52 protein-coding genes and 1 tRNA gene (1 of these 53 running past the window's edge) are annotated in these 56,213 nt (G+C 61.7%); 31 read left to right on the forward strand and 22 right to left on the reverse strand.

Features of this window, described 5'->3' with window-relative positions; translation table 11 throughout:
- Positions 1-567: the 5' portion of an RBBP9/YdeN family alpha/beta hydrolase gene (locus tag ACEXP3_RS04950; protein ID WP_377296271.1), read on the reverse strand. Its footprint begins 69 nt before the window's first position; 567 of the gene's 636 nt are visible here — the first part of the coding sequence; the start codon lies at positions 565-567; its stop codon lies off the left edge, out of view.
- Between the two features lie 373 nt (positions 568-940).
- Here ACEXP3_RS04950 and ACEXP3_RS04955 point away from each other — a divergent pair, with 373 nt between their 5' ends.
- The 11 genes from ACEXP3_RS04955 (at position 941) to ACEXP3_RS05005 (ending at position 11,872) form a co-directional block, all read left to right on the forward strand.
- On the forward strand, positions 941-1,909 hold the full coding sequence (locus ACEXP3_RS04955; RefSeq protein WP_377296272.1) for an aliphatic sulfonate ABC transporter substrate-binding protein: 969 nt from the start codon (positions 941-943) through the stop codon (positions 1,907-1,909).
- Between the two features lie 14 nt (positions 1,910-1,923).
- Positions 1,924-2,775, forward strand: coding sequence for an ABC transporter permease (locus ACEXP3_RS04960; protein ID WP_377296273.1), 852 nt, complete (start codon positions 1,924-1,926; stop codon positions 2,773-2,775).
- A complete protein-coding gene (locus tag ACEXP3_RS04965) occupies positions 2,768-3,523 on the forward strand; it encodes an ABC transporter ATP-binding protein (protein WP_377296274.1) in 756 nt (251 codons plus the stop codon). The genes ACEXP3_RS04960 and ACEXP3_RS04965 overlap by 8 nt, the downstream gene beginning before the upstream one ends.
- Positions 3,524-3,881: 358 nt before the next feature.
- Positions 3,882-4,022: a hypothetical protein gene (locus ACEXP3_RS04970; RefSeq protein ID WP_377296275.1), complete on the forward strand. Its 141-nt coding sequence runs from the start codon at positions 3,882-3,884 to the stop codon at positions 4,020-4,022.
- Between the two features lie 87 nt (positions 4,023-4,109).
- Positions 4,110-5,588: an FAD/NAD(P)-binding protein gene (locus ACEXP3_RS04975; protein WP_377296276.1), complete on the forward strand. Its 1,479-nt coding sequence runs from the start codon at positions 4,110-4,112 to the stop codon at positions 5,586-5,588.
- Positions 5,589-5,598: 10 nt separating this feature from the next.
- Complete coding sequence (gene ssuD / locus ACEXP3_RS04980) at positions 5,599-6,768, forward strand: FMNH2-dependent alkanesulfonate monooxygenase (protein WP_377296277.1); 1,170 nt, start codon at positions 5,599-5,601, stop codon at positions 6,766-6,768.
- Positions 6,769-7,041: 273 nt separating this feature from the next.
- The gene (gene tauA, locus ACEXP3_RS04985) at positions 7,042-8,049 is read left to right on the forward strand and encodes a taurine ABC transporter substrate-binding protein (protein ID WP_377296278.1); all 1,008 of its coding nucleotides are present in this window, start codon (positions 7,042-7,044) and stop codon (positions 8,047-8,049) included.
- A gap of 90 nt (positions 8,050-8,139) precedes the next feature.
- On the forward strand, positions 8,140-8,931 hold the full coding sequence (locus tag ACEXP3_RS04990; RefSeq protein ID WP_377296279.1) for a taurine ABC transporter ATP-binding protein: 792 nt from the start codon (positions 8,140-8,142) through the stop codon (positions 8,929-8,931).
- On the forward strand, positions 8,928-9,782 hold the full coding sequence (locus ACEXP3_RS04995) for an ABC transporter permease subunit (protein WP_210104519.1): 855 nt from the start codon (positions 8,928-8,930) through the stop codon (positions 9,780-9,782). The genes ACEXP3_RS04990 and ACEXP3_RS04995 overlap by 4 nt, the downstream gene beginning before the upstream one ends.
- Before the next feature lie 212 nt (positions 9,783-9,994).
- Entirely contained in the window at positions 9,995-10,540 is a 546-nt protein-coding gene (locus tag ACEXP3_RS05000) for a flavin reductase family protein (RefSeq protein WP_210104518.1), read from the forward strand.
- Between the two features lie 129 nt (positions 10,541-10,669).
- Positions 10,670-11,872: an acyl-CoA dehydrogenase family protein gene (locus ACEXP3_RS05005; RefSeq protein ID WP_377296280.1), complete on the forward strand. Its 1,203-nt coding sequence runs from the start codon at positions 10,670-10,672 to the stop codon at positions 11,870-11,872.
- 6 nt (positions 11,873-11,878) lie between these two features.
- Here ACEXP3_RS05005 and ACEXP3_RS05010 read toward each other — a convergent pair whose 3' ends face one another.
- The 4 genes from ACEXP3_RS05010 to ACEXP3_RS05025 all read right to left on the reverse strand — a co-directional run bounded on the left by ACEXP3_RS05010 (position 11,879) and on the right by ACEXP3_RS05025 (position 16,357).
- On the reverse strand, positions 11,879-12,334 hold the full coding sequence (locus ACEXP3_RS05010; protein ID WP_377296281.1) for an RrF2 family transcriptional regulator: 456 nt from the start codon (positions 12,332-12,334) through the stop codon (positions 11,879-11,881).
- A gap of 140 nt (positions 12,335-12,474) precedes the next feature.
- Positions 12,475-13,677 carry an acyl-CoA dehydrogenase family protein gene (locus ACEXP3_RS05015; RefSeq protein WP_377296282.1) on the reverse strand — a complete coding sequence of 401 codons (1,203 nt, stop codon included), beginning with the start codon at positions 13,675-13,677 and terminating at the stop codon, positions 12,475-12,477.
- Positions 13,674-14,708: an ABC transporter substrate-binding protein gene (locus ACEXP3_RS05020; protein ID WP_377296283.1), complete on the reverse strand. Its 1,035-nt coding sequence runs from the start codon at positions 14,706-14,708 to the stop codon at positions 13,674-13,676. Before ACEXP3_RS05020 ends, ACEXP3_RS05015 begins: the two co-directional genes overlap by 4 nt.
- Positions 14,709-14,749: 41 nt before the next feature.
- Complete coding sequence (locus ACEXP3_RS05025; protein ID WP_377296284.1) at positions 14,750-16,357, reverse strand: ABC transporter substrate-binding protein; 1,608 nt, start codon at positions 16,355-16,357, stop codon at positions 14,750-14,752.
- A 251-nt stretch (positions 16,358-16,608) separates the two neighbouring features.
- Here ACEXP3_RS05025 and ACEXP3_RS05030 point away from each other — a divergent pair, with 251 nt between their 5' ends.
- From ACEXP3_RS05030 to ACEXP3_RS05060, 7 genes are all read left to right on the forward strand, one after another.
- Entirely contained in the window at positions 16,609-17,598 is a 990-nt protein-coding gene (locus ACEXP3_RS05030) for an ABC transporter permease (protein WP_210104513.1), read from the forward strand.
- Positions 17,595-18,593: an ABC transporter permease gene (locus ACEXP3_RS05035; RefSeq protein ID WP_377296285.1), complete on the forward strand. Its 999-nt coding sequence runs from the start codon at positions 17,595-17,597 to the stop codon at positions 18,591-18,593. Before ACEXP3_RS05030 ends, ACEXP3_RS05035 begins: the two co-directional genes overlap by 4 nt.
- Complete coding sequence (locus ACEXP3_RS05040; protein WP_377296286.1) at positions 18,590-19,588, forward strand: ABC transporter ATP-binding protein; 999 nt, start codon at positions 18,590-18,592, stop codon at positions 19,586-19,588. The genes ACEXP3_RS05035 and ACEXP3_RS05040 overlap by 4 nt, the downstream gene beginning before the upstream one ends.
- Positions 19,566-20,501: an ABC transporter ATP-binding protein gene (locus ACEXP3_RS05045; protein WP_377296287.1), complete on the forward strand. Its 936-nt coding sequence runs from the start codon at positions 19,566-19,568 to the stop codon at positions 20,499-20,501. Before ACEXP3_RS05040 ends, ACEXP3_RS05045 begins: the two co-directional genes overlap by 23 nt.
- Before the next feature lie 20 nt (positions 20,502-20,521).
- Entirely contained in the window at positions 20,522-21,577 is a 1,056-nt protein-coding gene (locus ACEXP3_RS05050) for an aldo/keto reductase (RefSeq protein WP_377296288.1), read from the forward strand.
- A 66-nt stretch (positions 21,578-21,643) separates the two neighbouring features.
- Positions 21,644-22,888 (forward strand): acyl-CoA dehydrogenase family protein, encoded by a 1,245-nt coding sequence (locus tag ACEXP3_RS05055; protein ID WP_377296289.1) that lies wholly within the window; start codon positions 21,644-21,646, stop codon positions 22,886-22,888.
- A 17-nt stretch (positions 22,889-22,905) separates the two neighbouring features.
- A complete protein-coding gene (locus ACEXP3_RS05060) occupies positions 22,906-23,862 on the forward strand; it encodes a LysR substrate-binding domain-containing protein (protein ID WP_377296290.1) in 957 nt (318 codons plus the stop codon).
- A 42-nt stretch (positions 23,863-23,904) separates the two neighbouring features.
- Here ACEXP3_RS05060 and ACEXP3_RS05065 read toward each other — a convergent pair whose 3' ends face one another.
- The 6 genes from ACEXP3_RS05065 to ACEXP3_RS05090 all read right to left on the reverse strand — a co-directional run bounded on the left by ACEXP3_RS05065 (position 23,905) and on the right by ACEXP3_RS05090 (position 30,102).
- Complete coding sequence (locus ACEXP3_RS05065; protein WP_377296291.1) at positions 23,905-25,257, reverse strand: LLM class flavin-dependent oxidoreductase; 1,353 nt, start codon at positions 25,255-25,257, stop codon at positions 23,905-23,907.
- 27 nt (positions 25,258-25,284) lie between these two features.
- Positions 25,285-25,623: a DUF3088 domain-containing protein gene (locus ACEXP3_RS05070; RefSeq protein WP_377296292.1), complete on the reverse strand. Its 339-nt coding sequence runs from the start codon at positions 25,621-25,623 to the stop codon at positions 25,285-25,287.
- A gap of 262 nt (positions 25,624-25,885) precedes the next feature.
- Entirely contained in the window at positions 25,886-27,055 is a 1,170-nt protein-coding gene (locus ACEXP3_RS05075; RefSeq protein WP_377296293.1) for an LLM class flavin-dependent oxidoreductase, read from the reverse strand.
- A 12-nt stretch (positions 27,056-27,067) separates the two neighbouring features.
- Positions 27,068-27,943, reverse strand: a complete 876-nt coding sequence (locus tag ACEXP3_RS05080; RefSeq protein WP_377296294.1) for an NmrA family NAD(P)-binding protein — start codon at positions 27,941-27,943, stop codon at positions 27,068-27,070.
- A 9-nt stretch (positions 27,944-27,952) separates the two neighbouring features.
- Complete coding sequence (locus ACEXP3_RS05085; RefSeq protein WP_377296295.1) at positions 27,953-29,008, reverse strand: ABC transporter substrate-binding protein; 1,056 nt, start codon at positions 29,006-29,008, stop codon at positions 27,953-27,955.
- A 230-nt stretch (positions 29,009-29,238) separates the two neighbouring features.
- Positions 29,239-30,102, reverse strand: coding sequence for an NADPH-dependent oxidoreductase (locus ACEXP3_RS05090; RefSeq protein WP_377296296.1), 864 nt, complete (start codon positions 30,100-30,102; stop codon positions 29,239-29,241).
- Between the two features lie 398 nt (positions 30,103-30,500).
- Here ACEXP3_RS05090 and ACEXP3_RS05095 point away from each other — a divergent pair, with 398 nt between their 5' ends.
- From ACEXP3_RS05095 to ACEXP3_RS05125, 7 genes are all read left to right on the forward strand, one after another.
- Positions 30,501-32,111, forward strand: coding sequence for an ABC transporter substrate-binding protein (locus tag ACEXP3_RS05095; protein WP_377296297.1), 1,611 nt, complete (start codon positions 30,501-30,503; stop codon positions 32,109-32,111).
- Positions 32,112-32,122: 11 nt separating this feature from the next.
- The gene (locus ACEXP3_RS05100; protein ID WP_377296298.1) at positions 32,123-33,208 is read left to right on the forward strand and encodes a rhodanese-like domain-containing protein; all 1,086 of its coding nucleotides are present in this window, start codon (positions 32,123-32,125) and stop codon (positions 33,206-33,208) included.
- Between the two features lie 182 nt (positions 33,209-33,390).
- Positions 33,391-34,638: an acyl-CoA dehydrogenase family protein gene (locus tag ACEXP3_RS05105; RefSeq protein WP_377296299.1), complete on the forward strand. Its 1,248-nt coding sequence runs from the start codon at positions 33,391-33,393 to the stop codon at positions 34,636-34,638.
- On the forward strand, positions 34,635-35,942 hold the full coding sequence (locus tag ACEXP3_RS05110; protein ID WP_377296300.1) for an NtaA/DmoA family FMN-dependent monooxygenase: 1,308 nt from the start codon (positions 34,635-34,637) through the stop codon (positions 35,940-35,942). Before ACEXP3_RS05105 ends, ACEXP3_RS05110 begins: the two co-directional genes overlap by 4 nt.
- Before the next feature lie 449 nt (positions 35,943-36,391).
- Positions 36,392-37,123: a LuxR family transcriptional regulator gene (locus ACEXP3_RS05115; protein WP_377296301.1), complete on the forward strand. Its 732-nt coding sequence runs from the start codon at positions 36,392-36,394 to the stop codon at positions 37,121-37,123.
- A gap of 89 nt (positions 37,124-37,212) precedes the next feature.
- Positions 37,213-37,872 carry an acyl-homoserine-lactone synthase gene (locus ACEXP3_RS05120; protein ID WP_377296302.1) on the forward strand — a complete coding sequence of 220 codons (660 nt, stop codon included), beginning with the start codon at positions 37,213-37,215 and terminating at the stop codon, positions 37,870-37,872.
- Positions 37,873-37,886: 14 nt separating this feature from the next.
- Positions 37,887-38,126, forward strand: coding sequence for a hypothetical protein (locus tag ACEXP3_RS05125; protein ID WP_377296303.1), 240 nt, complete (start codon positions 37,887-37,889; stop codon positions 38,124-38,126).
- Between the two features lie 148 nt (positions 38,127-38,274).
- On the opposite strand, the gene ACEXP3_RS05130 is transcribed toward ACEXP3_RS05125, so the two are convergent.
- Positions 38,275-38,350 (reverse strand) — tRNA-Ile (locus tag ACEXP3_RS05130).
- Between the two features lie 197 nt (positions 38,351-38,547).
- Here ACEXP3_RS05130 and ACEXP3_RS05135 point away from each other — a divergent pair.
- Positions 38,548-39,321 (forward strand): SIMPL domain-containing protein, encoded by a 774-nt coding sequence (locus ACEXP3_RS05135; RefSeq protein WP_377296304.1) that lies wholly within the window; start codon positions 38,548-38,550, stop codon positions 39,319-39,321.
- A gap of 506 nt (positions 39,322-39,827) precedes the next feature.
- Here ACEXP3_RS05135 and ACEXP3_RS05140 read toward each other — a convergent pair.
- The 3 genes from ACEXP3_RS05140 to ACEXP3_RS05150 form a co-directional block, all read right to left on the reverse strand.
- On the reverse strand, positions 39,828-40,169 hold the full coding sequence (locus ACEXP3_RS05140) for a hypothetical protein (protein ID WP_377296305.1): 342 nt from the start codon (positions 40,167-40,169) through the stop codon (positions 39,828-39,830).
- 115 nt (positions 40,170-40,284) lie between these two features.
- Positions 40,285-40,707, reverse strand: coding sequence for a secondary thiamine-phosphate synthase enzyme YjbQ (locus tag ACEXP3_RS05145; protein WP_377296306.1), 423 nt, complete (start codon positions 40,705-40,707; stop codon positions 40,285-40,287).
- A gap of 27 nt (positions 40,708-40,734) precedes the next feature.
- On the reverse strand, positions 40,735-41,838 hold the full coding sequence (locus ACEXP3_RS05150; RefSeq protein ID WP_377296307.1) for a DUF930 domain-containing protein: 1,104 nt from the start codon (positions 41,836-41,838) through the stop codon (positions 40,735-40,737).
- 348 nt (positions 41,839-42,186) lie between these two features.
- Here ACEXP3_RS05150 and ACEXP3_RS05155 point away from each other — a divergent pair, with 348 nt between their 5' ends.
- The gene (locus tag ACEXP3_RS05155; RefSeq protein ID WP_377296308.1) at positions 42,187-43,134 is read left to right on the forward strand and encodes a lysylphosphatidylglycerol synthase transmembrane domain-containing protein; all 948 of its coding nucleotides are present in this window, start codon (positions 42,187-42,189) and stop codon (positions 43,132-43,134) included.
- Positions 43,135-43,191: 57 nt separating this feature from the next.
- Here the strand turns inward: ACEXP3_RS05155 and ACEXP3_RS05160 are convergent, their stop codons facing one another.
- From ACEXP3_RS05160 to dnaG, 3 genes are all read right to left on the reverse strand, one after another.
- Positions 43,192-43,911 (reverse strand): hypothetical protein, encoded by a 720-nt coding sequence (locus tag ACEXP3_RS05160; protein ID WP_377296309.1) that lies wholly within the window; start codon positions 43,909-43,911, stop codon positions 43,192-43,194.
- Positions 43,912-44,029: 118 nt separating this feature from the next.
- On the reverse strand, positions 44,030-46,078 hold the full coding sequence (gene rpoD / locus ACEXP3_RS05165; protein WP_210104488.1) for an RNA polymerase sigma factor RpoD: 2,049 nt from the start codon (positions 46,076-46,078) through the stop codon (positions 44,030-44,032).
- 420 nt (positions 46,079-46,498) lie between these two features.
- On the reverse strand, positions 46,499-48,529 hold the full coding sequence (dnaG, locus tag ACEXP3_RS05170; RefSeq protein ID WP_377296310.1) for a DNA primase: 2,031 nt from the start codon (positions 48,527-48,529) through the stop codon (positions 46,499-46,501).
- Between the two features lie 683 nt (positions 48,530-49,212).
- Here dnaG and ACEXP3_RS05175 point away from each other — a divergent pair.
- Positions 49,213-49,419, forward strand: a complete 207-nt coding sequence (locus ACEXP3_RS05175; protein WP_377296593.1) for a BrnT family toxin — start codon at positions 49,213-49,215, stop codon at positions 49,417-49,419.
- A complete protein-coding gene (locus tag ACEXP3_RS05180; protein WP_377296311.1) occupies positions 49,373-49,705 on the forward strand; it encodes a BrnA antitoxin family protein in 333 nt (110 codons plus the stop codon). The genes ACEXP3_RS05175 and ACEXP3_RS05180 overlap by 47 nt, the downstream gene beginning before the upstream one ends.
- A gap of 50 nt (positions 49,706-49,755) precedes the next feature.
- Here the strand turns inward: ACEXP3_RS05180 and ACEXP3_RS05185 are convergent, their stop codons facing one another.
- Entirely contained in the window at positions 49,756-50,208 is a 453-nt protein-coding gene (locus ACEXP3_RS05185) for a GatB/YqeY domain-containing protein (RefSeq protein WP_377296312.1), read from the reverse strand.
- A 325-nt stretch (positions 50,209-50,533) separates the two neighbouring features.
- Here ACEXP3_RS05185 and carA point away from each other — a divergent pair, with 325 nt between their 5' ends.
- Positions 50,534-51,739 carry a glutamine-hydrolyzing carbamoyl-phosphate synthase small subunit gene (gene carA / locus ACEXP3_RS05190; RefSeq protein ID WP_377296313.1) on the forward strand — a complete coding sequence of 402 codons (1,206 nt, stop codon included), beginning with the start codon at positions 50,534-50,536 and terminating at the stop codon, positions 51,737-51,739.
- A 65-nt stretch (positions 51,740-51,804) separates the two neighbouring features.
- Here the strand turns inward: carA and ACEXP3_RS05195 are convergent, their stop codons facing one another.
- Positions 51,805-53,193, reverse strand: coding sequence for an MATE family efflux transporter (locus ACEXP3_RS05195; protein WP_377296314.1), 1,389 nt, complete (start codon positions 53,191-53,193; stop codon positions 51,805-51,807).
- A 175-nt stretch (positions 53,194-53,368) separates the two neighbouring features.
- The gene (locus ACEXP3_RS05200) at positions 53,369-54,274 is read right to left on the reverse strand and encodes a LysR family transcriptional regulator (protein ID WP_377296315.1); all 906 of its coding nucleotides are present in this window, start codon (positions 54,272-54,274) and stop codon (positions 53,369-53,371) included.
- A 111-nt stretch (positions 54,275-54,385) separates the two neighbouring features.
- Here ACEXP3_RS05200 and ACEXP3_RS05205 point away from each other — a divergent pair, with 111 nt between their 5' ends.
- A complete protein-coding gene (locus tag ACEXP3_RS05205) occupies positions 54,386-55,381 on the forward strand; it encodes an aldo/keto reductase (protein WP_377296316.1) in 996 nt (331 codons plus the stop codon).
- Between the two features lie 40 nt (positions 55,382-55,421).
- Here the strand turns inward: ACEXP3_RS05205 and ACEXP3_RS05210 are convergent, their stop codons facing one another.
- The gene (locus ACEXP3_RS05210) at positions 55,422-56,093 is read right to left on the reverse strand and encodes a glutathione S-transferase family protein (RefSeq protein WP_377296317.1); all 672 of its coding nucleotides are present in this window, start codon (positions 56,091-56,093) and stop codon (positions 55,422-55,424) included.
- Between the last annotated feature and the right edge of the window lie 120 nt (positions 56,094-56,213).

The raw sequence follows: 56,213 nt of genomic DNA on the forward strand, positions 1-56,213 counted from the left end.
TTTCAGCGGTGTTGCAGGCGGCTCGCGGTGGTTCAAGCGCTCGATGAAGTCGTCGAAAATGGCGTAACCCTGTGACCAGCGTCCAAAGCCACTGGCGATGTTGATATGGCCGACAGCGCCTAAGGACTTCACGTCGGTGCCCCACAGGGTGGAATGGCGCTGAAGGGAGGCCGGATCCATGTAGGGATCGTTCGCGCTGCCGATGACGAGACTGGGGAAAGGAAGGGGTTCGTCGGGAAACCGGTCCAGGTGGACGGCGCACGGGTGCAACTCCTCCACCTTCTTCATGTCGCAGGGCGCGACCAGAAGCGCGCCCCGGATTTTTCTGGCGTACGGCGACCAGGCAAGGCTGGCCGCCAGAATACAGCCCAGACTGTGCGCGACCAGCACGACGCTGTCCGATGCCGACAGTTCCTCTTCCAGCCTCTCCCGCCACTGGCGCAGGTCGGGACAGGCCCAGTTCTCCTGCTCAAGGACCCGGCAATGCGGCCGCTCCCGGCTCCAAATGCGCTGCCAATGCGCCTCACCCGATCCGTTGAGGCCCGGCAATATAAGCGTATCAACCATGCAGGGGTTTCCCGTTAGATTGCGATTTTGGCATGATACGCCGCCACAACCAGCGACCGAAGAAATCCCCTACCGAATTCCATCAGTTCACTAGATTATTTTATGGCATTCCCGCGCCTGCGTGGTTCGTCGGGTCTGCCCCATGGGGCGATAACACAGCCACCGGTGCTGAAAACGATATTTCCGCCGGCCGCCTGTGGGCAAGGCCAGTTACCGATGGCGCAGGGCGATCCGCCGCCAGCCGGACGCTTCACCTCTGCCTTGTTCAGGATGGAGTTTGATATTCCCAAATACCGTAAAACTTTGGAACACGTGCGCACGCCAAAACGATCAAATTGGTAGAATTTGTGATCTATCAAATTTGGAGGGTCACATGCGTTCTTGGGTTCGATCGGCGTTGAGTGCAATTGCAGGACTGATGGCCGTCGGGTCGGCACAAGCGGCCGATCTGTCCGAGATCAGGATCGACTGGGCAACCTATAACCCGGTCAGCCTGATCCTGAAGGATGACCGCATTCTGGAAAAGGAATTCGAAAAGGACGGCATCAAGGTCACCTGGGTCCAATCAGCGGGATCCAACAAGGCGCTGGAATTCCTCAATGCAGGCTCGCTTGATTTCGGCTCGACCGCCGGGGCCGCCGCACTGATCGGCAAGATCAACGGCAATCCGATCAAGTCCGTCTATGTCTATTCCCGCCCAGAATGGACGGCGCTTGTGACCCGCAAGGATACCGGCATCAGCAAGGTCGAGGATCTGAAGGGCAAGTCGATTGCTGTGACGCGCGGCACCGACCCGCACATCTTTCTCGTACGCGCCCTGGCGGATGCCGGGCTGACGGAAAAGGATGTGTCTCTTGTTCTGCTGCAGCATGCCGATGGCCGGCTTGCGCTGAAGCGTGGCGACGTCGCCGCATGGGCGGGTCTTGACCCGATCATGGCCTCCGCCGAAATCGAGGACGGTGACGTGCTGTTCCACCGCAACGCCGCCAACAACACCTGGGGCGTGCTGAATGTGCGCGAGGAATTCGCCACGGCGCATCCGGACATCGTCCGGCGCGTCATCGGCGCTTACGAGCAGGCCCGCACCGAAGCGATCAAGAACCCGGCAAAGCTGAAGGCAACACTGGTGGCGGCGACCAAGCTGCCGGACACGGTGATTGCCCGCCAGTTGGAGCGCACGGATCTCACCCAGTCGCGCATCGGCGAGCCGCAGCGCAAGACGATCGAGGAAGCAGGCCTCGCCCTTCAGAAGGCGGGCGTCGTCAAGCCTGACGTCGATGTAAAGGGCACAGTCGCGCAACTCATCGATGCGAGCTACACGGCGTCACTCGCCGGACAGTAAGCGGAGAGCCTCGGATGACCCTTCTGGAGGCAAGGCTGGCGCGCCAGCATGTGCGAGGCAGCGCCGGCAGACTGAAGCGCGGCCTGCCTTCCCTGCTCGACCGACCGGTCGCCGGCATCCTTTTTCCCGTGTGCGTTCTTGCTCTTTGGGAATTGCTGGTGGCCTTGGGCCTTGTCGGCGGTCGACTGGTTCCGCCACCGTCCCGCGTGCTCTACACGGTCTATACGCTGGCAGCATCCGGCGAATTGCCGACCCATATCCGTGTGACGCTCGGCCGCGTTCTTGCCGGTTTTGCACTCGGCACGGCTTCGGGAACGCTGCTCGGTGCGGCAACGGGCTATTCAGCAAGGCTTGCCCGACTGTTTGACCCGACACTGCAGGCCCTGCGGGCCATCCCGTCGATCGCCTGGATTCCTCTCTTCATCCTGTGGTTCGGCATCTTCGAAGCGTCGAAAATCACCTTGATCGCGGTTGGCGTGTTCTTTCCGGTCTATCTCGGGGTGTCCGGTGCGCTTGTGAACGTCGACCGGCGCATTGTCGAAGTCGGCCGCATTTTCCGGCTTTCAGGCTTCGAGCTCATCCGGCGCATCCTGCTGCCGGCTGTTCTGCCGGACTATGTTCTGGCGCTGAGGGCAGGCCTCGGCCTCGGCTGGATGTTCGTGGTTGCCGCCGAGTTCATGGGAGCGTCGGAAGGCCTGGGCTATCTGCTGGTCGATGGCCAGCAACTCGGCAAGCCCGACCAGATCGTCGCTTCCATCCTGATCTTCGCCGTCATCGGCAAGGCAACCGATACCGCGCTTATTCTTCTGACGGCGCCTTTCCTGCGCTGGCAGGACAATCATCGCAAGGATCGTCGTGATGCTTGAGATCCGCAACCTGTCAAAGATCTATCCCAACGGGATCCATGCGCTGGATAATTTCAGCCTTGATGTCGGGGTGGGCGAAAGCGTGGCGATCATCGGCGGATCAGGCTGCGGCAAGAGCACGCTCCTGCGACTGCTCAGCGGGTTGGAAACACCAAGCCGAGGTGAGAGCCGCCTTGATGGACGCGTGCTGCGGGAACCTGACGCACAGCTCAACATGGTATTCCAGGAGCCGCGCCTGCTGCCATGGCTGACTGTCGCCGACAATATCGGCTTCGGCCTGCGCCATCTTCCATCCGCAGAACGACGCGCGCGCATCGACAATGTGCTGGAGGCGATCGGACTTGCAAATTATGGCCCGCGCTGGGTCAAGGAGCTTTCGGGCGGCCAGGCACAGCGCGTGGCGCTTGCGCGTGGGCTCGTCACGCGCCCGGCCGTCCTGCTTTTGGACGAACCCTTCTCGGCGCTCGATGCCATGACCCGGACAGAATTGCAGGACCATCTGCTCGGTCTTTGGAACAGCCAGCAGACGACCATGCTGCTGGTCACGCATGACATTGAAGAGGCCGCCGTCATGGCGGACCGGATCATCGTGATGCAGCCTTTTCCGGGCCGGATCTTCGAAGAAGTGCGTGTTGATCTGCCCTACCCGCGCGACCGCACCTCCGGGGAAGTCTCGGACTTGAAAAGGCATCTGTCGAACCTGCTCACACGCTCGCTGAGCGAGGGGCGAAAATTGAACCGCGCATAGCCCCGCCACGGCCAAAAGTCAGTTTTCGCGCCAAACGGCCTCAAGAGAAAGATCCATTCTCTCAAGGTCGCCGCAAATAGAATAGTGATTTTATGGACAATATTGACGATTCTGACGCGGGGAACGACACTGGATACTTCAACGGATGCGGAGGTTTCCAATGCTCTCTTTCTTGCAAACACGACCTCTCCGGCGGATTTTCGGATGGAGGACATCCTATACCGTCACGCCCTTGCCCGTACAGGTCGAGCCGGGCGAACCGAACGGACCGACCACTCTTTCGGACCGTGACCGCGATCAGGCAGCCGAAGTCTCCTTCTGGAGCCTTGCGGCCTTTCCCGTTCTTTGAGGATCTGCCATGGCTTATGTGGTTGAACGCCCGACGCGCACCATCACCTGGCCGAGCCTGCGGCTGAAGGGGCCGATCTACCTCCTCATCGGTCGCTGTGCGCTTGCGGCATCCTTCGCCTTCGTCCTTTTCATGACGCTCGGATTTTAAGGCTGAACGCCATGTTGCGCGCTTGACGCGACCGGAACCGCCAAGCAAGGTCGGCCGCCTCAGAGACAAACCGTTCAAGAAAGCACCATGCCACCCATCTCAGACAAGCCCGTGATTGCCGTGGTCGGCGGTGGTTTCAGTGGCGCCGCTTTCGCGCTTCACTTCGTGCGGCACTATGGGGATGCGGCCCGGATCGTTATCATTGAACCGCGCTCGACGCTCGGCGCCGGTCTTGCCTACAGCACCTCGGATCCGGCTCACCGGATCAACGTGCCGGCCGGGCGCATGTCGCTTTACCCGGACATGCCGGACAGCTTTCAAGCTTTCGTCGAGCGCAGCAAGGAGCAGGACCGGGATCGCAACCTGCTTGCCCCGGATGGCAATCCCTATCCGCGCCGCAGCGTCTTTGGTGACTATGTCGCCGCCGAAATCGCCCCGCTGCTGGCATCCGGCGTTGTCGTTCATCACCGCTCCACCGTGGACAGCATTGCCCGGATTGCCAACCGCTGGCACCTCACGGATGTGCAGGCGGAGAGCATCATCGCGGATGTGGTCGTGATTTCCGCAACGCATCCGTCCCCCGCCATGCCCTCGGCCTTGTCGGCGGTGAAAAACCATCCGAAGCTTATCAGCGACGTCACGGTTGCGGAAGCGCTGGAGCCGGTCGGCCGCGATGACGCTCTGCTGATCATCGGCAATGGCCTCACCTCCGCCGATGTGGTGGCAAGCCTTGCCCAACAGGGCCACCGCGGACCGATCACCTCCATTTCCCGCCGGGGCCTGCGCTCGCGCGGCCATCCGATGAGCATACAAGATCCCTTCGGCGACTTCACCACATCCCCCTCGCGAAAGGCATCCGAGCTTCTTCATCGCATTCGCGCTGCGATCCGGGAGGCGAAGGCGCTGGGCCTTACATGGCACCCGGTGCTGGATGCCGTTCGCACGCAAGGTTTTGCCATCTGGCGTGCGCTCGATATTCCCGCCCGTCGGCGCATTGCCCGGCTGGCGCGGCCGTTCTGGGATGCCCACCGTTTCCGCATCGCGCCGCAGGTCGAGGCCGTCCTGGACGATGCCGTGTCAGCCGGGCGTCTCACAATCCTCGCCGCTTCGCTTGCCAGGGTGGAGGCAAGCCAATCGGGCTTTCGCGTTGAACTCCGGCAGAGGCAACAGGCGACCACCTCCCTTGACGTGGATGCCATCGTCGTCACCACCGGCCCGGCGCACGGGCAGATCCTGCGCTCGCAATCCTTTCTGCAGGAACTGGCGCAAGCCGGGTTCCTCACCGCCTGCGAGACGGGCCTCGGTCTTGCCTGCGATCTCAACGCCAATGCACTGGGTGCCGAAGGTCAGCCCATCAGGGATCTCTTCATTGCAGGACCGCTGGCTCGCGGCACCTTCGGCGAACTGATGGGGCTGCCGCAGGTAACGGAACATGCGCTTCTGGTATCGCAGAAGGTGGCGCACCATCTCGCGTTGCCTGAACTGCCGGGCGCAAAACAACAAACACATGAACCGGACGATGAAAGTGATCGGGCGCCGACCGCGCTCCGGTCCCGTGCCAGATAAGGAAGCCCCTATGACCAGGACCGACAAGCCGCTTGATTTTCTGTGGTTCATCCCCTCCTCCGGCGATGGCGCCTATCTCGGCTCTGACGATCTCAGCCGTCCCTCCGATCCGGGTTATTTCAAGGAAATCGCCCAGACGGTCGACCGCCTTGGCTATTCGGGCGTGCTGATCCCGACGGGTGCTGCCTGCGAGGAATCCTTCATCCTGGCCGCCAATCTCGCGGCCCATACGGAACAGTTGAAGTTCCTGGTCGCCATCCGCCCCGGCGTTGCCTCGCCCGCCTATTATGCCCGCCTTGCCTCCACGCTCGACCGAGTGTCGAATGGCCGGCTTCTGCTCAACATCGTCGTGGGCGGCAGCGCGCAGGAACTGGCCGGTGACGGCATCTTCCTGCCGCATGACGAACGCTACGACCATGCGGACGAATTTTTCCAGGTGTTCAACAAGCTGATCGAAACCGGCAGCGCCAATCTGGATGGCAAATACATCAAGGCGCATGATGCGGAACTGGTTCTGCCGCCGGTTCAGGACCCGCGCCCGCCGATCTATTTCGGCGGCTCCTCCGATGCGGCGATCGACTTCTGCGGCGGGATCATCGACAAGTACCTCACCTGGGGCGAGCCCCCGGCACAGGTGGCCGAGAAGATTGCCAAGGTGCGAAAGGCCGCCGCCGCCCATGGCCGCGAAGTGACCTTCGGCATCCGCCTGCACTTCATCGTCCGCGAAACGGACGAGGAAGCCTGGGAGGCGGCCGACCGGCTGATCTCGAAGCTCTCGGATGACACCATCGCCGCCGCGCAGCAGGTGTTTGCGAAAAACTCCGACTCCGTCGGCCAGGCGCGCATGGTGGCGCTGCATGGCGGGCGTCGCGACAAGCTGGAAGTCTCGCCCAACCTATGGGCTGGCATCGGCCTGATCCGTTCAGGCGCCGGCACGGCACTTGTCGGCTCGCCGCAGACAGTGGCTGAGCGGCTGCGCGAATACCAGGATCTCGGCATCGATACCGTTATCGCCTCCGGCTATCCGCATCTCGAAGAAGCCTACCGGGTGTCCGAGCTGCTGTTCCCCGAAATCGGCCTTGGCGGCCCCCGCAACCAGCTGCGCTCTTCCTTCGGCAAGAAGCAGCTGTTCGGCGGCGGCGGCCATGGCGGCAATGTGCGCGTCGCCTCGGGATCCTGAAGCTGCGCCAATAGCCATTTGCACTGCATCTCGCGGCGGCGCTCCGAAAGGGGCGCCGCCCGTTCCGTTTCAGAGAGGAACACTTATCTTCTTCCACCAGGAAGGGTACATCGCCGACAACGGAAAAAAGCGTGCAAGCCCGGCGGAAAATACAGCCCATTAGTTCACTTTATCTATGGGTTTAAAGGTTTTTATTTCTCCTGCTCCTGCGCAGAGCCCCTATGCTGAACGACACATAAGGACGGGAAACACTATCTCAGGAAGGGGCAAACAATGCTTTTCAAAAAAATCCTCACAGCCGCCGCTGCCATCGGTCTCACGCTTGTGGCAGCCTCCGTGAACGCCGCCGACAAGAAGGTCGTGGTCGGCTATCAGACCGATGCGCTGCCGTCGTCTGTTGCCATCGCCAACGGCGAATTCGCAACAGCCACCGGTTATGACATCGACTTCCGCAAGTTCAATTCGGGTGCTGATGTCTTTGCGGCCATCGCATCCGGTGACGTCCAGGTCGGCTATGTCGGGTCCAGCCCGTTTGCCGCGGCAACGTCCCGCGGACTGGCTGTCAAGGCCTTCTATCTCGCTTCCATCTCCGACATTGATGAAGCGCTTGTCGTCCGCAACGGCTCGGGCATCAATTCGCTGAACGATCTGAAGGGCAAGAAGCTGGCGGCAGCGCCTGTTTCAACAGACCATTACCAGCTCCTGCAGCTCATCAAGTCGCTGGGCCTGACCGAAAAGACCGTTCAGGTTCTTGCCATTCCCCAGCCGGAAATTGTCGCTGCCTTCAATCGCGGCGATATCGACGGCGGCTTTGTGTGGGATCCGGCCCTGACGGAACTGAAGAAAACCGGCAAGGTCCTGATCACCTCGAAGGAAGTGGCGGAAAAGGGGGCTCCAACCTTTTCGGCATGGGTGGTGTCCGACAAGTTCGCCAAGGACAACAGCGCTTTCCTCACCCAGTTTTCGAGCGTAATCAACAAATACTACGCGTCCTTCACGCGGGACAAAACCGCCTGGTCGGCAGAGAGCGACAATGCCAAGGCGCTTGCCAAGCTTCTGGGCGGAACCGCCGAGCAACAGGCCGCGGCATTGAACAACCTCAACCTGCTGACGCCTGAGGCTCAGGCCTCCGAAGCCTGGCTCGGCGGCGGCGAGAAGTCGGGTGCCGCCCAGATCCTGAAGGAAACCTCCCAGTTCCTGAAGGAGCAGGGCAAGATCTCCGAAGTGCTGCCCAGCTACGCGGCCTTCGTGACGCCGGATGCCTTGAAGGCCACGCAGTAAGGTCAATCATCACGGGGCAAATCGCCTGCGCTGATATTTTCATGTCCCGCACAGCAAAGGCTTGCGGGGCATTTTTCGCGAGGAAATGAGATGTTGCGAATAAGCAATGCCAGCGTCTTCTTCGAGGGACGGCAACGCAAGGAAATCCACGCACTGGATCGCGTGAGCCTCGATATCAGCGAAGGTGACTTTGTCGTTGCCCTTGGCGCATCCGGCTGCGGCAAATCCACCCTGCTGAACGCCATTGCCGGCTTCCTGCCGCTGACCGAGGGATCGATTACCCTCAACGGACGTCCGGTCGGTGGGCCCGGTGCGGATCGTGGCGTTGTCTTCCAGAAGGACACGCTGCTGCCCTGGTCGACGGTCATAGACAATGTCGCACTCGGGCTGAAATTCGCAGGTGTCAGCCGCAAGGAACGGCATGAAAAAGCCGCAGAACTGCTGGGCTTGGTGGGGCTTGCCGATTTCGCCCGCAGCTTTCCCCATGAACTCTCCGGCGGCATGCGCCAGCGCGTCGGGATTGCGCGGGCGCTTGCGACCGAACCAGATATTCTGTTGATGGACGAGCCCTTCGGCGCCCTGGACAGCCTGACGCGTGAACAGATGCAGGAATTGCTGATCTCCGTCTGGCATCGCACCGGCAAGCGGATCTTCTTCATCACGCATTCAATCGAAGAGGCTCTCTTCCTCGGCACCAAGGTCATCGTCATGTCTCCGCGCCCAGGCCGCGTCGTGGCGCGCTATGATCTCGATTTTGTGCGTCGATTTATCGAGACGCAGTACGTTCGCTCCATTCACCTCTCGCCGGAATTTGCAAATCTGCGCGAGGAGATCCGCGACATTCTTCATTCCGACCATCATCTTGCAGGTGCCGCCGCATGACCGTTCTCGAACTCAACACCACCGCAGAAAAAGGCACGGTTGCTTCCGCCAAAAAGACGGTACGGCCGATCGGCTTCGGGCTGGAAGGCAGAAGCACGACGGCGATCAGCATCGCCACCGCCATTGCCCTGATCGCGCTCTGGTGGCTTGCCACGGAGCTGAAACTGGTGCCGCGACTTTTTCTTCCCTCGCCCGCGGAAGTGCTTCGTCAGTTCGTGACCATCTTCAATGACGGCTACGCCGGTGCATCTCTTGGCGAGCACGTCGGCGCCAGCCTGTTTCGGATCGGGCTCGCCGCCGCTCTCGCCGTCCTGACCGGCATACCGCTCGGGCTCCTGATGGGGCTCAACCGCTGGGCAAAGGGCGTGCTGGATACGCCCATCGAATTCTACTGGCCACTGCCGCCGCTTTCCTATCTACCGCTCATGATCATCTGGCTCGGCATTGGCGAAACATCCAAGATCTCGCTTCTGTTTCTCGCCATGTTTGCGCCAATCTGCCTGTCCGCACAGGCCGGCGTCCGCTCGGTTTCGGTGGAGCGTGCCAATGCGGCAAAGTCGCTCGGGGCCAAGCCGTGGCAACTCTTCATCCACATCGTCCTCCCAAGCGCCCTGCCGGAAATCCTCACAGGCGTCCGTATTGCGATTGGCGTGGGCTGGGGCACGCTGGTCGCCGCTGAACTGATTGCATCGACGAGAGGCATCGGCTTCCTGATCATGTCGGCGGCACAGTTCCTAGCCACTGACGTGGTCTTCGTAGGCATCGCCATCATTTCGCTCTGCGCCTTCGGCTTCAGCTTTACGCTGAGACTGCTGGAGAAAATCCTGGTGCCCTGGAAAGGCAAGAGCTGAATTCAGATGTGGCCATGATGACTCATAGCTCCGTTATCATCTGAGGAACGCTCGGCTGATTTCGAGATCCAATCGCGCCGGAGGCGAGCAATCAAACAGCGCTGAAGAATTGATATTCTACAATCTTTATGGGGAATGAAATAGACTGTCTCGCATCTCCCCTTGGCCGCCGTTAGCCTGTCAGCATCGAACCACCGCTCAGGGATAGCGCAATGACCAGTCAGTTTTCCGCGAAGGCATTTGAGACAGATGATGCTCGCCCGCTACCGCAAGATCGTCCGGCGGATGCAGACAGCCTGAAGCTTGCGCTTCGAAGCCTTGCCGGTGGTGTCAGCATCATCACCACAGGTGAAGGCGAAACGCGCACGGGCGCCACCGTGACATCGGCAACCGCCCTGTCCATCGAGCCGCCGCGCATGCTGGTGGCACTCAACCGGACATCGTCCACCTGGCCGGTTCTGGAGCGCTATGGGTTTTTCGGCGTCAATGTCGTCGGGCCCGGACATCAGGCGCTCGCCAACCAGTTTGCCGGCGTCGGCGGCTTGAAGGGACAGGATCGCTACCGCGGATGGGAATGGACCCGGCTTGCCAGCGGCGCACCGCTGCTGGAAGATGCCGTGGCTGCGATCGACTGCGTTGTCGAGGAAGCGATTGAACGCCATAGCCATGTGATCGTGATCGGCAAGGTGCTGGCCATCCGCGTCTCGGGCGGCCGCTCGCTCGTCTACCAGGGCGGCACCTATCATACGCTCGGCTAGTTCCGCGTGTTTTGACGCAGCCCGTGAACGGGGAAAGATTTGCTTTCCCGATCGGCCTTGCCGGATGAAACGTTCTTCCCGTGGGGCTTGGCCCGTGGCAGCATTCTGAAAGGATTTGGAGGGCCGTACATGCAAAATGTGTTTCGCCTGCCCGTTCATTCGCAACAGGATATGGGGCATCCTTCGACGGAAGAGGAGGCGCTGGCAGCCGCACGGGAGTTCGCCAGGCGCACTGTTGCCTCCGCCTCGCCTAGCGAGGGCCATACCCTGCCCTATCGCGAGCTGGAGTGGATCGCCCATGCCGGGCTTCTGGGGGTCACGGTACCGGCCGAATTTGGCGGGCCCGATCTTGCCAATGCCTCGCTTGCCGATATCGTCGCCATCATGGCCGAAGCCAATCCGCTGATCGGCGAAAGCCTCAAGAGCCATTTCACGGTGCTGGAAACGTTACGCATCGCAGCCGCACCGGCCCAGCAGAAGTTCTTCTTTGCCGGCGCGCTTGCCGGCGAGCAGTTCTGCGCCGTGCCGTTGCAGCCTTCGAACAGGCAGGCAGGTTCATCTGCGCAAGCCCAGCTTTCCATCAACCGGTCGGGATGCAGCCTGACCGGAGAGTTGCGCGCGCTGCTGCCGCTGTTTGCGGACTGGATCGCGGTGTCGAGCCTTGATGGACATGGCCAGTCACACATGGCGCTTGTTCATCGCGACACGGACGAAATCAGCTTCAAGGACATGTCGGCGAATGCCGAACAGGTGGGACAGGAAGCCCCCCTGCTTGTCTTTGCCGATGTGCATATCGCAGCAGACAGCATCCTGACGCTTCCGGCCGAGGGGCAAAAGCCGTCCACGCCGGCAATCCTCTCCCTGCTGCTCGACAGCGCCATCGATCTCGGCATCGCGCGCCGCATTCTGAACGATCTCGCCGCAAGGCAGAGCCGGGAATGGGCCGATCGCGCCGGTCCTGACAGCCGCGACGACGAGGAGCTGCATGTGCTAAATGCGCTCGGCCGGCTGGCCGCAGGCATTGAAGGCTTGGGCGCCATGGTGGAACGGGCGGGCTTGCATCTCGACATTGCCCAGGTCGATGCGACAGTGGAGTCGGAGAACAAGGCCTGGTTGTCGGCGACATCCGCCAACATATTGTCCGGCGAGATCGTCCGGGAGGCGATTGCAGCCATTCTGGATCTGCAGGGCCCGTCATCGCTTCCGGCGATTGCCCATGGTCACGTGGAAAACGGGCGCGTATCGAACCGGCATCGGGCCGGTCACCGCCAGGTTCTGGCCCGGTATCTCATTGCAGCGTCAAACGCTGAAAGAACCACGGCGGTCAATTGACCGAAGTCAGGTTTCGGTCGCAGCGTTCAGGCGTTCCGATGTCGGCTTTTTGTTCTGCACGAATTGCGCAAGGCTGGTGCCGTCGAGAATGGCGGCCATGGCATCGCGCACATCCGTCATCGTGGCGCGAATCTGGCAGTCTTCCGGATGATCGCAATCATCGCAGGGCTCGAACGCTGTCTTGCTGGCACAGCGAAGCGGCGCCAGGGGACCGTCCAGAATACGGATCGCCTGCCCGACGAAGATCTCGGTAGCCGGCTTGGAGAGCGCATAGCCGCCACCCGGCCCCTTCTTGGAGCGAAGAAGCCCGCCATTGCGCAATTCGAGAAGGATCGTATCGAGGAACTTCTTCGAAATATTGTTCTGGGCAGCGATGTCGGCCACGAACGCCGTTTCTCCCGGCGCCAGCTGTGCAAGGTGAACCAGCGCCTTCAGCCCGTATTTGCCCTTCTTCGTCAGCATCGCCTTATGATCATCCCGCTCGGTGTATCGTCTGCATATAGGCGATCAGCGCCACAAAGGGCAAGGGCGCTCGCGATGCTGGTGCAAGGATGACGATTGAGCCTGGCAAGGCCTTCGGCGCCGGCGGGCCCGCCTGGCATTTATCCGGTGAGTCTTGCTGCATGGCTTGCAGCGTTAAACCGCGCAATCGCCGCCTTTCCGAGGATTGTGCGGATCATGTGGCTCTGCGGTGCATGCGCTCTGGCCGTCACGGCATCGCGGTGATGCCGCTCCAGATGATAATCCCGGCGAAGACCGCGATTGCCGCCGAGTTCCAGCGCGAGATCCGTGACCCGGACCGCGTTTTCGATGACCAGGTGACGCAGCATCATGGCGTCTGTATCGACGGACCTGCCGGCATCGACATCGCGACTGACCGATTGCAGCAGCCGTGCATTGGCGGCCAAAAGAACCTCGATCTCACCCAATCCCTCCTGAAGCCGCGGGATCGAGGCAAGCGGCTGCCCCAGACTGGACGGGCTGTGCTGCGTCAGGTGCCCCAGCAGATCGTCACGGGCAGACGTGGCGACACCCTGATAGACGGCGGCCAGCAGCGTGAAGAACACATTGCCGCCAGCCTCGTCGCGTCTGAGAGGCTCGCTTGCCGGCTGTTCGGCTATGATGTGATCGATCGGCACCCGGACATCGCGCAGCACGAGATCGTCGCTCGCCGTGGCATACATGCCCGCCGCCTCCCAGGTCTTCACCTGCGAGATCCCCTGCGCATCCAGGGGCACCAGAAGCTGGATCAGCCGCGGCGCCGGCTCCTGCGTCAGCGCCAGCACATTGGCGAAGGCGAGGCCCGTCAAGCCCGTGACGAAGCTCTTGCGGCCATCGATGATCCAGTGCTCGCCCTCGCGCCGCGCCGTCGTGGCGGGCAGGCCGCCATGGGCGGGCGATCCCATGCCGGGTTCAGCCTGGGCGGCATTCAACAGCGCCGGCCGCCGGCGATTGGCCGCAAGCACCCGTTCCGCCAGATGCGACGGCCATTGGCCACGCCGGATGGCGGCGTGGTTGTTGTAATGCATGGCAAGAACCAGCGCCGTCGAGGGTTCGCCGGTCGCGATGGCGGAAATCACCGCCTGTGCTGCTTCAAGTCCTTCTCCGAGGCCCCCCTGCTCGCGGGCGGTCACCAGCCCCAGCAGTCCTTTCTCGAACAAAGCCCGGACATTGGCGGTGGGAAATTCGCCTGTTCGATCGTGGTGGGCGGCCGTCTGCGCAAAACGCACCGCCAGATCCCGGGCGATTGCGACCGCATCCACCTCGACCGGCGCCCTGGGGAAAGCCGTAGCCGAAACCGTCATGCGACCGCCCTTCCGTCAAGCAGATCCCACGGCCTGTGATCCACCCAGTCAGCCACGCTGAAATCGGCCTCCAGGAAACCCCAGTCGCGCAGAAAATCCTTGTAATGGCCAACCGCGTCGACAAGCGCCGGGTCGAGCGAGAGGCCGAGGTGGCGGTGCACATCCGGGCCGTTGGCGGCAAGCACCTGCTCTTCAGTTGCACCCGCCTCGCGCGCCACGAAGCGCCGGGTCTCCTCAGGGTTCCGTTCAGCCCAGGCGGATGCCTGATGGATCGCGCCGATCAGGCGCGCCACCAGATCCGGCCGCTCGTCCGCCAGCCTCTGATCGACGGTGAGGATGCGCGGCGAGCCGGAATTGATCCGGATCTTCGGATCGGGGTGAAAGCCGAATTCCACGACCGGCACCGCACCGATGAAATTGGCCGCGGCAATGCCGGCGGTTCCCTTGACGAAGATCGCGTCCACCTCGCCCCGCAGGAGCGCCGCGGCCTCCTCGCCAAAAGACTGCCGGCGCTTCAGGCCGAAGAGCGACTGTCCTTCCTGGTCGGCAAGAACCGACTGCGCGATCTCGACATCCACCAGTTGAACATCATCGACGGAAAGACCCTCCAGCGAAAGCGCCGAGACGAGGCCCTTCAGGGCCGTGGCCCGCATGAAATCGACAATGCCTTCGGGACGCTTCGGAATGCCGATACGCCGCCCCACCAGATCCCGGATCGACCGGATGCCGCTCTTGGGAAGCGTCACGATCGCCTGGAACTCGTCCGTCCAGGTGATGCCGACCAGCCGCGTTTGCCGCCCTTCCGATCGGGCGCGAATGGGTGGCACATTGCCGCCGTGGCGGAAGGACCATTCGAGCGTATGGTTGAAATGGCTCTGCCGAACATTTCTGTCCGGAGAGTCGATGATCGATTTCAGCGTCACGCCCGCATCGGAAAACGTCTTTTCCAGAAGGCCGAGTTGCGCGGCAAGGCCGACGGGTGTCGGCACCGGGCAGCGGGTGTACCAAAGTTCAGACAGGGTCATGATCATTGCCTCCAAGGCCATCGGATGTGGCCAGCATCCGGAAAAACTCAGGCTGAGGTGACATAGGCAAAGGCCAGACTGCCGGAGACGCCCTCGGCGCCGACCGTGTGGTCTGCGATGCGCTTGTTGTAGATCGTGATCTCCGGCGGGCTGGCGATATCGATCGCCGGCAGATCCTCCACAAGCAGGCGCTGGATGTCGCGCCACTGTTCGAACCGTTTTTTCGGATCGATCTCAATGGCAGCGGCTTCCAGAAGCGAATCGACCACAGGATTGGAATAGGCAGCACCATTGGAGAAAGGGACACCCTTTCGGAAATTCTTGCTCCAATAGAGCCGCTGCACCCCGACCGTCGGATCGAACAGATTGCTCATGCCCTCATAGGCGAAGTCGAAATCGCGATCCGTGTAGATCCGCTTGGTGTAGGTGGCAAAGTCCTGCGCCCGCACCGTGACCTCGATGCCGACCTTCGACAGCGCCTGGCGGATATATTCGGCGCCCCGCGCGTAACCTTCGCCGCTGGGCACATAGTCGATGGTCAGTTTCGCCCGGATACCGCCGGTCCCACGCTTGTAGCCGGCCTCGTCGAGCAGCGCTTCGGCCGCCTTCAGATCGACCGGATAGGTCTTGAGGTCACCCACATACCATTTTGTCAGCTTGGGATTGATCGGACCCGGATTGATCGAGCCATAGCCGTAATTGACCGTGTTGAAGATGACCTTCTTGTCGATGACATGGGCGAAGGCACGGCGCACGCGCACGTCCTTGAAGAAGTCCTTCTCGAGATTGAACTCGATGCGGCTGACACTGTTGGAATACTGATACCCCTGCGTCTCGAAGCCGATATGCGGCAGGGCCTTGATGCGGTCGAGATCGCTGTAGGGCAGCGGCGTGCTGGGTGCGAGATCGATTTCCCCCGTTTCGATGGCAATCGCCCGTGCGGCCGAATCGGGAATGAAGCGAACGATGAGGCGATCGAGATAGGGCCGCGGCTTGTCCCAGTAGTCGGGATTGCGCTCATAGACGAGATGGCTGCCGCGCACCCATTCCTTGAAGCGGAATGGACCGGTGCCGATCGGCGCCAGATTGACCGGATTTTCCGCCGCTTTCGTCCCTTCATAAAGATGCTTCGGAACGATCGGCGTCTCGGCGGCGGCCAAGGCGGTAATCAGGTAAGGCGCCGGCTTGGACAGCACCAGGATCGCCGTCAATTCGTCCGGCGTCTCCACCGCCGTCAGGTTCAGGAAGGTGTTGCGACCGCGCGGATGGATCTCCCTGATCGTCTGGATGGAAAAGGCCACGTCCGCCGATGTGAAAGGCTTGCCGTCGTGCCACTTGACGCCCGGACGCAGGCGGAAGGTGTAACGCAAACCGTCCGGGCTGATCGCCCATTCCCGTGCCAGAAGCGGCTTCGGGTTCAGGTCGAAATCATAGGTGAGCAGACCCTCGGTGACCTTGGGGGAGACATAGACGGAATTATACGCCGTATGCGCAATGGTGGTCAGAACAGGCGGCTCGGAGGCAAGCACGAGCGTTGCTGTTCCGCCGCTGGCCGGCGCGGCCGCCTGGACTGACACCTGCGTGAGCGACAGGCTTGCGAGCGCAACGGAGCCTTGCAGGAGACGTCTGCGGCTGAGGTGGAATTTGGTGTGCATGAGGCCCTCTCTTTCGGGGCGGCGAGAATTTCTTTCTTCGCCGCCGATGTGTCGCGGATTTTTGCGCAAATGTTCGCTGAATGAGAAAATATGTTCAAATTTAATCCGTAAATCAGCATGAACACCCAATACACAGGGCTAATTCGACCATTCATCGCAAAAAATTTCTCATGCTATTTGACAAATTCTATAAAACTAGTCAACTATCAAGGTCGGAGTTTCGCGGGCTGCCGCATCATCGGATTGACCATATGATTGTATCCAGAAGGCTCTTTCAGCGACTGAGGCGCACCGCCATCCAGGCGGTCCCCACCGTCGTGGGAATTGTGATCCTCAACTTCTTCCTGCTGCAATTCGCCCCCGGCGATGCGGCAGATGTGATGGCGGCGGAAGCGGGCTCGGCGACGGTGGAAACCATGGCGGACCTGCGATCCCGTTTCGGGCTCGACCTGCCTGTCATCCACCAGTTGCTGAACTATCTGAGCAATCTCGCTCATTTCAGCCTAGGCTATTCGCCACGCTACGGCATGCCGGTTGCCGAACTGATCGGCCAGAGACTGCCGGGCACGCTGATCCTGATGGGCGCAGCACTGCTCTTTGCGCTCACCATCGGCGTGATCCTTGGTTCGCTGATGGCGCAGTTTTCCGGTCGCCTGCCGGATCGCGTGCTTTCCGTCGGTTCGCTGCTTTTCTATTCCGTGCCGGGCTTCTGGATCGGCCTGATGCTGATCCTGCTTTTTTCGGTGAAGCTCGGCTGGCTGCCGTCCGGCGGCGACAGCACGATCGGAAGCAGTCTCACAGGCTTTGCCGCACTTGCCGACAGGGCGCGCTATATCGTGCTGCCGGCGCTGTCGCTCTCGCTCTATTATCTCGCAATCTATGCACGGCTGACGCGCGCCGCGATGCTGGAGGTGAAATCGCAGGATTATGTGCGCACTGCCCGCGCCAAGGGAGTTTCGCCGCTGCGCCTCGTGCTGCGCCACATCCTGCGCAACGCGCTGATCCCGATCACCACGCTTGCCGGCATGCATATCGGCGGCATGCTCGGCGGCGCCGTCGTGGTGGAAACCGTGTTCAGCTGGCCGGGGCTTGGCCGTCTCGCTTTCGAGGCGGTGATGGCGCGCGATTTCAGCGTCCTGCTCGGCATTCTTCTTCTGTCTTCATTTGTCGTGATCATCGTCAACGCCACAGTCGATCTGCTGCAGGCCTGGCTTGATCCGCGCATCGGAGAAAGCCGATGACCCTCACACAGTCTTCCATCGCCCGCTCCCCGCGCCTCGGTGCCCTCCAATCGGATGAAGTTGAAGCGGCAACGCCGGAACAGTCCAAGGACTGGCCGTTCCTCCATGCGCCGGATGCACTGACCCAGTCGTCCGCCACCGTGACGAAGGCCGGTCTGCGCCGGGAGTTGCGCATTTTCCTCACCAATCCAAACGCCATCATTGGCCTGGCGTTTCTGTTGACGGTCGTCGTGTTGGCGCTGGCTGCCCCCTATCTCTTCCCGGGCGATCCCCTGGAAATGGTGGCACGCCCCTTCCTGTGGCCGGGGCAGAACCCGGATTATCCGCTGGGCACCGATTCCATGGGGCGTGACGTGCTGGCAGGCATCGTTCATGGTGCGCGGATTTCGCTCACCGTGGGCATCGCCGCCACGCTGATCGGCCTTACCATCGGCATTCTGGTCGGCGCGATTGCCGGCTATTTCGGCGGCCTTGTGGACGATGTGCTGGTCAAACTCATCGAGATCTTCCAGACGCTGCCGAGCTTCGTGCTGCTGGTCGTGTTGGTCGCCATCGCCCAGCCGAATGTGCTGACCGTCACCTGCGCCATCGGCATCATCACCTGGCCGATGGTTGCCCGGCTCACCCGCGCCGAATTCCGGGCCATCCGCGAAAAGGATTACGTGCTCGCCGCCCGCAGCCTCGGCTATGGCCACGTGCGGATCGTGTTCCGCGAGATCCTGCCGAATGCGCTGCCGCCCATCATCGTCACCTCCTCCGTGATGGTCGCCGGCGCGATCCTCATGGAAGCCGCCCTCTCCTTCATGGGGCTGGGCGATCCGAACCGTGTCTCCTGGGGCTCGATGATCGGCGCCGGCCGCGATGTCATCCGCACCGCCTGGTACCTGACGGCGCTGCCGGGCCTTGCCATCGTCTTCACCGTCATTTCGCTCAACCTGATCAGCGATGGTCTGAACGACGCGCTAAACCCGCGCTTTTCGGAGGAACGTCGATGACTGCCCTTCTCGAGGTTCGTGATTTCTCGGTTGCCTTCGGTGCCAGCCAGCCGGTCAAGGGCGTCAGCTTCACCGCCAATCCCGGCGAAATGCTCGCCATCGTCGGCGAATCCGGTTCCGGCAAGTCGCTGACTGCGCTTGGGCTGATCGGTCTGTTGCCACGCCATGCGAAGACGGGCGGGGAAATCCGTTTCGACGGGTATGACCTTCTCGGCCAAAGCGAGCGGGACTGGCGCAGGATCCGCGGCCGCGATATCGGCATGATCTTCCAGGAGCCGATGACCTCGCTCAATCCGGTGCTCACCGTCGGTGAACAGATCACCGAGGTGCTGCGCATCCACGAACGGCTGGATCGCAAGCAGGCCCGGCAGCGTGCCTTGGACCTTCTGGAGCTCGTCAATATTCCGGAAGCGCGCAAGCGCGTCGATGATTATCCGCATCAACTGTCCGGCGGCATGCGCCAGCGCGTGATGATCGCCATCGGCGTTGCCTGCAATCCGAAACTGCTGATCGCCGACGAGGCAACGACTGCTCTCGACGTGACGATCCAGGCGCAGATCCTGCAGCTCCTCGACAATCTGCGCCGCGATCTGAACATGGCCGTCATCCTCATTACGCACGATCTTGGCATCGTCGCGCAATGGGCGGACCGGGTGATGGTGATGTATGCCGGTCGCAAGGTGGAAGAGGGTCTGCCCGAGCCGGTCTTTACCGACCCCTACCATCCCTATACGCGCGGACTTCTGGGCGCCTCGCCGCGCGCCGAAAGCGGCCATCACTATCGCGACGGACCCCTGATCGAAATTCCAGGCTCCATCGTATCCGCGACGGGTGAAAAGGGCTGCGCCTTCCGGCCCCGCTGTCCGAGCGCGCAAGCCTCCTGCGGCTTTGCCGTACCGGCGCTGAGACAGATTGCCGAGGACCGTCTCGCCGCCTGCCCCTTTACCCCGACGCGCTTTGTGAGCCAGATCCATGACGCTTCTCTCCGTTCGTAATCTCTCCACCCATTATGCCGGTGGGCGCGGCACCGTGCGCGCCGTCGATGACGTCTCGCTCACCATCGAGCCGGGCGAAACCGTGGCGCTGGTGGGCGAATCCGGCTGCGGCAAATCCTCGCTCGGCAAATCGCTGATGCGCCTGGTCGAGCCGACATCCGGACAGGTGGAATTCAAGGGCCGGGATGTGACCGCCATGCCGGCCGGCGAGTTGCGCAGTCTTCGCCGCAGCATCCAGATGATCTTTCAGGACCCGTTTGCGTCCCTCAATCCGCGCCAGACGATCCGGGCGATCCTGACGGCGCCGCTGAAGGTTCATGGCATCGGCGATTCAAAACGTCGCCAGCAGATCGTCGAGTCCATCATTCTTCAGGTCGGCCTGCCGGCGGATTCGCTCGATCGCTATCCGCACGAGTTTTCCGGCGGCCAGCGGCAGCGCATCGGCATTGCCCGCGCGCTGATCCTCCAGCCGGAACTGGTGGTGTGCGACGAGCCCGTCTCGGCGCTCGACCTTTCCATCCAGGCGCAGATCCTCAATCTGCTGGTGGAGATGAAGAACAGGCTGTCGCTCTCCTATCTCTTCGTCTCGCACGATCTGTCGGTGGTGCGCTATTTCTCCGACCGGGTGCTGGTGATGTATCTCGGCAAGATCGTCGAAAGCGCGCCGACCGCCGAGCTCTGGGCAGACCCGAAGCATCCTTATACCCGCGCGCTTTTGGCCGCGGTGCCGGATCCCAGCCGCCGCAGAGAGGCAGCGCCCATTTCCGGCGACCTGCCGAGCCCGCACAATCCACCCTCTGGCTGTCGTTTCCACACCCGCTGTCCGCTGGCGACGGACCTTTGCCGCGCGCAGGCACCGGAGCATCGCCTTTTCGGCACCGCCCACGCGGTCGCCTGCCATCATACAAACTGAAGACCGATTGGAGTACAAAAATGGTCGATTATCGCTACCTTGGCCGCAGCGCCCTGAAGGTTTCCCCTTTGAGCCTCGGCACCATGATGTTCGGCGGACCGACGCCGGATGACGTGGCCTTCCGCATTATCGACAAGGCGAAGGACCAGGGCATCAACTTCATCGACACCGCCGATGTCTACCACAACGGCAAGTCCGAAGAGGTCGTCGGGCGCGGCATCAAGGCGCATCGCGACCATTGGGTGCTGGCGACGAAATTCGTCAACTCGCATGTGAAGGGCCCGAACCTCGGTGGCCATTCCCGCAAATGGGTGATCGAAACGGTCGAGAACTCGCTGCGGCGCCTCAACACCGACTACATCGACATTCTCTATTTCCACCGGGCCGTGTTCGATGCGCCGCTGGAAGAGCCGGTGCGCGCCATTGCCGACCTCATCCGCGCCGGCAAGCTGCGCTATTTCGGCGTGTCCAACTTCCGTGGCTGGCGTATTGCGGAAATCTCGCATCTGGCCGACCAGCTCGGCATCGATCGTCCCGTTGCCAGCCAGCCGCTCTACAACATCGTCAACCGCACGGCCGAGGCCGAACAACTGCCGGCGGCGCATCATTACGGCCTCGGCGTCGTTTCCTATTCGCCGCTGGCGCGCGGCGTGCTGACCGGAAAGTATCAGCCGGGCGCAGCACCGGCCGCCGATACCCGCGCCGGTCGTGGCGACAAGCGCATTCTGGAAACCGAATGGCGCCCGGAATCGGTCGAGATCGCCCAGAAGATCGCGGCGCATGCCGCCCGCAAGGGCATCAAGGCCGCCGATTTCGCGCTCGCCTGGGTGCTGAACAACCAGTTGGTCACGGCTGCCATCACCGGCCCGCGTACCGAAGAGCACTGGGACGGCTATATCCGCGCGCTTGATGTGCAGATCGATGCGGAAGACGAAGCTTTGATCGACAGCCTCGTCACCACCGGCCACCCCTCCACGCCCGGCTTCAACGATCCAAGCCATCCGGTGGAAGGCCGCGTGCCGCGCGCTGTGAAAGCATCCGCTCCGGTTGCTGAAGCGCCGCGCGCTGTCGCCTGACCGACACCGCTTCGGGCGGCGGGATCAGCTGCCGCCCTATCCTCTTTATTCTCCTGGAACAGAACCATGCCAAGCACGCTTCGATCCCTCTCTGCCGATCCCGTACCCGCCTCTCCGTTCTCCCGCGAGGAGCTGATCGAAAGCGCGCGACGGATCGCTGCCGATCTGGCCAAGGATGCGGCCCTGCGCGAGCGCGACCGGGTTCTGCCCTTCGACATTTTTGAACAGATCAAGCAGGCCCGTCTGGGGACGCTGCGCATTCCGAAGGCGCTTGGCGGTCCCGGCGGCAGCATCCGCGATTACATCGAGGTGCTGATGATCCTCGGGGCGGCCGACAGCAATGTGCCGCATGCCCTGCGCAGCCACTTCAATTTCACCGAAGGGCTGGTGCTGGGCGGCATCCAGGGCGAACGCGAGCGCACTCTGCTTGCACATGTGCTGGACGGCAAACTGTTCGGCGGCGCGCATACCGAACAGGGCACGCACAAGCCCGGCGAGATCACCACGCGGCTGACGCGTGACGGCGAGAATTTTCGGCTCAACGGCCGCAAGTGGTATGCGACGGGCACGGCCTTTGCCGATTTCGCCAGCTTCAGTGCCCTGGATGATGACGGAAACCCGGCCTACAGTCTCCTGCCCGTCACGCGCGAAGGCGTGACCGTTCTGGATGACTGGGACGGCATGGGCCAGCGGATGACGGCCAGCGGCGGCGTTCTCCTGGACAACGTTCTTGTCCATGCGCATGAGATTTCCAACCGGACGCTGGGATCGCTGGTCGGGCGTCATTGCTCCACGATGCGGCAGCTGCATCTCGCCGCCTCCGCCGCCGGCGCCGTTCAGGGCGCGGTGGAGGAAGGCATCCGCTACGTCCAGAAACAGGCACGCGCCGCAGCCCACAGTGCCGCCGATACCGCAGCCCAGGATCCGTTCGTCCAGAATGTGGTGGGTGAATTGAGTGCGGCAGCCTTTGCCGTGCAAACCCTCATCCGGGAGGGCGCCGGCGCGCTCGACCGAACGGTTGCGGCCTTCGCCACGGGCGATGAAGAGGCAATCGAACAGGCTTTGACGGACAGCGCGCTGACCACGTCGCGCGTCCAGATCGTGACCGCGCAGCTGGCGCTTTCGGCCGCGACCAAGGTGTTCGAACTGGGCGGCGGCTCAGCCACCTCGCGCGACCTCAACCTCGACCGCTACTGGCGCAATATCCGCACCGTCTACAATCACAATCCGCTGCTGCACAAGGCGCGCGTGGTCGGCGATTTCTACCTCAACGGCACCAAGACGCATCTTCTTGAAGGCCGCGTTTTCTAAACCACGATAGGATCGTCATGGGACAGTCAGCCATCCTTCGAGCGACGCAACCCTTGCCGGGGCTTTCCCGGCTGCCGCCGCTGACGGCGCTGAGGGCCTTCGTGGTCACGGCACGCTATGCCAGCTTCTCAAAGGCTGCCGAGGACCTGCACGTCACGACGGCTGCGATCGGCCAGCAGATCCGGTTGCTGGAAACCCATTTGGGCGAAGTGCTGTTCAGCCGCAACCGCGGCGAACTGGTGCTGACGCCCGCCGGCGCCTCGCTCTATCCGGGCCTGTCTGCCGCCTTCGAATCCATCGTCGACAGTCTGGGCGCGCTCTATGCGCAGGGCCGGCGTACGACGCTCCGGCTCATGGTGGATGACGCCTTTGCCAGCCGCTGGCTGGCGCCGCGCCTGCATCTCCTCAACGAAGGCATCGGGGACACCGACCTGGTGATCGAACGATCCATCTCCGGCGAGGCGGACCTTGCCCGGCTGGAGGCGGACTGCGCCATCCTGCCGCTCAGCTACCCGCTTGCGGGACACCACTGCGAACTGCTGCTGCCCGACAGCATTCTGCCCGTCTGCACGCCGGCCTTTGCAGCGCGGCATGAACTGCAGGAGGGCGCGCATCGTCTGCGGGACGTGCCCGTGATCTACGACGCGCAGGCGGAGCCCGAACTCGATTGGCCACGATGGCTGCGGGCCTGCGGCTTTCCAGTGCGGCTATCCGGCAAGGGGCCGCGCCTCACCAGCATTCCGGCATTGATCGAAACGGTGTTGGCGGGCAGCGGCATCGCGCTGGCAAGACATTCGCTCGTCTCGGCCGAGTTGCAGACGGGCCGCCTGGTGAGCCCGCTTGGTCGCGCCATTCCCGTGTCGTCGCCCTATTATCTCATCGCCTCCGATGATCGCCGCCGCCTGCCGCAGGTGGAAGTGCTGTTTGCACTTCTGCATCAGGAAGCAAAGGGCTTCCCCTCCTCTGCTCACTGAGACATGGCGGGCATTTGCCCGCCATGCTTGGTGATCTTTTGCTTATGCGCTCGCCTTGCGGTTTCTTTCCGCAGTGTAAAGACTGTCCGGCCGCGGCAGCCCATAATGATCGCGCAGCGTCTTGCCCTCGTAATCCAGCCGGAACAGCCCGCGCCGCTGCAGGATCGGCACGACCTCGTCGGCAAATATCTCGAAGCCGCCCTTCAGGTAAGGCGGCATGATGTTGAAGCCGTCGGCAGCACCACTCAGGTGCCAAAGCTCGATCCAGTCCGCCACCTGCTCCGGCGTGCCGGTAATGACCTTGTGGCCACGCGCGCCCGCAAGCCGGTGCAACAACTGACGCAACGTCGGCTTCTCCCGGTCGATCACATCCAGCACCAGTTGATGGCGGCTGGCAGCAGCACGGGCCCGTGTCGCGTCCACGGCCTCCTTCGGCACCGGCGCATCAAGATCCGCGCCGGAGAGATCGACGCCGATGATGCGGCGCAGTTGCTGGAGCGAGAAGGCCGGCTGGATGAGATTGTTGAACTCGTCCTCCAGCGCCTTGGCCTCTGCTTCCGTGGAAGCGATAAACGGGCTGAGGCCCGGCAGGATCTTGACGTGATCGGGATTGCGACCCTGGCCCCGCGCGCGGCTCTTGATATCCGCGTAGAACTCCTGCGCGCTTTCGAGCGACTGATGCGCGGTGAAGATCGCTTCCGCAGTGCGCGCGGCAAAGGCCCGGCCATCATCGGAGGAGCCCGCCTGCACGTAGACCGGACGGCCCTGTGGCGAGCGCGGCAGGTTCAACGCGCCCTGCACGCTGTAGAACTCGCCCTTGTGATGAATGGCATGGATATGATCCGTCTCGGCAAACAGTCCGCTTGCCGGATCGACCACCAGCGCATCATCCTCCCAGCTGTCCCAGAGCTTGGTCACGACCTCGACAAACTCCGCCGCCTGCCGGTAACGGTCGGCATGCGGCGGGTGTTTCTCCAGCCCGAAATTGGCCGCCGCGCGATCAGCCGAGGTGGTGACGATATTCCATCCCACGCGTCCGCCGCTGATATGGTCCACCGACGCAAGCAGCCGCGCGAGATTGTACGGATCGTAATAGGTCGTGGAGGCCGTGGCGATGAAACCGATCCGCTCGGTGACGGCGGCCAGCGCCGTGATGGCCGTGATCGGTTCCATCCGGTGGCGCGCCGCATAACGGATGTTCTCATCGAGAACCGGCGCGTCGGCAAAGAAGATTGCGTCCAGCTTGGCAGCCTCGGCTTTCTGGGCGATCTCCTGATAGAGCTTGATGTCGGTAACCCGATGTGGCTCGGACGCTGGATACCGCCAGGCCGCCTCGTGATGGCCAGCCGGATAGATGAAAGCGTTCAGAACAAGCGAGCGTGACGGCACTGTCATGCGATCATCCTTTTTGCGGTTCGAGATTTAATGCAGGCGGGGAAAGCCGTGGCGCTCCGCCAGAAGATCGAGAATGCGCTTCGTGTCCTGCACAAAATGAACACCGCCAGCCTCGCGCGCGTCATCCGGTGGATTGTCGCCCAGCACCAGCAAGGGCAGCGACTGGTTTTCCTCGCCGACCACGGCAATCACATCCGCCCTCGGGCGCAGAAAACCGACCCGGTTGACCTCGATCTTCTCAGCAAGAGCGGGAAAACTCGCGAGCAGGCCTTCCACCTGGTTGCAGTAGGGGCAGACGAAGACCGTGCCCGGATACTTCGGATCTTCAAAGCCGGGAGCGATGAGGAAGAGCCTGTCCTTTGCCATGCAATGCGCCATCCATATTGGAAAATTCAACTCTGCATGCAGCTTGAAGCTGGATTGCGCCTCGGTCCAGCAATCAATATTGCCGCATCAAGAAGAAAAAAATTGCGCATGCCATCCTCGTTTGAACGGCATCAGGGAGTGGCCGGAAACACAAAAAGCCCCGGCGTCCCGAAGGAGCGCCGGGGAGTTGGAGGAGACCCACATCACCTCAACTGTGTCAGCGTGTAGTCCTGCCATGGCCGCCCGTGAATGGCGGTTTGCGTTAGAGGCGCAGGCCGGCCTCCTTCATCAAAGGCAGGATGCGATCTGCGAAGTATTCAAGGTCCTCGCGGAAATCGTAGAAATTCAATTGGACGCCATCGATGCCCGCCTTCTTGAGACCGATGAGTTGCTCGACCACCTGTTCCGGCGAGCCGATGATCTCGATATTGCCGCCGAGATTGCGGCCCTGCTTGTGGCGGGCATCGCCGCGGCCGCGCCAGGCATGGGCATCGCTGTCGTAATTGTTGGTGGCAAAGGCGCGCGTGCCCGGCTGCGGCCGGCCGGCCTCGATCGCATCGGCATAGGCAATCGCTTCCGCTTCCGTATCGCGGCTGACGATGATCGGGTTGATGATGGTCTTCACGCTCCGGCCATAGGCGTTGGCGCGATCCTTCACCGTCCGGACATGAGCAGGCAGCGTCTCCAGGGCGCTCTCGATATGCGCGCCGCCGGGAGACGTGACGAAGACGAGATCCGAATGGCGCGCGGCAAAATCAATGCCCGCCGGCGAACCGGTGGCCGTGACGAGGTTGGGACGCCCGAACAGCGGCTTCGGCGTGATCCAGCCATTGTTGACCGACCAGGGATTGAGCTTGCCCTCAAAGGAGTAATTTTCTGTCTCGCCCCAGAGATGATGCAGCACGTCGAAGAGTTCCGATGCCATCTCGTAGCGCTTGTCATGGTCGATGCGTTGCCAGCCGAACATCTCATGCTCGATGGCGCGGTGGCCGGTGACGATATTGATGCCCCAGCGACCCTTGGCGATATGATCGAGCGTTGCACCATATTTGGCCAGATGCAGCGGGTGCAGCGGCCCGTACAGCACATGGATCGTCGAGATGAGCAGGATGTTCTTGGTGATCGCCGCCATGGCGCCGAGTGCAATAAAACTGTCGAGCGAGGATTCGCCGTCATAGCCACCCTTCGGCAGCCATTGCGTGCGGCTGAAGGCGATCTCGAAACCAAGCTCGTCCGCCCGCTTCACCAGCTCCGCGTTGTAATCGAAGGTCCAGCTGTTGCTGGTCGGCAGGCTGGAGAAGTTGATGTCCTGCAGATTGAGAAACAGCCCCAGCATCAGCGGCTGGCCCGTCGCCCGGCTGAGCGGGCTTTCCTCGAAATCCGATGGCGCCCTCAATTCCGCACCGGTGGCCTGAATAGCCGTCACTGCCATTGTCTGTCTCCCTCAGCCTGTTTCGGCATTACGTTTCGAAGGCATGAGCGCCTGTTCGAGCACATGGCGCAGGCTGACGGGCCTGCGCCCCAACATCCGCTCGACGGTGTCGGTCACCGGCGCGGCCAGTCCTTCTGCAATGAGGGCGCCAAACTCCCGCACCGCCTGAGCCGCAAACGCATCATCGTGTCCGGGGGAGACGGCGACCGCTTGCGTATCGATGCCGACGGGGCGACGCAGAATGGCGGAGACGAGGCCTGCGATGTCCGAGGTGGTGAAGGCTTTCGCGCCGGTCAGCACCAGCGGTTCGCTGACGTTCAACCCGGAATGCAACACACGCGCGGCGACATCGGCAATGTCGTTGATGTTGATAAAGGAGACGGCGGCGCCCGCATAGCGACCCGGCAGATCGCGGCCGGCCAGAGCGGCGGCAATGACCGGCGCCAAGGACACCTGCATCCACGCATTGGGACGGATGATCGCATGAGAAAGACCGCGCGCGGCAAGATGCGCCTCCACCTTTCGGTGCTGCGCACCGGCCGTGGAGCGATCGGAATGTTCGATCGTCCAGGTCGAGCCCGAGATCTTCACGATATGCCGCACGCCCGCATCGACAGCCGCATCGATGAGAGCGGTCTGATGGGCGCCAAGATTTGCGCTGATCGGCGACAGGAGAAAGACCCGCTCGACGCCATTCAAGGCCGTCATCAGGCTTGAACGGTCTCCAAAGTCTCCTTGAGCGATATCGACCGCACCGCTAAAGAGCCGCTTTGCTTCGTCGGGGCGGCGTGTCAGGACGCGGACACGATCACCGCTGTAGATCAAACGGCGTGTCACCAGCTGGCCGAGCCGGCCCGTGGCACCCGTGACAAGGATGGAGGATGGCATGATCCGACCTCACAAAGGCTGACGCAGATGCGCCAGCGCCAGCGGGCGCGGATCCACCCAGTTTTCGACGTTGAAGTTTTCCGGAATGAACTTCCATTCCAGTAGGAAATCCTTGAAATGCGCGATGGCATCGATCTCGTCCCTGTCGAGCGTCAGCGCCAGATGGCGGTGAACCTCGGGACCATTGGCGGTCCGGACCGCATCCTCGCTGACACCGATTTCATTGGCGATGAAGCGGACGGCGTCCGACGGATGCTGTTCGGCCCAGTCGGCCACGCGCTGGATCGTGGCAATCAATTCCGCCACGAGATCCGGGCGCTCGTCGGCAAAGGTCGCATCCACCGTCAGGGGGCGCGGCGTGCCGTTGTTGATGCGGATCTTGGGATCCGGATGAAATCCCGTCTCGACCACGATATGGGCGCCGATCAGGCTGGCGACGGTGACACCTTCCGCTCCCTTGACGAAGAAGGCGTCGATCTCGCCGCGATGCAGTGCCGCGATCTCCTCGCCATAGGGAAGCTTGCGGCGGGGCGTAAAGGTCGATGCGTCCGCGTTCGAACCGGGGCTGGAGGACTGCGCGACCAGATCCACCAGCTCCACGTCGGCAGCCGCCAGACCATGAATTTCCAGCGCCGACACGATGCCCTTCAAGGAGGTTGCCCGCTGGAAGTCGATGATATCGCCGGGACGGCGGGGCAGCCCGAGCTTTCGTCCCTTGAGGTCTGCGCCAGTACGAATGCCGAGATGCGGCAACGTGATCACCGCCTGAAATTCGTCGGTCCGCGTCAAGCCGACGAGACGGGTGCGGCGCCCGCCGGATCGCGCCCAGATCGGCGGAATATTGCCGCCCTGGCGGAACGACCAGTCGAGATGGTGGTCGAAATGGCTCTGGCGGATTTTCGGATCGGCGGAATCCCGAATGGATGTGACATCGATCCGGTGGCGGGAAAACGCCTGGTCCACCCAACCCAGCTGGGCCGCGATGGAAAGCGGCGTCGGCGCCGGGCAGCGCGTATACCACACCGAGGACGGTGCGGAAGAAAGACGGGGAGCGGCCTGCGCCATAGAGACATCCTGCGTCGGAGAAAAGGATGCCTCAGGCTAACGACATTCGTGAAAAGTCCATAGAAATTATATACTATAATCACGCGGGGGCGGGAACGGATCGTTTCCAAGTCCCGGTTGGCGCGAAAAGGGCCGGATTGGCATCCGGCCCCACATCCGACCCCATTGGGCGTTTGCGGGAAAAAGTAGAAAGCCTTTTCCCGAGCCAATCACCATGAAGCGAGCCGAGGCTACTTCAGAGGGAAACCAAGCCGCCGCAGAATGGCGGTGAGTTGCGAGCGCCCCTTGAGCGCCGCTGCGTTTTCGATGCGCTTGGCAATCACGCTGGTCCAGCCGGAGAGCGGCAGCTTCTGCTTCTGCTGGAAGGCCTTCATGGCGTCATCATAGGAGGCGAGATCCTCCGGGCGGATTGTTCCATACTCTTCGCGGAACAGGACGGCCGATTGCGGCAGGCGCGGCTTCACATCCGTCTCCACCGCAGGATCCGGATAGCCGACGGTCAGGCCGAAGACGGCAACTGTTTCCGGCGGAAGCTTCAGTTCGCGGGCCACATCTTCCGGCTGGTTGCGCATGCCGCCGATATAGCAGGAACCAAGCCCGAGCGAGTCGATGGCGACCACCGCATTCTGGGCGGCAAGCGCCGCATCGATCGCGCCGATCAGGAAGCTCTCGTGGAAATCGAGCCCCTCACCATTATTGCCATGCTGGCGGGCAATCTCCCGCAGGCGCGCCAGATCGACCAGCCAGACCAGGAAAAGCGGGGCCGCCAGAATATGGGCATTGCCACCGGTAAAGCCCGCAAGCCGGGCTTTCCGCTCCGGGTCTTCCACGGCAATGACGCTCCAGGCCTGAAGGTTGGACGAGGTCGGCGCCGATTGGGCGGCGGCCACCAGCAGTTCGACCGTGCCGGCCAGCAAGGCATCGGGGCGATAATTGCGCGAGCTTCGGTGGTTGAGCAGGACCTCGAGCGTGTCGTTCCACTCGGAAGGCAGGGCCGGAACCGGTGCCCGGCGGCCATACCGTGCCTGCCAAAGTGTCTGTCGATCCACCTCGCCATCCTGCGAGGATATCTGCCGTAAAACTGTCGATGTCATGAAATGTCCTCGCCTGAATGGATTTCTCTTCAATGGCCAGCGAGCGCGCTTGGGCTGCCGTCCTCTGTCACGCTCACTAAAACTCCGACTTTGCGCCTTGCCGAGGAATTTCCTCCCAACAGCATGAGGCTGGATGAAAGATCATTTCGGCTATTCGGGCGCAATGGCGGTTCGGCTGATTTTTCTCAAATGGCGCGGACGCCCGATGGTGAGGTTCGGCAAACTCGCGGCGAGCCCTCAGACGAACTGAAAAGGGCCAGATCACCCTAGACCGTAGCAAATTCTACCGGGCACAGGAAATTTTACCGCTCCATAAAGAAATTCATTCTTCTGAACTCGGCGAGGCTTCGTGATGCTCTGACGATCGGATTGCCCCTCGTTCACAGGAGACTGCGCCCATGTCATTTTCAAGACGCGCCTTCAACAGCCTGCTGCTGGCTGCCACGGCCGGAACCTCCCTCTCCTTGCTGTCACCGTCCTTTGCATCGGCGCAGACGGCAAAGCCCGTCTCCGGCGGAACGCTGAAGCTTCTCTACCGCGTCGATCCGGGCAATGCACTGTTTGCCATCAACACCTCCTCCGGCACCGGGCAGGCCATCGGGCCGAAAATCGTCGAAGGCCTGCTGACCTTCGATTTCGATCTGAAGCCGCAGCCGCTTCTGGCGACCGAATGGTCGATCTCCCCGGATAACCTACGCTACACCTTCAAGCTCCGGCCCGGCGTGAAGTGGCATGACGGCGCGGATTTCACCTCCGAAGACGTGGCCTTCTCCATCTTCCGCCTGAAGGAGGCGCATCCGCGCGGCCGCATCACCTACCAGAACGTAGTGGCCGTCGAGACGCCGGACCCGCTGACGGCCGTTATCGTGCTTTCCAAGCCCGCTCCCTTCCTGCTGGCGGCCCAGTCGAGCTCCGAATCCCCGATCGTCCCGAAGCACATTTTCGAAAAACTGCCGCCCGGCGACGGCCAGACCTTGAAGACCGCCATCGGCACCGGTCCGTTCAAGCTCAGCGAATGGGTACCGGGCAGCCACCTGATCTTCGAGAAGAACCCCAACTACTGGGACAAGGGCAAGCCCTATCTCGACCGCGTCGTGCTGCGCATCGTGACCGACCCCGCAGCCCGTGCCGTGGCGCTGGAAACGGGCGAGGCCGACATCGGCGACAACCCGGTGCCGCTGGCGGACATCGAGCGCCTGAAGCAGAACAAGAATCTGGTGGTCGATACCACGACCTATGCCTATGCGGGCCCGCAACAGCAGCTTTTCTTCAATTACGATACCGAGCTGCTGCGCAACAAGGATGTCCGTCTTGCCATCGCCAAGGCGATCAACCTGCAGGAAATCGTCAATGTCGCGCTTTACGGCTATGGGCAGGTGTCGCCCAGCCCCGTCAGCACAGCCCTGCCGAACTGGTATGATTCCAAGATCACCGCCCACCCCTACGATCCCAAGGCGGCAGAAGCGCTGCTCGACAAGGCGGGCTTTCCGCGCAAGGCGGATGGCAAGCGCTTTCAACTGCGGCTGACCTACAATTCCTACCTGGTGCCAGGCTACGCCGATGTGATCCGCAGCCAGCTGGAAAAGATCGGCATCGGCATCGAGATCCGCAAATACGACCTGCCGACCTTCCTGAAGACGGTCTACACGGATCGGGCCTTCGATCTCGTGGTGGAATCGCTGTCGAACACGTTTGATCCGACGCTCGGCATCCAGCGCGCCTACTGGAGCAAGAACTTCAAGATCGGCCTGCCCTTCTCGAATGCCGCCCATTACGACAATCCGCAGGCGGATGCCCTGCTGGAGGCCGCCGCAATCGAGTCGGACCCGCAAAAGCGCTGGGAGTTGTGGAGCCGCTTCCAGCATCTCATCCATGACGAGGTGGCATCCGTCGATCTCGTCGCCGCCGGCAGCCAGATGGTCGCCAACAAGCGCGTGAAGAATTTCGTCACCGGCGCCCAGGGCCTCAACTGGAGCTTTGGCGACATCTGGCTTGAACCGGGCGTCTGAAGGAGAGCGACATGACACATCAGATCGACAAGAAGACTTTCGCCGCCTGGCTGGCGGATGGCCGGGAACTTGCGGTTCTCGATATTCGCCCCGCAGATGAGGTCGGCTATGCCTCGCCGCTGTTTGCCACCAATCTGCCGGCGGACCGGCTGTTTGCCGAGATCGATCGCTTCATCCCCCGCCGCTCGATCCGCACCGTGCTCGTGGACGACGGCAAGGGAGCCGCGGTCGCAGCCGCCGAGGCGCTGTCGAAGAATGGCTGGGGCGATCTTCATGCCCTGAAGGGCGGCATTCCCGCCTGGACCGAGAAGGGAACCGACAACCTGCCCACCTTCGATGTGCCGGGCCTGCCTTTCGTGAAAAAGATCCGCGACGAAAAGCAGACACCCGTCGTTTTCGCAGCCGAACTTCAGGCCTGGCGCGATGCCGGTGAAGATGTGATCGTCATCGACACGCGCACTTTGCCGGAATTCGAGAAGGGCCATGTGCCGGGCGCGGTCGCCATTCCCGGCGCGGAGCTTCTGCTGCGCTTCCGAGACAGCGTGCCGAACCCGCAGACGAAAGTGGTCGTTTCCTGCGCCGGCCTGCCGCGCGCAATCCTCGGCGCCCAGACGCTGATCGATGCCGGGGTCGATAACTTCGTGGCCTATCTGGACGAAGGAACACGCGGCTGGACGGAAGCAGGCTTTGGGCTGGAACAGGGCCTGACGGCCACGTTCGGCAAAGCCAGCGATCAGGCGGTGCGGTTTGCGGAAGACCATCTCGCCACCTTGTCGAAGGACGATCAGCTGACCTTCATCGACCTCGAAACAGCGAAAGCCTGGACGTCCGATCCGGAGCGGACAACCTATCTTCTCGACGTGCGCACGCCGGAGGAATTTGCGGCGGATCATCTGCCGCACTCCATCTCGTCGGAAGGTGGGCAGCTGCTGGGTGTCGCCTATCGCACACTCTCGGTGCGCGGAGCGCGGGTTATCCTGGTCGACGATCCTCTCGGCGCTCGCGCCAGGATTGTCGCCCATTGGCTGGCTCGCCGGGGTTTTGAGATCGCGCTTCTGCTCCACGACTTCAACGCCGAGAAACGGGCGGCGGCCTGACCGGTCGCTGCCTGCAGGACCGGACCCGGACAGCGGCATGATCAGGGGCGGCATGCCGCGTCCGGGTCCGGTTCAAACAATAATTTCTTTCGCCACGAGCAAACATTCATCGCCTGCGTCCTCTCAGCCAGCTGATAGGTTTGGGCCTCGTGGCCGACCGTCCGCGGGAGGATTCTTAAGACATGACCGACATTGCCAACGCCTGGGGTGCTGCGCCAAGCGAACGATTCGACGCCATTGCGAGCCGGTTTCGGCCGATCTTCGCCGATATTCATGCCGGCGCCATCGAACGCGATCTGGCCCGCACGCTTCCCTTTGCGGAATATCGGCGGCTCAAGGACGCAGGCTTTTCGGTCCTGCGGCTGCCGGAAGAAATCGGTGGCGCGGAGCTGACGCTGCCGGAACTCTTCGGCCTGCTGATCGAGCTGGCCGAAGCCGATCCCAACCTCACCAATGCCTATCGCAGTCATCTCGGCTTCACCGAAGATCTTCTGAACGCGCCGCCCGGCGACTGGCGGGATCGCTGGCTTCTGAAGCTTGCAGCGGGCGAAACCATCGGCAGCGGCTTTTCCGAGATCGGCAACGCGCCCCTTGGCAGCTACTCCACCCAGCTCATCCGCAACGGCGATCATTGGCTGCTGAACGGCCAGAAATTCTACACGACCGGCTCGCTCTATGCCGACTGGATCACGCTCGGTGCCGTGGACGGCGATGGCCATCCGATCGGCGCCCTCGTGCCGACCAGAGCGGCAGGCGTCGAGATCATCGATGACTGGGATGGGTTTGGCCAGTCGCTGACGGCAAGCGGCACCGCGCGTTTCGCCGATGTTGAGATCAGCAATGACCTGATCAAGCCGAGCGCGCTGCGTTTCTCCTATTCCGGTGGCTTCTTCCAGCTGGTGCATCTCGCCTCGCTGGCAGGCATCGGCCGGGCAGCTGCCACGGAAGTGGCGGGGCTGGTGGCGGAGCGGCGGCGCGTCTATGCGCGCAGCAACGCCACCCTCCCCGGTGAAGACCCGCAGATCCTGCAGGTTGTCGGTCGCGTGCGCAGCGCCGCCTATGCCGCCGGCGCCATCGTGCTGAAGGCTGCCGACGCGCTGCAGCGCGCGCATGCGGCCAATCTGACCGGAGACACCGAGGCCATTGCGCGCGCCAACCGCGATGCCGACCTGGAGGTCAGCCAGTCGGTCACCGTCGTCTCCAGCCTGATACTCGAGGCCACAACGATATTGTTCGATGCGCTTGGCGCGTCGGCGGCCAAGAAGAGCCATGGTCTCGACCGCCACTGGCGCAATGCCCGCACCATTACCTCCCACAACCCCCGCATCTACCATGATCGTGTCGTCGGCGACTTTGCCATCAACGGCACACTGCCCTCCCCGCAAGCGGGCGTCGGCATTCATCCTGAAAGAGAAAAAGCCAAAGCATGACTGAAACGAAGAGACGGCTGAACCTGAATGTCGGCATCAACACAACCGGCTATCTGGCCAATGCCTGGAAATACCGCACCGGTGACCGGCATGACATCAACGACCCTGACTACTATCGCCGCCTGACGGAGCTTGCGCACAAGGGGCGGTTCGATGCCGTCTTCTTCTCCGATCACCCGGCCCTGCTGACGGACCCACTGAGCCGCCCGTTCCACACGCTGGACCCGCTGATCCTCTGCACGACACTCTCGGCCCAGGTGCCGGATATCGGCTTTGTCGCCACGATCACCTCCACCTATAATTCGCCCTATAATCTGGCGCGGCGGGTGCAGTCGCTGGATATCGTCTCCGGCGGGCGGCTGATCGTCAACGTCGTCTCCTCCTTCAACCCGAATGTGGCGGCCAATTTCAGCAACGCGCCCCTGCCGCCCCGCAGCGAGCGCTATCCGCGCGCCATCGAATTCCTGGATGTGGCGAAAAAGCTCTGGGCAAGCTGGGATCCGCGTCGTGAAGGTGAGGTTCCGCCGGATCGTTTCTGGGATGCATCGAGCGCGCACACCATCGATCACGAAGGGCAATTCTTCCAGGTGCGGGGGCCGCTCAACGTGCCGCGCAGCCCGCAGGGACACCCGGTCATTGCGCAGGCGGGCGCCTCCGAAGGCGGCATCGAACTTGCCGCACGCCACGGCGAAATCATCTATTGCAACATCCTCTCCCGCCCGGCCGGACAGGCTTTTGGCAAGAAGGTGAAGGACAAGGCCGTCGAAGTTGGCCGCGACCCGTCCGGCATCCGTATCGTGCCGGGGCTCGTCGCCATCATCGGCGAAACCCGAGAAGAGGCGCTGCGCAAGCACGAACTGTTCAGCGGCACCGGTTCCGAAGACGGGCTGCTCGCCCGTTTCGCCAGGGAAAACGGCATCGATCCCGCCACCTTCGATCCCGATGCCGTGCTGGAAGCCGAGCGTTTCGTGCCGGACCAGAACCGCCAATGGGCGGTCGGCATGGGGCTTGGCCTGTCGGACCTGCTCACCTACGAAAGGCTGACGGCGCGTGAGGCCGTACGCCGTTCGGAAGGTCACCACCGCCTCGTCCTCGGCACGCCGGAAGAGGTGGCAGACCAGATCATCGATCTCTGGGAGGACGGAACCGTGGACGGCTACACCCTGCAGCCGCCACGCGCGCCGGACGATATCGAGGAATTCGTCGAGAAAGTCGTGCCGATCCTGCAGGATCGCGGCGTCTACCCCCGCGACTACGAAGGCCGCACCATCCGCGACCGCTACCGCCTGCCTTACCCGGATTGAAGGCCCAAGACGGGCGATCAGGTCAAGGGGGAGATCGCCGTGTTGCGGTGCGGCGCAGCCGGTCCGGCTCCGTATCGCCGCACGCCGCTACCGCCGCACATACGAAACCAAAAATCGCCGGAGCGAACTCAAAACTGGGTAAGCTCGGGGGCAAGGTCACCAACAGACGCTTGTCTACTTGATCATGGTGGCAATCGCGGAGGCCGCCGATCAGTCACGTCGAAGCGATCCGCCTTCGGCTCTCCACTGACCAAAGCTGATCAGTTCGGCCGATTGCTTCCGTGCGCATGGTCAACTCGGCCAACGTGGCCCACTCAAAAACCCTTCATAGAACGTTCACAGCGGCCAAATGACTAATAGCCGTCCATCAACGTTAATCACGTATTATAAGACATTTTTGCAAAGGTTCGCTACCCTCTTAAGATTGCACATAGTTGTAGGGGGCGGCCATGGACGAAAAAACCTATGCACGGGAGTTATTTGAACAAACCTTCGTAGCTATTCAGCATGCGACAGATGTCGCAGCTTCGATAATTCTATTGAGAGATGCTTATAAGCTCTCGCATGTCACCTACCACATGGCACAAACCATAGCGTCTCGGATAGACGCACCATTCGTCAGAACGACGTACCCGCCGAACTGGGTCAGCAGATACCTGCAGCAAGGCTACTTCAACATTGATCCCGTTCTCATCGAGGGCGTTTCAAGGAGCCTGCCATTTCTATGGAGCGAGCTGGAGGTAACCCCAGCGGCTCAGCGACTGTTCGAGGACGCCACACAGCATGGTCTCGGAATTTCAGGTTATGCAATACCAATCATTGATAGGTGTGGCCGCCGAGCCCTCGTATCGCTCAATATTGACATGCCGCAAGATCAGTGGTCAGCCCTCGTCGTGCACTACAGAGCTCACTGGCTTGAACTCGCACACGGCTTGCACACAAAGGCGTTAGTTGAACTCTATGGCAAGGAAGATCCGGCACCACCACTTGGCCGGCGCGAGAGGGAATGCCTTCATTGGGCAGCCTTGGGCAAGGAATACAAAGACATTTCCTGCATCCTGGGCATCTCAGACCACACAGCCAGAGGATATCTGAAGTCTGCACGCTTTAAGCTGTCCTGTGCGAACATTCCCCAAGCCATCGCCAAAGCGATAAGCCTGCGCCTGATCAATCCAGTCTGACCCCCCAAATGGGGCGGCGCAGGCGCGGGAGTTTCAACTGGAACTGCAACTCTGCATGATGCCTCTGCAATATCCAAAAGGGGGAACTCATGTTTATCACGCTAGAAGCGCATCAATATGCACGATATCCGGGGCTGCTGGACCGCATGTTCAAGCTGCGCAAGGAGGTATTCTCAGACCATCTTGGTTGGTCAGTGACCGTCACCAACGGCAGCGAAAAAGACCGTTACGACGACCTCGGCCCGGTATACTTGTTATGGTGCGACGACGACGGACAACGATTGTATGGATCCATGCGGCTTATGCCGACCACCGGTCCCACGCTCCTCTATGATGTCTTCCGCGGGACATTCCCTGCAGACATCGATCTCGTGGCGCCGGGCATCTGGGAAGGAACGCGCATGTGTGTCGATGAGAAAGCAGTCTCACTCGACTTTCCAGAGCTTACACCTCTGGACGCATTCAGTCGCCTTCTGGTCGCGCTGTGCGAATGCGCGCTTCATCACGGGATCGATATGATGCTCTCCAACTACGAGCCGCACATGCGTCGTGTGTATCGAAGAGCAGGGGTGGATGTCGATGAGCTTGGCCGCGCCGATGGCTACGGTCGATTGCCCGTGTGCTGTGGATTGTTTGAGGTCTCGCCGGTTGTGTTGGACCGAATGCGCGAAGCAACCGGGATTACCGATCCTCTTTATTCGAAATCCTTGTCCATCGACCAATCCAGAGCGATTGGATTGGCAGCGTGAACGGGCGGGCGGCAATGCCACGGCTTCCCATGAAGCACATTCGAAAGCTGACGGAACAAGCCTACCTCATCGCGTTTGAGTGCAAGGACGCCCAGCTCGTCCTGCATCTCGGACTCGCCCTGCAGGTAATTTCCGCCAAGGAGGTCGCGGAGCAACTCAACAATCTGAAGCTTGTCAACGCTGAAGATGTGGGAGCTATGCTCAACAGGACAATCAAGCTGGGTGGTTTCGAGAGCTACTCGTCTCAGAACTGAAATCTGAGGCAAACCCATCTCGGCTGTTATTGAGCGTCAAAAATCGCTGGACGCGGGCGAAGTTTCCGGGGGAATTGGAAATTCATTTTTCCGGAACCTGCCGTCAAAATTCCGGAAATCCGCGTCAAGCTACATCCGAAGACGGAAATGGTGGGCCCGGAGGGACTCGAACCCCCAACCAAGCGGTTATGAGCCGCCGGCTCTAACCATTGAGCTACAGGCCCTCGACCTTCTGCAAAAAGGTGGGCCCGCGTGCAATGGTTCATGCGGGCCGCTTGAGGTTCGGCTCTAACGCAAAAAGCTACGGGCGACAAGCCGTTGCCGTATTGGCTTCACATTCTCAAGGCACCTATCGTCTTCAACCGCAAGAGTGTCACGCAGAAGTGGGGCAACCTTGCAAAGATCATAGCGGAGGATATTCATGCCGGGCTTGTTGACGCGTTCCAGACGGCTTTCACTTCTAACCCTTGGTGTCTCGGCAGGTCTTGCCGGGGCGCCGGCCGTCTGGGCGCAAATGCCGCCACCGCCGCCGCCGCCGCCGCATCAGGCGATGATCAGCGTCACCGGCGAAGGCCGCGCGGCCATTGCGCCGGACATGGCGGTCGTGTCGCTGACGGTGACACGCACGGGCGAAACGGCCGATGCCGCGCTTGCCGCCAACAATGCCGCCATGCGCGATGTTCTGGCGGCGCTGAAGGCCGACGGTATTGCCGAGCGGGAGATCCAGACCAGTGATTTCTCGATCTTTCCGCAGTACAGCCAACAGGAAAGCTCCGGCCAGAATGGCGCAGGCCAGACGGACGAAGCGCCGCGCATCATCGGCTATCAGGTCAGCAACGGTCTTTCCGTGCGGGTGCGCGACCTTGCAAAGCTCGGCGGCCTCATCGATCGGTCCGTGAAACTCGGCGTCAACCAGGGTGGCCAGATCAGCTTCACCAATGATGATCCGAAAGGCGCCATGGAAGAGGCCAGACGCAAGGCCGTGGCCGATGCCATGACCAAGGCGAAGACACTCGCCGATGCCGCCGGCACCAAGCTTGGCCCCGTGGTCTCCATTACCGAAAACGGCACGCGCCCGGTGCCGGCGCCGATGATGCGCATGGCCATGGCCAAGGAGGCCGATTCGGTTCCGGTCTCCGGAGGCGAGAACAGCTATACCGTGACGGTCGACATGCGGTTTGAAATCGCGCGCTGACTTTTTATCATTGCTGCAGGCATCGACAGGTGCCTGCAGCCGCGCACTGCCGTGACATTCGGGCCTTCCGTTTCAGCGGAACAGGATTGCAGACAGCAGCCCATCGCGCTTGCGCTGCCGCGTGAGGCGTTCAGAGAGTTTTCGCGGCCGAGGAACTCAGGCTGCGACCCGTTCGGGTCAAATGGCGAACACGGCAGAGCCGAGAAGTCGGACGAAGGTCGGCGGATCCCGCAAAATGGTGTGAAAGACCATCGGAATGGGCAGAGCGTGCGGCACGCACCCGGCATAACCTCGGCTTGGGACTGGTCGCCGGCGGCGCCTGAGGCTTTCCCGCAACGATAATCTAGTCCCTATCTTTGAGGTAGACGGGACCCATACCGCAAATCGCATAGCGGACGTGCAACAAGACGCGGAAAGCCGCCGCTCAGATGCTAGGGGGCGTGAGCGACGGCTTCATCCGTCCATTGGGCTATGGAGCGGATTTCGGCAAGTGAGAAAGGTCGAGCTTAGCGACGGATGACCGGGCAGCCGCGTTCATTGGCAAACACGACGCGGTCGCGGCCGCGACGGTCAAAACCGGCCACCACCACCACGCGCCGGTTCATATCCACAACGCGGGCACGGCGAAGGCCCATGCGGGCCGCCTTGTCCTCGGCATGCCAGGGGGCGCAGCCGGCGCGGCGATCGGGACCACGATCGTAGTGGCGCGGGCCACCGCGGTCGTCACCGCGCCATTGCACCTCGACCCGCAAGCCATTATCGGCCGCAGAGGCGCTGGCAAGCGGGGCGGCAAGCCCAGATACGACCATCAGGGCGGCAAGACCGGCCTTGGCAAGAAGCTGTCTCATTGGGTATTCCTCCAGTATTGCATTGCGCCACGGCGGGCACTGGAGGCAATCTAGTGGACCGGATCTGAACGCCTTCCGAACCGCTCGTTCATTCACCATTCAGTATAATCACCGCTCAAGGCGACAGATGCAACACCACCTCGCGACGGTGCGGCCGGTCGCGATGTTCAAACAGATAGATCCCCTGCCAGGTGCCGAGCGCCAGTCTTCCGCCGACAACCGGGATGCCGAGCGACACCGTGGTGAGCGCCGATTTCACATGCGCGGGCATGTCGTCGGGCCCCTCCGTGGTGTGAACCATAAAGCGCATCGAGGGGTTGTCGCTTGGTGGCACAAGGCGCTGGAAAAACGCAAGCAGATCGCGGCGGACATCCGGATCGGCATTTTCCTGCACCAGCAGCGAACAGGAGGTGTGGCGCACGAAGAGCGTCAGAAGCCCCTCGTCAAGCCGGGCGCCGCGGACGAAGGCCTCGGCCTCGCGGGTAAATTCGGTCAGCCCCTGCCCGCGGGTTTCAAGGCGAAGTATGGTCTGCGGCATGGTCTCTCCTTGACGATTGTGATGCCATCAGGCGCCCGGCAGGCGGCGGCGCTGCCAATCCTTTTGCGGCACCTCGCCTCCCAGGCGATAGCTGAACGAGGTGACCTTCATCGTCTTCATATCGACAGTGCACTGAAAGCTCACATCGAACCAGCGCCCGCCGCTGCGAAAGGCGCCGCCATCGGCATCCAGCGTGCTGTTGCGGATAAACCCGCCGGAGGGGCCATAGGGCATGATGAAGTCCGGCGTCGTGTCCGGGCGCGCACGCGCCACCTGCTCTGCCACTTCAAAACTGCAGATCTGCGTCAGGCGCCGCTTGGGGGGCAGTTGCCCCAGCGCCGCTTTCAGGGCCGGGTTTTGGAGGCGCGCGTCAGACAGAAGCGTATCCGCCTTTGTCATGGCGCCGCCCGGATTTGCTGCAGGTTCCGGGGCGGGAGACACGGTCTGCGGGCGGGGCGTCGGCACGGGCACGGCCTGAACGGCATCGGTCGGTGGCATGGAAGGTTTGCCATCGGCAAGGCCCGGCGCAAAATCGGCCTGCGGCGGCGACACGTCGTGGGGAAGCGGAGTGCCGGCCTCTGCCGCTTGTTGTTCCGGTTGCGGCTCAGCGGCCGCTTGCGTCTCAACGGGCGGCGGAACGGATGGTTTGGCCGTCTCCTGTGGGGGCGATGCCGGCGGGGTGCCGGGCTGCCCGGCCGGATCGGGAGCGGCGGGCGGTGCCTTGTCCGGGTCATCCTTTGCAACCGGTGCCGCTTCCACCGGCGCCGGCTCATCCTTGGCCTGCGTCTGGCCCGACTGGTCATTGCGCTCCGGCTGGTCGGACGGCGGCGGAGGCGGTGCCGCAATCATCGTGGCCTGCGGCGGTGGCGGCGCCTTTTCTTGCGGTTGCGGGGCGGCAGGCGGGGGTGCGGGTGCGTCTTTTGCACTGTCCGGTTCTTCGGCCGGCGGAACGATTTCCACCGAAACGGCTTCTTCCTGCGCCACATCCGGAACAACGGACGGGAACGGGATGAGAAAGACGGCAAGCACCAACAGGTGCAACAGGGCGGAGGTCGCAGCAAGACCCCAGCCGCTGCGCAGCCGCCGCGTGGGCTTCGCTATGGGCGAGCCTATATCCGAAACATCCTGCATCTTCTGCCATGTAAGCCGGAATGGCCGGAGTATCGAGGGGATAAGTTGCAGCGCGTCACAAATAATTGCAGAGGCCGCACAGATCGTCCCTCACCTCAGCCAACACTCTCGCAAGCCCACGATGTACGGTCATCTGGCGCCGCTGAAGCAGAATGAACGTCAAAACCCATCAATTTTAACCGAAAAATACCTTGGAAGGCGGGCGCGGGTCATGCATGTTGGAGGACGCGGTTTCATATCGGCCGCATTACAGGCGACCGTCGCGCCACTGCGGCAGGCCGGCTGTTCACACGACAACGAAGCACACCGGGTCCGCCGACAGACAAGGCCGCGCGGGTAAAGAAAACAGTGTCTCGAAGGGGGGAGCCCATTATCGGTAAATATGCATGGCCGGCCATCGGCATCGCCGCAGTTGCCGTTTCCATCTGGCTTCTGTTCAAGGAACTGCGCGGGCTGTCGATCGATCAGCTGGGTGAAAGCCTGGCTGCCATCTCGCACACCCACTGGCTTCTCTGCGTCGCCAGTGCGGTTCTCGCCTATCTGGCCCTTGCGGGATATGATGCGCTGGCGCTGAGCTATCTGAAGCATCGCGTCAATTTCGTCTTCATCACCCTCACCTCGTTTACCACCTACGCCCTGTCGCACAATCTCGGCGCATCGGTTCTGTCCGGATCGATCATTCGCTATCGGGCCTATTCGTCCAAGAGCATGTCGGGCCTTGAAATCGGCCAGCTGATTGCGTTCTGTTCGTTCACCTTTGCGCTCGGCACGATCCTGCTCACCGGTCTTGTGCTGACCTTCGAGCCGTCGGTCGGAGAACGCTTCATCAACCTGCCGGCGACGGATACGTTGCGCTGGGTCGGTATCCTGCTGCTGGTGGGCATCGCAGTCTATGTCTATGGCAGCTGGAAACAGTTCCGCCCGCTTACCATCGGCCCCGTCAAGATCTATTATCCGCAGCTCAGAACCGTCGCCCTGCAGCTTCTCATCGGGCCGCTGGAAATCATGGGCGCTGCCGCCATCATCTATTTCGCGCTGCCGGAGGCGGGAAATCCCGGCTATTTCGTCGTGCTCGGCATTTTTCTCCTGTCGTTTTCCGCAGCACTTCTCTCAAGCGCACCGGGCGGGCTCGGCGTGCTGGAACTGCTCTTCGTCAACGGTCTTTCGGAAATGCGCGATGCCGACGTGCTGGCGGCCCTCCTGGTGTTCCGCCTGCTCTACCTGCTCATTCCGCTTGCCCTGTCGATTGCGGTGGTGCTGGTGTTCGAACGGCGGCGGATGCGGGAGGCTGCTTAGCCGAACGAGCGATGACAAGCAGCCGGGTATCATCGTCAATTTTCTGGATGGCAAACGTCAGGGTTTTACATCCAGGCCTTTCTCGATCCAACTGAGAGCATTCTTGATTGGCCCTCGGACACCCCGGTCAGGGTTCATCGGGTTGTCAAACTGAACTTTCGCATTGCGCTCGAGCTTCTTCAGAACGTCACGAGCCCGGCGAAGCTGCTGCTCGCTCAGCGCCACACCAGCTTTGTCACGTATGTTAGCGATCAGCATCCGATGCAGCGCGCTCGTCAGGGTCCAGACCGTGTTCAACCGGATACCGTCAAGAGTACTGCTGTTCGCCAGCCGCTGAAGGCAGTCAATCAGTGGTTCGATGAGTTCAACAGGCCGTGTCTCTCGAAGAATAACCGCAGCAGAATATAGCTCTTCAGGTGACGCTTCCTTTGAAAGGAAGCTCTTCAATTGGCTGCTATCGGTAATTTGTCCAGCATGACTTTTCAACTTTTTGCGAACTTTAATTAATTCGGACATTGGCGAGCTTGAATCGAAGCTCTCTATGACAGTTTGCAGGTTATGGCGTTCCAGAGACAGTTCAGTTTCCAGGACCTTGATATCCTGCCCTTGCTTCTCCAACTCATCGCGTAATTTCTGCAACTCGATCCCGACGCCACCCGGAAGCGTTATTTTCGATACATACCTGAGCATGTCCGGCCTTAAAATAATAAAAGCCACCAGAAATACCGCCAATATGCTCCATAAATTTTCGACGAAAAGCTTTATGTATTCGAACATAGAATTGTCACCTTCGCCTAAACTAAATGAAGATACGCAATTCAACAGCAAATCGTGCATAAAATAAAGGCCGGACAAGAATGCCGGCCTTTACACAATCAGAATTACGAATTTTTTCTCAGCTATCCAAGAACGAACGCAGCTTGCGGCTGCGGCTCGGGTGCTTCAGTTTTCTCAGCGCCTTTGCCTCGATCTGACGGATACGTTCGCGGGTAACCGAGAACTGTTGGCCGACTTCTTCCAGCGTGTGGTCCGTGTTCATGCCGATGCCGAAGCGCATGCGAAGAACACGTTCTTCGCGCGGCGTGAGCGAGGCAAGCACGCGGGTGGTCGTTTCGCGCAGGTTCGCCTGGATGGCGGCGTCGATCGGCAGTAGCGCGTTCTTGTCCTCGATGAAATCGCCGAGGTGGCTGTCTTCTTCGTCACCCACGGGGGTTTCGAGCGAGATCGGCTCCTTGGCGATCTTCAGGACCTTGCGGACCTTTTCGAGCGGCATGGCGAGCTTTTCAGCCAGTTCCTCCGGCGTCGGCTCGCGGCCGATCTCGTGCAGCATCTGGCGCGAGGTACGAACGATCTTGTTGATCGTCTCGATCATGTGCACCGGAATGCGGATCGTGCGAGCCTGGTCAGCGATCGAACGGGTGATCGCCTGGCGGATCCACCAGGTGGCATAGGTCGAGAACTTGTAGCCGCGGCGATACTCGAACTTGTCGACCGCCTTCATCAGGCCGATATTGCCTTCCTGGATGAGGTCGAGGAACTGCAGGCCGCGGTTGGTGTACTTCTTGGCGATCGAAATCACGAGACGCAGGTTGGCCTCGACCATTTCCTTCTTGGCGATGCGCGCTTCGCGCTCGCCCTTCTGGACCATGTGCACGATGCGGCGGAATTCGGTGACCGAGATCCCGGTTTCCGTCGCCAGATTCTGGATTTCCTGGCGGATATCGCGAATCGTCTGGTTCTCGGCGCGGGCGAATTCCTTCCAGCCGCGCGCGGACAGGTTGGAGACCGACTTCATCCAGTGCGGATCAAGCTCCGCCCCCTGGTACTGCTCAAGGAACGAATCGCGCTTGACGCCGTAGGATTCGGCCAGACGCAGCAGGCGGCCCTCGTTCTGCACGAGACGCTTGTTGATGTCGTAGAGCTGCTCGACAAGGCTGTCGATGCGGTTCTGGTTGAGCGACAGCGACTTCACCGCCGTGATCAACTGATCCTTCAGTTCCTTGTAGCGGCGCTCCTGGCCAGTGGACAGCGTGCCGGTGCACGACAGGCGTGCCTCGACCTGCTGGTCCTGAAGCTTGCGCAGCTTCTTGTAGGTATCGGCGATGGTGTCGAGCGTTTCCATCACCTGCGGGCGCAGTTCCGCTTCCATGGCGGCGAGAGACAGGCTCGATTCGTCATCGTCCTCCTCTTCCTCTTCCATGGGCGGCAGATCGCCGCCGACATTGGTGATGTCGTCGTCGGAAGAGCGCGGACGGCGGGTCTTTTCCTTTTCCTCGGCGGCCTTGCGGTCAGCCTCGATCTTTTCCGGGCTCTGGAACTGCGGCGCGGCCTTGGCTTCCGGACCGGAATAGGTCGTTTCGAGATCGATGATCTCGCGCAGCAGCGTCGTGCCTTCGTTCAACTCGTCGCGCCAGATGATCAGCGCCTGGAAGGTGAGCGGGCTCTCGCAGAGACCGGCGATCATCGTCTCGCGGCCGGCCTCGATGCGCTTGGCGATGGCGATTTCGCCTTCGCGCGACAGAAGCTCAACGGAGCCCATTTCGCGCAGATACATGCGCACGGGATCGTCGGTGCGGTCTGTCGGCTCTTTCTTTTTCGTCGTGGCCACAGCCGTGCCGCCGGTGGGAGCAAGCTCTCCGCCTTCGCTTTCGGCCTCTTCGTCATTGCTGTCGTCGTCACTGGCCGCCGGTTCTTCGGCTTCCTCGTCTTCCACGACATTGATGCCCATGTCGGAGAGCATCGCCATTGTGTCTTCGATCTGCTCGGACGTCACCTCTTCGGAGGGCAGCACGGCATTCAGCTCGTCCATCGTGACATAGCCACGCTTCTTGGCGAGCTTGATCATCTTTTTGACCGCGTCGTCGGAAAGATCGAGAAGCGGACCGTCGGTGGCGCCGTCGCGTTCGTTTTCAGCTTCTTCGTTTTCTTTGACTTTTGTTGCCATGTATTCGTCTTTCCTTGGACGTCATTCGCGGCGCTTACACATCGCCGTTCGCAACACAGCAAATGCCGCGATGCGAATCGCAATCAATCACGTACCGGGTGGACATTTAATTCCCGCTTAACCGGGATCGTGTTCCGACCCCTCAAGCATCGCTTTGCGTTCACGCCAACGATCCCTGCATTTGCGGCCCGCACGCCTCAGTTCGCCCTTTTATGCCTGGAACGGTGATTCCCACAAATTCACGTCCCGTCAAGCCTTCTTGGAGGCAAAGCGCAGTTAAAAGTGTAAAAAGCGGAATTGTGGCGGGCTCCCCGCACTGTTGTCACTGGTTCGCAAGATATCTAGTGATGCGCCGACCAAAGACAAGTCCCCGGCCGGCGAATAAAACAGCAACGATCACACAGCACAACCAGACGGCGATCAATTGCCGTGCCCGACGGCAGCGCCCTTCACGCGGCCCGACATCACCCCAAAGCCATCGATGATCGCCTCCTGGTTTTCCATGCGCACGATTTCCAGTTGCACCTCGGAAAGCGCGCGCAGCAGCGGTTCGATATTGTCCTCGTCACCGGCTTCGGTGGCGGCCGAAATCTCCCGCTCCAGTTCCATCTTCTGGAAACGCAGCGCCTTCGTGCGCTTGTGCAGCGACAGGGCCTGCCTATAGCCTTCGCGCGCATCCTCGGGGGCCGCCTGCTGGGTGGCGATCCAGAGCCGTGCATTGCGCACCTGAAGATCAAGCGCGGTGACAAGCGGCTCGAAGCCTTGAGCCGCCAACCGCTCCATCAGGTATTCGCGCGAAAGGTTCGCACCTGCGGTTGCCGCTGCCGGCAGCATGGCCGACCAGAAGCGCTGCAGGTCGCGGTTTTCGAAATCGATGGCGGCGATCTCGTCATACTCGTCGAGCAGAAGCTGCGGATGATTGACGATGGTGATCGCCAGCACCACTTCGCGCAGCGCCGGCAGATCCTGATAGCCGCGCACGAGGCCGGAGCGCGCCAGCCGATCCGACACACCGAGACTGCGGCCGGCGCCGCCAAAGTTCTGCCCCTGGCCGCCGCGTCCGCCGGAACCACCCTGCCCGCGTCCCTGCTGGTTCGAACGGCCGGAAAAGCCGCCCTGGCGATTATCGCGTCCGGCTCTCACCGGCGCAAAAAACGTGTTCAGCCGGTCGCGCATGTCCTGCTGGTAATGGCGGCGCACGTTTTCATCGGCAATGACGGCAACGATCTGCTTCAGCCGCGCCTCCAGTTCGGCGCGCTTTTCCGGCGTGTCGAACTGGCCGTTGCCCGCTTCGCGCAACCAGATCATCTCGGCGAGCGGACGCGCCTGCTGCATCACGGCATCAAACGGCGCGCGGCCTTCGTGACGCACGAGATCATCAGGATCCTTGCCATCGGGCAAAAGTGCGAAGCGCACCGTGCGGCCGGGTTTGATGTGCGGAAGCGCAAGGTCTGCCGCCCGGCTTGCCGCGCGAAGGCCGGCACCATCTCCATCGAAGCAGAGGACCGGCTGCGGCGTCATGCGCCACAGCAGTTCCAGCTGGTTTTCGGTGAGCGCCGTGCCAAGCGGTGCAACGGCATTTTCGACGCCCGCCTGATGCAGCGCGATGACGTCCATATAGCCTTCGACGGCAATGATGGTGGCGCTTTCGTCGTCACGGCCCTTGGAGAGCGCCTGAGAGGCTTTTCGCGCACGGGTGAAATTGTAGAGCACGTTGCCCTTGTGAAAGAGTTCCGTCTCGTTGGAATTCAGATATTTCGCCGGCGCATCCGGCGCCATGGCGCGCCCGCCAAAGGCAATCACCTTTTCCCGCGACGACAGAATCGGAAACATAATGCGGTCGCGGAAGCGGTCATAGGACACGGCGATGCCTTCACCATGCACCACAAGGCCGCAGGCCTCGATCTGATCCTTCGGGATGCCCTTTCCGGCTAGATATTCTTTCAGTGCGCTGCGGCTTTCCGGTGCATAGCCAAGGCGAAAGGTCTCGATGGTGCGCCCGGTCAGGCCACGATCGCGCAGATAAGCGCGGGCCTTTGCGCCCCCGGCGGTCTGCAACTGGTCCTGGAAGAACACCGTTGCAAGTTCCATCACGTCGAGAAGCGTCGAGCGCTCCTTCTCGCGCCGTTCGGCCTGCACATCCGGCTGCGGCATGGCAACGCCTGCCATGTCGGCCAGTTGCTGCACCGCTTCGGGAAAGCTCAAGCCCTCGATTTCCTGCATGAAGCGGAAATGGTCGCCGGAGACGCCGCAGCCAAAGCAATGGTAGCGGCCCTTGCGATCCTCGCAATGGAAGCTCGGGCTCTTTTCGCCGTGGAAGGGGCAGCAGGCCCAGTAATCGCCGCGCGGCACGTTGGTCTTCTTGCGGTCCCACGTGACCCGACGGCCGATCACGGCCGAAATCGGCACGCGATCACGTATTTCGTCGAGAAATGTATTGGAAAAGCGCATCGCTACCCTCAAGGACCAGCCTTCATATAGGCATGTCGCAGGCCCTGCGCCACAGCTGGCTGAGCTTGCACCCGCAATTCACAGGGTACTTACAGGTACCAATAAATAAACCGCTCAATTGCAGGTTCCGTTGCGTCAATTTTAAGGCAGTTTCCGCGCTGCAAAAATTACGTTTTTTTAATTTGAATTTGCTCCTCCCGGGGCTCTTAGTGTCCCCGTGACTTCCTGACGTCCCACTCTCTCAACAGGAAGAGCCACGCAACAAAGGTGTGTATTCCCCCATAACGCACACCTTTGGCATCGCAATCCTTCCCCCGGAAGCGATGCATTCCAGGCGTCAGAGGCAGGACTTCCCCCAGTCCTGCCTCGCTTGCCGGATTAATTCTTTTTCCCGCATGAAGAAACACCCGCCGATTTCCCCGGTTTCAGGCCCCTGATCCGTGACATTCTGCCCTTGCCGCAGACGGCATTGACGAGGGGGTGTGTATATACAATGATACATACAGCGGGCTTTTGGGCGCGAAGTCGCCATGACTGCTTGCGGGGGCGGCTACCGGCACCCACGTCCCGGCTGACAGCGGAGCATAGGCTTGCACGCTGAACGTGGGTTTGAAAATTTCGAATGGGACGAGGCAAAGCGGCAGGCGAATATTGCCAAGCATGGGATCGACTTCGAGGATGTCGTGCTGGCGATGGATGATGCAGCCTATATCGACCGTTCCGCTTATGACCGCGAAGAACGATGGATTGCCATCTGCCTGGAAAGCGGCCGGCTTATCGCCGTGGTGTTTACGAAGAGAGGAAGCGCCTGCCGGATTATTTCGGCGCGCATTGCGAGGCAAAATGAGCGAAGACGGTATCACGCGCATCACAGCCGAGGAGATTCGTGAACGGCGGCGCCGTGGAGAAAAGAGCCAGACCGACTGTGCCCGCGTCGACGCCCTCACCGATGAAGAGATCGAAGCGGCCATGCGCGACGATCCCGACTGGCAGGATCTTCTCGATGTCGACTGGTCGAAGGCTGAGTGGGTGGTGCCGGAGAAGAAGAAGGCGATATCCATCCGGCTCGACGCCGATATCGTCGATTTCTTCCAGGCGACGGGGAGCGGGTACCAGACGCGCATCAACGCGGTGCTGCGCCATTTCGTGTCGGAGCAGAAACGTAAAGGCGGCTGACGACATCATCTGCCGCAGCCGCCCGTCCATCTCAGCGATTGAAGCAATGCCTATTTCAGCAGGTCCTTCACCATGGCGGAAGCCTTGGCGAAATCCATCTGGCCGGCATAGCGCTCCTTCAGAACGCTGATGCACTTGCCCATGTCGCGCAGGCCTTGCGCGCTGATTTCGGCAATCACGCCCTTGCAGGCTTCCAGAACCTGGTCGTCGGACATCTGCTCGGGCATGAAGCCGCGGATGATGGTGATTTCCTCGCGCTCCTGCTCGGCCAGTTCCTCGCGGCCGCCTTCGGAATAGATCTTGGCCGATTCCTCGCGCTGCTTGATCATCTTCTGCAGGATCTGCAGAATGTCGTCGTCGCTCACCGGATCCTTGCCGAGGCCACGGTTGGCGATATCGCGATCCTTGATTGCCGTCTGGATCAGACGGACGGTGGACAGCCGGCGGGCTTCCTTCGCCTTCATCGCGTCCTTCATTGCGTTGGAAAGCTTGTCGCGCATCATCTTGTTCTTCTCCTTGGGAAAAGCTGTGTTTGACTTTCAAACCGGCCGCTTTACCCGTGTCTTTCGCGCCGCCGTCATAGACGAGACGGGCAAGAGGATCAATCAGCGCCTTTTGAACCTTGACATCAGAACGGGATAAATCCACCTGACGCAAGGTCGCGCAATTGACCACCTCGACCGCTTCCGTTATTTTCCGGCACCTGCACGAGATTAAAAACCAGAGCCCAAGCGCGAAAACATTTCGCGCGCCCTTTTACCGCGACCATAGATGGCCCTAGTGCCCAGCTGCTTCAAGTGGCCGGGCAACGGGCGGAGACGAACCGACATGACAGAGACAGCACCCTGGACCTCCCGCAAGCCCACGGCCCTCCTCGTCCTCGCCGACGGAACGGTGATCGAGGGACATGGCGTCGGCGCCACCGGCAAGGTAACGGCAGAAGTCTGCTTCAACACGGCGCTCACCGGCTATGAGGAAATCCTGACGGACCCCTCCTATCTCGGCCAGATCGTCACCTTCACCTTCCCGCATATCGGCAATATCGGCACCAACGAAGAAGACATCGAAGACCTGACGCCGGCGGCCCGCCGCGGCGCAGTCGGCGTCATCTTCAAGGCCGACATTACCGAGCCGTCGAATTACCGCGCCTCGCGCCATCTGAACGACTGGCTGTCCTCGCGCGGCATCATCGGCCTCTCCGGCATCGATACGCGCGCACTGACGGCCTGGATTCGCGAGAACGGAGCCCCGAACGCGGTCATCGCCCATGATCCGAACGGTGTCTTCGACATCGAGGCGCTGAAGGCGGAAGCCCGCGCCTGGAGCGGTCTTGTCGGTCTGGACCTTGCCAAGGAAGCGACCTCCGGCCAATCCTCGCAATGGACCGAGACGCCCTGGGTTTGGAACGAAGGCTATGGCGAGACCTCGCCGGAAGATGCCAAGTATCACATCGTCTGCGTCGATTATGGCGTCAAGCGCAACATCCTGCGCCTGTTTGCCGGTCTCGACTGCAAGGTGACGGTGGTTCCGGCTGCAACGTCGGCCGAAGACATCATGGCGCTCAATCCGGATGGCGTCTTCCTGTCGAACGGTCCCGGCGACCCGGCAGCCACGGGCGAGTATGCCGTGCCGGTCATCCGCGAGATCATCAAGACCGACACACCGACCTTCGGCATCTGCCTCGGCCACCAGATGCTGGGCCTCGCGCTCGGTGCGACGACCGAAAAGATGCATCAGGGCCATCACGGCGGCAACCATCCGGTAAAGGACCACACGACCGGCAAGGTGGAAATCGTCTCGATGAACCACGGCTTTGCCGTTTCGTCGAACTCGCTGCCGGCAGGCGTCGAGGAAACCCATGTCTCACTGTTTGACGGCAGCAATTGCGGCCTGCGCCTCACCGACAAGCCGGTGTTTTCCGTGCAGCATCACCCGGAAGCCTCGCCCGGCCCGCAGGACAGCCACTATCTCTTCCGCCGCTTCCTCAACATGGTGCGCGAGAAGAAGGGCGAGCCGGCGCTTGCCGAACGTTGATCCGCTTAAATCCATCATGAAATAGGAAAACGGCCCGCCTCACCCGCGGGCCGTTTTTGTTTCTGTCAATGCTGGTGGCGGCGCACCAGAAACCAGAACCGTACGCAGAGCATGATTGCGGCTGCCGCAAGACCGAGCACGAAGCCCATCCAGATGCCGATGCCCCGCCATTGGAAGACGAAGCCGAACAGCCAGGCGCAGAAGAAGCCGATCGGCCAGTAGGCGATCAGCGCCAGAATCATCGGAATGGTTGTATCCTTATGGCTGCGCAACAGGCCGGCCGCCACCGCCTGCAAGCCGTCGAACATCTGGAAGGCGCCGGCCGCCACGATCAGCGGCACCGCCAGCATCAGCACCTCGCGCGCATCCGGCTGCGTCGTATCGAGAAACAGCCCGCCCAATGCGGCAGGCGCGACAGCAAACAGCAGGCCTCCCATGGCGGAAATCGCCAGACCGATCAGAAGCACGGACAATGCTGCCCGGCGCACGCCAAGCTGATCGCCCCGCCCGTAGGCGACGCCGACACGCACCGTCGCCACCTGGGCAAGCCCGAGCGGGATCATGAAGGCGATGGAAGCCAGTTGCAGCGCAATGCCGTGGGCGGCAAGCTCTGCCTTGCCAAGCAGCCCCATCAGCAGGGAGGCAGCCGTGAACAGCCCGGCCTCCGCCAGGATGGTAAAGCTGATCGGCAGGCCAAGTCCCAGAATTTCGCGAAATGCTGCCCAGTCCGGCCGCCAGAAGCGCACGAAGATTTCGTAGGCGCGGGTTTGCGGACGGTTCTGCACGTAAGCGACCATCAGGCCAAAGCCGACGAGATTGGCGGTGAACGAGGCGATGGCAGCCCCGTTCAGACCGAGCGTCGGCAGGCCGAAATGTCCAAAGATCAGGCCGTAATCGAGAAGCATGTTGAGGAAGAACATGCCAAGCGTCACGTAAAGCAGTACGCTTCCCCGCTCCAGCGCGCCGACGAAGGAGCGCATGACCATCAGCAACAGGGCCGGAAACATGCCCCATTGCAGGATGCGCAGATAGCTCTGGGCCAGCGCCGCAATATCCGGCTCCTGTCCAAGCCGCAGCAGGATCGGTTCGGAAAACCACAGGATCGGCGCCGTCAGCGCGCCATAGGCGATCACCACCCACATGCCCATGCGCACCGATCGACGCGCCCTGACGGCATCGCCGCGCCCGATCGCCTGGGCCACCAGAGGCACGACGGCACTGGCAAAGCCGCTGCCGAAAATGAACACGATGAAGAACACCTGGCTGGACAGCACCACGGCGGCAAGCTCGGTCGTGCCAAGCCAGCCGACCATCACCACGTCGGTGGTGTTGATCGCCATCTGCGCCAGCTGCGCGCCCACAAAGGGAAGCCCAAGGGCCACGGTCGCCCGCACATGCCCGGACCAGGAATTGTCCGAAGCCTGCGCTTCGGGCGCGGCTGAAAGGGTCACCATGTCACCAAACTCCATAACGAAAAAAGCCGCTGCCCCATTTTCGGGCAGACGGCATCAAAACGATCTAGCCACTGCCCGTCCTTGAGGCAAGGCGAATACACCACGCAGCAGAACAATTGTGGCAACCCATCAGAGACCGTGATGGATCGCCGCGTGTCCCGGCACAGTGTCCGCCTCAGGGGCCGCGGCGGTGCTCGGCCTTCAGGAACTCCACGAAGGTCTTGAGCGGCTGCGGCATATGGCGGCGGCTGTTATAATAGAGAAATGGCCCGGAAAAGCTCTGCGTCCAGTCCTCCATCACCGGAACCAGCGCACCGGTCGCAAAACCCGGCGCCAGAAACTCCTCGAAGGTGAAGATGACGCCGAGACCACGGATTGCGAGCGCCACTTCCAGGGCCGTGGTTTCGGCAATCACCCGGGCGGGCGGCAGGATGGTGAACTCGCGCCCCTCCTCTTCGAAACTCCAGGGCAGCACGCGCCCGCTCGCAAACCGGTGCAGGATACAGTGATGCGCCAGCAGATCCCGCGGATGCTTCGGCGCCCCATGTTCGGCAAGATAGGCAGGCGCTGCCGCGCCGACATAGCGCTGTACGCGCGGGCCGATCGGCACGGCGATCATGTCCGCCTGCAAGGCCTCCTCATAACGCACGCCGGCATCGAAGCCTTCGCCGTTAATGTCGATGAGCGCGTCATTGGTGGCAACCTCCAGCGTGATGCCGGGGTAAAGCGCCAGAAACCGTGCGGCGATATCCGGCAGGATCGCATGGGCCACGATGCCCGGCACGTTGAGCCTCAATCGCCCGACCGGCGTGTCGCGCACGCTGTTGATCGCATCGAGCGCCGCCTCGATTTCCAGGAGCCCGGGTTTCAGCCGTTGCAGCAACCGCTCGCCCGCCTCCGTCAGGCTGACGCTGCGGGTGGTGCGGTTGAGCAGGCGTACGCCGAGCCGCGCCTCCAGCCGCCGGAGCGCATCCGACAGCGATGAGGCCGAAACGCCCCGCAGCTTGGCGGCGGAGCGAAAACTCTGGCTCTGCGCAACCGCTGCAAAGGCATCGAGTTCGGCAAGGGGGAGATCAGCCATTGTCCATATTTCCGAACAGGTCGTGCGCGTTGCACCGGATTATCGCACAGCCTCTCTTCAAGTAAAAGACAACCAGCCGATCATTCACGGTACTGAGAAAAGGAATGCGAGATGAAAACACGACAGCTTGGAAAAACCGGTCCGCAGGTGTCCGCCCTTGGCCTTGGCTGCATGGGCATGTCCGACATGTATGGTCCGAGCGACCGCAGCGAAAGCATCGCCACCATTCATGCCGCCATCGATGCGGGCGTCACGCTTCTCGACACCGGCGACTTCTACGGCATGGGCCATAACGAGATGCTGATCGGCGAGGCGCTTTCGGGCGGCCTGCGCGACAAGGTTCAGCTCAGCGTCAAGTTCGGCGCGCAGCGCGGGCCGGATGGCGGCTGGCTCGGCTATGATGCCCGCCCGTCCGCGGTGAAGACCGCCCTCGCCTATACGCTGAAGCGGCTCGGCGTCGACTATATCGATATCTATCGCCCCTCCCGCCTCGACCCGAACGTGCCGATCGAAGACACGATCGGCGCCATCGGCGACATGGTGACGGCGGGCTATGTACGACACATCGGCCTGTCGGAGATGGGAGCAGAGACGATCAGACGCGCCGCCGCCGTCCATCCGATCGTTGACCTGCAGATCGAATATTCGCTGATTTCCCGCAGCCTAGAAGACAAGATCCTGCCGGTGACACGCGAACTCGGCATTGGCATCACGGCTTACGGCGTGCTGTCGCGCGGCCTGATCAGCGGCCACTGGCAAAAGACACGGGATACCCAGGGCCGTGATTTCCGCGCCATGAGCCCCCGCTTCCAGGAGGGCAATATCGACCGGAACCTGGCGCTGGTCGACGCGCTGCGCGCCATTGCCAAGGCACGCGGCGTTTCGGTGGCACAGATCGCTATCGCCTGGGTGGCGCAGCAAGGCGATGACATCGTGCCGCTCGTCGGCGCTCGTCGCCGCGACCGCCTTGCCGAATCGCTTGGTGCGCTTGATCTGGTGCTTACCGGGGAGGATCTCGCCGCCATCGAACAGGCGGTGCCCAAGGATGCCGCCGCCGGTTCGCGCTATGCCGAGGCGCAGATGGCGCATCTCGACAGCGAGCATTGAGCTTTTGGCCTTGAGGCCGCGCTCTGCGCGGCCTCAACCGTCAGCTGCGGGCATAATCATACTGGCCGCCCTTCATCAGCGCCCGCTGGTAGGCGGGACGGGCGCGGATGGCCTCCATGTAGCGGCGCACGCCAGACACATCGCCATGGGCGTCCATGCGCGTCATGCCCGCTTCAACGGGAAAGCTCATGGCGATGTCGGCGGCAGAAAATTCCGCACCGGCAAACCAGCCGCCACGCAATAGCTCGCGGTTCCAGAAGGCCAGATGATCGGCCAGCTGCGGATCGACCAGTTTCTTCTGCACACCCTTGGCAATGAGCGAAGCAACCGGGCGCAGGAAAAGCGGCAACTGGCCCGGCAGCCGCAGGAAGATCAACTTCAAAAGCAGAAGCGGCATGGCGGAGCCCTCCGCGTAATGCAGCCAGTAGCTATAGCGAAGCGCCTCGTCGGTACCGGCCAGCGGTTTCAGATGTTTGCCCGCCCCATAGGTTTCGACGAGATACTCGATGATCGCGCCGCTTTCGGCCACCACGCGGCCATCATCCTCAATCACCGGCGACTTGCCGAGCGGATGCACCGCCTTCAGGCTTTCCGGCGCCCGCATGTCGGCTGCGCGGTGATAGGTCTTGACGGTGTAGTCGAGCCCAAGCTCCTCCAGCAGCCAGAGAATGCGATGGGCACGGGAATTGTCGAGATAGTGCAGGATGATCATCGTGAACCTCGGAATCAGGACTGCTGCGTTGTCAGCACGGCCTCGAACCTATCTCATCCGGCACGGAAATTAAAAAGCAGCCGCGACAGCGGATTGACCGTCCGCCGGATGGTGAGGTGA

It is taken from the genome of Neorhizobium fuzhouense, assembly GCF_042611105.1.
Classification (GTDB): domain Bacteria; phylum Pseudomonadota; class Alphaproteobacteria; order Rhizobiales; family Rhizobiaceae; genus Neorhizobium; species Neorhizobium galegae_A.

What these genes read in the sequence shown, in the direction of transcription:
- ACEXP3_RS04955 (WP_377296272.1), top strand. Translation starts at nt 941, where the DNA reads ATGCGTTCTTGGGTTCGATCGGCGTTGAGTGCAATTGCAGGACTGATG.
- ACEXP3_RS04960 (WP_377296273.1), top strand. Translation starts at nt 1,924, where the DNA reads ATGACCCTTCTGGAGGCAAGGCTGGCGCGCCAGCATGTGCGAGGCAGC.
- ACEXP3_RS04965 (WP_377296274.1), top strand. Translation starts at nt 2,768, where the DNA reads ATGCTTGAGATCCGCAACCTGTCAAAGATCTATCCCAACGGGATCCAT.
- ACEXP3_RS04970 (WP_377296275.1), top strand. Translation starts at nt 3,882, where the DNA reads ATGGCTTATGTGGTTGAACGCCCGACGCGCACCATCACCTGGCCGAGC.
- ACEXP3_RS04975 (WP_377296276.1), top strand. Translation starts at nt 4,110, where the DNA reads ATGCCACCCATCTCAGACAAGCCCGTGATTGCCGTGGTCGGCGGTGGT.
- ssuD (WP_377296277.1), top strand. Translation starts at nt 5,599, where the DNA reads ATGACCAGGACCGACAAGCCGCTTGATTTTCTGTGGTTCATCCCCTCC.
- tauA (WP_377296278.1), top strand. Translation starts at nt 7,042, where the DNA reads ATGCTTTTCAAAAAAATCCTCACAGCCGCCGCTGCCATCGGTCTCACG.
- ACEXP3_RS04990 (WP_377296279.1), top strand. Translation starts at nt 8,140, where the DNA reads ATGTTGCGAATAAGCAATGCCAGCGTCTTCTTCGAGGGACGGCAACGC.
- ACEXP3_RS04995 (WP_210104519.1), top strand. Translation starts at nt 8,928, where the DNA reads ATGACCGTTCTCGAACTCAACACCACCGCAGAAAAAGGCACGGTTGCT.
- ACEXP3_RS05000 (WP_210104518.1), top strand. Translation starts at nt 9,995, where the DNA reads ATGACCAGTCAGTTTTCCGCGAAGGCATTTGAGACAGATGATGCTCGC.
- ACEXP3_RS05005 (WP_377296280.1), top strand. Translation starts at nt 10,670, where the DNA reads ATGCAAAATGTGTTTCGCCTGCCCGTTCATTCGCAACAGGATATGGGG.
- ACEXP3_RS05010 (WP_377296281.1), bottom strand. Translation starts at nt 12,334, where the DNA reads ATGCTGACGAAGAAGGGCAAATACGGGCTGAAGGCGCTGGTTCACCTT.
- ACEXP3_RS05015 (WP_377296282.1), bottom strand. Translation starts at nt 13,677, where the DNA reads ATGACGGTTTCGGCTACGGCTTTCCCCAGGGCGCCGGTCGAGGTGGAT.
- ACEXP3_RS05020 (WP_377296283.1), bottom strand. Translation starts at nt 14,708, where the DNA reads ATGATCATGACCCTGTCTGAACTTTGGTACACCCGCTGCCCGGTGCCG.
- ACEXP3_RS05025 (WP_377296284.1), bottom strand. Translation starts at nt 16,357, where the DNA reads ATGCACACCAAATTCCACCTCAGCCGCAGACGTCTCCTGCAAGGCTCC.
- ACEXP3_RS05030 (WP_210104513.1), top strand. Translation starts at nt 16,609, where the DNA reads ATGATTGTATCCAGAAGGCTCTTTCAGCGACTGAGGCGCACCGCCATC.
- ACEXP3_RS05035 (WP_377296285.1), top strand. Translation starts at nt 17,595, where the DNA reads ATGACCCTCACACAGTCTTCCATCGCCCGCTCCCCGCGCCTCGGTGCC.
- ACEXP3_RS05040 (WP_377296286.1), top strand. Translation starts at nt 18,590, where the DNA reads ATGACTGCCCTTCTCGAGGTTCGTGATTTCTCGGTTGCCTTCGGTGCC.
- ACEXP3_RS05045 (WP_377296287.1), top strand. Translation starts at nt 19,566, where the DNA reads ATGACGCTTCTCTCCGTTCGTAATCTCTCCACCCATTATGCCGGTGGG.
- ACEXP3_RS05050 (WP_377296288.1), top strand. Translation starts at nt 20,522, where the DNA reads ATGGTCGATTATCGCTACCTTGGCCGCAGCGCCCTGAAGGTTTCCCCT.
- ACEXP3_RS05055 (WP_377296289.1), top strand. Translation starts at nt 21,644, where the DNA reads ATGCCAAGCACGCTTCGATCCCTCTCTGCCGATCCCGTACCCGCCTCT.
- ACEXP3_RS05060 (WP_377296290.1), top strand. Translation starts at nt 22,906, where the DNA reads ATGGGACAGTCAGCCATCCTTCGAGCGACGCAACCCTTGCCGGGGCTT.
- ACEXP3_RS05065 (WP_377296291.1), bottom strand. Translation starts at nt 25,257, where the DNA reads ATGACAGTGCCGTCACGCTCGCTTGTTCTGAACGCTTTCATCTATCCG.
- ACEXP3_RS05070 (WP_377296292.1), bottom strand. Translation starts at nt 25,623, where the DNA reads ATGGCAAAGGACAGGCTCTTCCTCATCGCTCCCGGCTTTGAAGATCCG.
- ACEXP3_RS05075 (WP_377296293.1), bottom strand. Translation starts at nt 27,055, where the DNA reads ATGGCAGTGACGGCTATTCAGGCCACCGGTGCGGAATTGAGGGCGCCA.
- ACEXP3_RS05080 (WP_377296294.1), bottom strand. Translation starts at nt 27,943, where the DNA reads ATGCCATCCTCCATCCTTGTCACGGGTGCCACGGGCCGGCTCGGCCAG.
- ACEXP3_RS05085 (WP_377296295.1), bottom strand. Translation starts at nt 29,008, where the DNA reads ATGGCGCAGGCCGCTCCCCGTCTTTCTTCCGCACCGTCCTCGGTGTGG.
- ACEXP3_RS05090 (WP_377296296.1), bottom strand. Translation starts at nt 30,102, where the DNA reads ATGACATCGACAGTTTTACGGCAGATATCCTCGCAGGATGGCGAGGTG.
- ACEXP3_RS05095 (WP_377296297.1), top strand. Translation starts at nt 30,501, where the DNA reads ATGTCATTTTCAAGACGCGCCTTCAACAGCCTGCTGCTGGCTGCCACG.
- ACEXP3_RS05100 (WP_377296298.1), top strand. Translation starts at nt 32,123, where the DNA reads ATGACACATCAGATCGACAAGAAGACTTTCGCCGCCTGGCTGGCGGAT.
- ACEXP3_RS05105 (WP_377296299.1), top strand. Translation starts at nt 33,391, where the DNA reads ATGACCGACATTGCCAACGCCTGGGGTGCTGCGCCAAGCGAACGATTC.
- ACEXP3_RS05110 (WP_377296300.1), top strand. Translation starts at nt 34,635, where the DNA reads ATGACTGAAACGAAGAGACGGCTGAACCTGAATGTCGGCATCAACACA.
- ACEXP3_RS05115 (WP_377296301.1), top strand. Translation starts at nt 36,392, where the DNA reads ATGGACGAAAAAACCTATGCACGGGAGTTATTTGAACAAACCTTCGTA.
- ACEXP3_RS05120 (WP_377296302.1), top strand. Translation starts at nt 37,213, where the DNA reads ATGTTTATCACGCTAGAAGCGCATCAATATGCACGATATCCGGGGCTG.
- ACEXP3_RS05125 (WP_377296303.1), top strand. Translation starts at nt 37,887, where the DNA reads ATGCCACGGCTTCCCATGAAGCACATTCGAAAGCTGACGGAACAAGCC.
- ACEXP3_RS05135 (WP_377296304.1), top strand. Translation starts at nt 38,548, where the DNA reads ATGCCGGGCTTGTTGACGCGTTCCAGACGGCTTTCACTTCTAACCCTT.
- ACEXP3_RS05140 (WP_377296305.1), bottom strand. Translation starts at nt 40,169, where the DNA reads ATGAGACAGCTTCTTGCCAAGGCCGGTCTTGCCGCCCTGATGGTCGTA.
- ACEXP3_RS05145 (WP_377296306.1), bottom strand. Translation starts at nt 40,707, where the DNA reads ATGCCGCAGACCATACTTCGCCTTGAAACCCGCGGGCAGGGGCTGACC.
- ACEXP3_RS05150 (WP_377296307.1), bottom strand. Translation starts at nt 41,838, where the DNA reads ATGCAGGATGTTTCGGATATAGGCTCGCCCATAGCGAAGCCCACGCGG.
- ACEXP3_RS05160 (WP_377296309.1), bottom strand. Translation starts at nt 43,911, where the DNA reads ATGTTCGAATACATAAAGCTTTTCGTCGAAAATTTATGGAGCATATTG.
- rpoD (WP_210104488.1), bottom strand. Translation starts at nt 46,078, where the DNA reads ATGGCAACAAAAGTCAAAGAAAACGAAGAAGCTGAAAACGAACGCGAC.
- dnaG (WP_377296310.1), bottom strand. Translation starts at nt 48,529, where the DNA reads ATGCGCTTTTCCAATACATTTCTCGACGAAATACGTGATCGCGTGCCG.
- ACEXP3_RS05180 (WP_377296311.1), top strand. Translation starts at nt 49,373, where the DNA reads ATGAGCGAAGACGGTATCACGCGCATCACAGCCGAGGAGATTCGTGAA.
- ACEXP3_RS05185 (WP_377296312.1), bottom strand. Translation starts at nt 50,208, where the DNA reads ATGATGCGCGACAAGCTTTCCAACGCAATGAAGGACGCGATGAAGGCG.
- carA (WP_377296313.1), top strand. Translation starts at nt 50,534, where the DNA reads ATGACAGAGACAGCACCCTGGACCTCCCGCAAGCCCACGGCCCTCCTC.
- ACEXP3_RS05195 (WP_377296314.1), bottom strand. Translation starts at nt 53,193, where the DNA reads ATGGTGACCCTTTCAGCCGCGCCCGAAGCGCAGGCTTCGGACAATTCC.
- ACEXP3_RS05200 (WP_377296315.1), bottom strand. Translation starts at nt 54,274, where the DNA reads ATGGCTGATCTCCCCCTTGCCGAACTCGATGCCTTTGCAGCGGTTGCG.
- ACEXP3_RS05205 (WP_377296316.1), top strand. Translation starts at nt 54,386, where the DNA reads ATGAAAACACGACAGCTTGGAAAAACCGGTCCGCAGGTGTCCGCCCTT.
- ACEXP3_RS05210 (WP_377296317.1), bottom strand. Translation starts at nt 56,093, where the DNA reads ATGATCATCCTGCACTATCTCGACAATTCCCGTGCCCATCGCATTCTC.